This window comes from Streptosporangium sp. NPDC049078, from assembly GCF_040648855.1.
In the GTDB taxonomy this organism is placed as follows: Bacteria; Actinomycetota; Actinomycetes; order Streptosporangiales; family Streptosporangiaceae; genus Streptosporangium.
In genome coordinates this window covers 1-56,667 of sequence record NZ_JBEZEL010000006.1, presented here as the reverse complement: position 1 = coordinate 56,667, position 56,667 = coordinate 1, and the positions used below count along the sequence as shown (strand labels likewise).

Here is a 56,667-nt window from a genome sequence, read left to right as displayed (position 1 = left end):
GGTGTTGCTGCGCCCGGTGCCCCGCCGCGCGGGACCCGGCATCGGCGTGGCCGTCTCGTACACCTCCGCCACGGCGGAGGCCAGGATCGGCGGCGACCTGTACGAGGTCGTCACCACCCCGCACGGGGTGCGGATCATCGTGGGAGACGTCCAGGGCAAGGGCCTGGAGGCCGTGGAGACGGCCGCGGTCGCGCTCGGGGCCTTCCGTGAGGCGGCCCACGACGAGAGGACGCTCCAGGGCGTCGTGGGCCGCCTGGAGAACGCCCTGACCCGCGAGCTGTCCGGCGAGCAGTTCGTGACCGCCGTGCTGGCCGAGATCAGCGGCGATTCCACCATCACCGTCATCAACTGCGGCCACCCGGCGCCCCTGGTGCTCGACGCCGACGGCGGGGTCTGGTTCGCCGACCCCCCGGACGAGGCGCTCCCGCTGGGCATGAGCGCCCTCAAGGCCGTCGAGCCGCGGCCGCACCACATCCCCTTCGAGCCCGGCGACCAGGTCCTCTTCTACACCGACGGGGTCATCGAGGCACGCGACGACGCGGGCGAGTTCTATCCGCTGCTGGAGCGGGCGCACCTGCTGGAGGGCGACGATCCCCAGGGCTCGCTGGACGCCCTGCGCGCCGACCTGCTCGGCCACGTGGGCAGGCCGCTGAGCGACGACGCCGCGATGCTCCTGCTGCGCCAGCGCGCCGCCCGCCAGAACTCCACGGCGGCGTGAGGAAGAGCGCCGACAGGGCCCCGAGCGGGAACGGCGGCGCGAAACCGGCTTCACGGCGGCGTGAGAGAACACCGGCAGCGGCTTCACGGCGGCGTGAGAGAACACCGGCAGCGGCTTCACGGCGGCGTGAGAGAACACCGGCGCGAGAAAAGCCTGGGAGAACGACGAGGCGCGAGGGGACGACGGCACGAGAACGTCCCCGTACGCCCTGCGCCCGCCAGCGGGACCGGCGGAGGCGAGACGTACGGGGACGCCGCCGATGAGCTCGGGCGGCCGCTCCCGGGTGGAGGGCCGCTCCCGCTCTAACCGGCTAGCGGGATCCGGCCCGGGAGCATGGGCTGGCTCGGGACACCGAGCAGCTTCTCCACGGTGCTGACGAACCGCTCAGCCTCGGAGATGAGCTCCTCGGCGTCTCGCGAGGACACCGTGCGGGTCAGGCCCGCCTCGGCGGCGGCTCGCTTGGCCGCGCTCGTCTCGAAGTAGGGTGCCCACTCGGCCAGGCGGGGCTCGGCCTCGGGCAGCAGCTCCCAGGCGCTGCGCAGCCTGCGCCTGCGCCCCTGCATCGGACGGGGACGGGCCGCCAGGACGGCGGCTGCCGCCCTGAGCGCGGCGAGGTGGGCCGCGACGTAACGCGCGGCGGAGGTCCGGGCGGCGGCGGCCTCTTCGAGGCAGTCGCGCGCGTCTGAGAGGTGTGCCCGCACCGTGGGGGACAGCCGGGGCCCACCGGAATCGCCGAGCCGAGGGGTCATAGCGCTTCAGCCTCCTTGGTCGCAAGCGGCTCCGGCGTTTTCGCCGGTGGTATCACATTCGCAGACCCCACCGACAAATCCGCCGGACGGCCGGACGAGGAGCTTCCCCTCTCCCCGTCCGCCCTGACCTGGTCCGATCGTCTCCGCCGACGACATGGACCCGATCGGCCGCTCTTGGAACACGAGCCGCGAGCCCCGTGTCATCACATCGAACATAAATTCGATCACTAATACTGTCAAGTAAAACGACGAACAAAGGTTCGATCTTCGGGTCCCTGGAGCACGCGAAAAGGGCCCCGGGAGATCACCGTCTCCCGGGGCCCCTGCTCTCGACCGGCGCGGGCACGACCGGCGGATCGCGTTCCGCCGGCTCGTCCCTACCGGACGAACCTGCCTCGGACGTGCACCGGCACCCCCGTACCGAGCAGCCCGGGAAGGACCTCCGCCACGTGCATCGGCAGTCGTACACAACCGTGGGAGGCGGGCGCCAGCGGCACCGACAGCGCGCCGTGGAAGGCGATGCCCCCGTTGAAGAAGATCGGGTTGTAGAGCTGGCCCAGGTAGGACTTGTGCCAGCCGTCCCTGCGCCAGGTGGTCTTGTAGTCGCCGGTCGGCGTGCGCGCGTCGCCGCAGAACCGCTGGGTCCTGCCCTCCCAGGTGGCCGTCTCGCAGTAGGCGATCCCGCTGCCGGAGGAGGTGTGGCTGATCAGCTTCACCGTGCCGTTCACGTAGAGGACCATCACCTGCTTGGCGAGGTTGACCTCCACCCGGGTCGGCTTGCCGTTGGGGACGAGCACCTTCGGCGCCAGGGGAGCCTCCAGAGCGTCCCAGGTCCTGCGTGCCACGGTACTGGTCGGCGAGATGCCGTTCACCTTCTGGAAGGCCCAGATCGCCGTCAGGGTCGCCCCGCCGTAGCGGCCGTCGATCCTGCCCGGGGCGTAGCCGAGCTCGGCCAGCCGGGTCTGGAGCACCTTCACCGCGGCGCCCTTCGCACCGAGTTTGAGCGTTTTGCCGGGCGCGACGAACGAGGACACGCCCGTCACCCCCGCCGTGACGGCCGGGGAACCCGACGTCCCCGCCGCCGCGGCGCCGGCGGGAAGGGCGACGCCCACGAAAGACACGGAAGAGAGGAGCACGGCCCCCGCCGTCATCAGCGCGGCCACTCCCGGCCGCAGTCCAACCCCCACTTTCGATCAACTCCTCATATCACTATGGATCGGGTCAAGGGACCATAGCGCACGGTTTCCCTGTGCAGACGGCCGGTCATGAAACGGCAATCAACGGTCAATCTGTTTAGAGTGGCCGCGTGCCAGAAAAGTTGCATCCGAACATCGAGAAGGTCGCCGCCGTCCTGCGCGAGCACGGCGTCCCCGGCGAGATCGTCATCTTCGCGGAGGCCACCCCCACCGCCGCCACCGCGGCCGCGCAGCTGGGCTGCGAGGTCGGCGCCATCGCCAACAGCCTGATATTCGACGCCGACGGTGAGCCGCTCCTGGTGCTGACCAGCGGCGCCCACCGCGTCGACACCGACCTGATCGCCAGGACGGCCGGAGCGGCGAAGGTGAAGCGCGCCGCCCCCGCCTTCGTGCGGGCGGCCACCGGCCAGGTCATCGGCGGCGTCGCCCCGATCGGCCACCCCGCCCCGGTCAGAACCCTGGTCGACACCTGGCTGGCCAAGCACGAGGTCGTCTGGGCCGCGGCCGGCCACCCGCACACCGTCTTCCCGACCTCCTTCGACGAGCTCGTCCGCATCACCGGCGGGGTGCCCGTCGAGGTCGAATAACGGCTTCGCGCGGCTTTCGAACTCGGTGCCCACGGGCTCCGTGCCCACCGCCGGGCCTGCGCGCCCACGACCCGGCGAGCTCGTACGCGCGACACGACCGGTCCCACACCGAACGGGCCGCGGGCGAGCACGCCGGCGCTTCGTGCGCACGACGCTCGCGACCGCGCCCGGGAGCCGCACGGCTCCCGGGCGCGGTCGCGAGAAGCCGGTCAGGCCCTTCGTGACCGGGTCGGCAGGCGGGTGGGAAAGGCCGGGAAACTCCCTGGTGAGCGCCGGATGCCCCTCCCTCGCCACACGGTGACCCGTGCCACGGCCACCCTGCTAGGGTGCGACGCGTGATCGGACTGCGACGGATCGGCCCCGACGAGTTCACGCTCCGGCTGGACGCGGTCCTCGGCGTCTACACCGAGGCGATGAACCCTCCGGCCGACCAGATCGCCGGCCGCAGGCTCATCATGGGAAACCACGCCACCCATCCCGCCTTCACCTGCCTGTTCGCCGAGCTCCCCGACGGCACTCCTGTGGGCATCGCCTACGGCTTCCACGGGGTTCCCGGGCAGTGGTGGCACGACGTGGTCAGGCGAGCCCTCGCGGACGAGTACGGAGAGGGCGGCGCCCACGACTGGCTGGGCGACGCGCTGGAGCTCGCCGAGATCCACGTCCACCCCGACTACCAGGGCAAGGGCATCGGCCGGGCGATGATCACGGGGATGTGCGCGGGCCGCCTGGAGCGCACCGCCGTGCTGTCGACCCGCGACCGGCCCACCGCGGCACGCCACCTCTATCGCAGTATCGGCTTCGTGGACCTGCTCACGCAGTTCGTCTTCCCCGGTGGGCACGAGCGCTACGCGATCCTCGGGACTCCCCTGCCGCTGGGCGGCTGAGCCGTCCCGAAGGATCCGCGGTCTCAGGTCGGCAGCGGGGCGATCTCCGGCGTGTGGTCGAGCGCCTGGAAGACCTCCCGGGTCGCGCTCGAGCGGTTGAAGGTGATGAAGTGGATGCCCGGCGCGCCCTCGTCGAGCAGGGTCTGGCAGAGCTCGGCGGCGTGTTCGATGCCGAGGCTGCGCACCGCGGCCGGGTCGTCGGCGACGGCCGCGAACCTCTCGGCCACCTCCGGCGGGAACGGCGCGCCGGAGAGCTGCTCGGACCTGGCGATGGTGCTCATCTGCGTGACGGGCATGATGCCGGGGATGATCGGCGTGTCACAGCCGGCTGCGGCCACCCGGTCACGCAACCGCAGGTAGTCCTCGGCACGAAAGAACATCTGGGTGATCGCGTAGTCGGCGCCCGCACGGCACTTGCGCACGAAGTAGTCGGTGTCGGACTCGATCGAGGCCGACCGGGGGTGCTTGTACGGGAAGGCGGCCACGCCCACGCAGAAGTCGCCGGACTGCCGGATGAGCCGGACCAGCTCCTCGGCGTACAGGACGCCCTCGGGGTGGCGCACCCACTCGCCCGTCACGTCGCCGGGCGGGTCGCCCCGCACGGCAAGGATGTTGCGCACGCCCGCTCCCGCGAAGCGGCCGATCAGATGGCGCAGCTCGCGGACGGAGTGGTTGACGGCGGTGAAGTGGGCGACCGGGGTGAGCGTGGTCTCGTGGGCGATCCGCTCGACGATGTCGACCGTGCGGTCTCGGGTGCTGCCGCCGGCGCCGTAGGTGACGGACACGAAGGTGGGGTGCAGCGACTCCAGCTCACGGACGGCGCGCCAGAGCTGACGCTCCCCCTCGTCGGTCTTCGGGGGGGAGAACTCGAAGGAGAACGAGCGGGCACCGGCAGCGAGGAGTTCGCGGACGGTGGCGACACGATCAGGAAGGACAGACGCGCGACCCAGAGCCATGGGGTCAAGGATACTTGCCCGGCCGCTCGGCCGCCCGACCAGATCATCTTCGCCGGGCGTGGCGCGAACTTGTCACAATTAGCACGTAAACCACCACCCCTCTAGATCGAAATGTCCCCTTGGACCGTTAATCTCATTACCTGACCTCCTCACGCCGTCAAAGCCGGGGGATTCCAATTTTCATAGATTGGGTTCCCTGCCTCATGCTCAGTCGCAAGGAACCCGGAGGTGTCGTGCCCCACACCGGCTCCACAGGCGTTCCACCTCTCCGCCGGACCGGCGGAGAGGATCTTGTCCATCATGCGTACGGTGGTCGGGGTGTCATCACCGCCGGTCACGACGCCGGGATGCACGGCGCCGTACCGCGTTTTCCCCCCAGAGCTGAAGCCCAGGGTCTCCACACTGGAGGTATTCGATGATCACTTCTGCAGCCGCGTTGGACATGATCCGGTCCGAGGTGGATCGTTCTCTTCGGCGATTCGTCGAACAACAGCGCCCACAGGTCAGCGCTCCGGAGCTGGCGCCGCTCATCTCGGCGGCCGAGGATTTCCTCGCGGGCGGCAAGCGGCTGCGCCCCGCCTTCTGCTACTGGGGCTGGCACGGTGCGGGCGGGGGCGAGGAGCCCGCCATCTTCTCCGCCGCGGCCTCGCTCGAGCTGCTCCAGGCCAGCGCTCTGGTGCACGACGACGTGATGGACGCCAGCGATCTGCGCCGGGGCATGCCCTCGGCGCACCGCAGGTTCGAGGACCTGCACAGGAAGGCCCGCTGGCACGGTTCGGCCGAGCAGTTCGGCGAGGGGGCCGCCATCCTGCTGGGCAACCTGATGCTCATCTGGTCCGGTGAGATGTGGCGCAACAGCGGCCTGCCGGCCGCCTCCCTCGCGGCGGCGCAGAAGGTCCACGACGACATGCGCACCGAGCTGATGTGCGGTCAGTACTTCGACCTGCTGGAGCAGGCGCACGGCGAGGGCACCTTCGAAAGCGCGCTGCGGGTCGCCCTCTTCAAGAGCGGCAAGTATTCCGTGGAGCAGCCGCTCAGGCTCGGCCTGGTGCTGGCGGCCCGGGGCAGGGAGCCCTGGATCGACCGGCTCTGCGAGGAGTACGGGCAGTCGGTGGGCATCGCCTTCCAGCTGCGCGACGACATCCTCGGCGTGTTCGGCGACCCGGACGAGACCGGCAAACCGGCCGGCGACGATCTTCGCGAGGGCAAGCGGACGATGCTCATCGCCCGCACGCTCGCCGTGGCCTCGGAGTCCCAGGCCCAGGTGGTGCGCACCACGCTCGGCGACCCGGGCCTGGACGAGACGGGGATCGACCGGCTGCGCCAGATCATCGAGGAGACGGGGGCTCTCGTGGCGTGCGAGGACCTGATCAAGGGGTATCTGGAGAACGCCCTCGGTTCGCTGGAGGGCGCACCGATCCTCCCCGAGGCCCGCGCGGCCCTGGCCGACCTCGCGGTGGCCGCCACCTCCCGGCGGACCTGACCGTACCCGGCACATGACGGAGCGGCACATGGCGGAACGGCTCACGACGGGACGGCCCGCGGCGTGGTCGCCCACGACGGAGCGGCGCCCGGCAGAGCCGGCTCCCGACGGGCGGCGAACAGGACCGGGCCGACGATCAAGGCGATCCGCCCGCCCGTGGGCACGGGCCCGCCGAGCGGCGAACCACCGGGGCGGCGGAAACCTCAGGCGGGGGCGTCCAGCCTCCGCCTGAACTCCGCCGCCGCCGCCTTGGGGTCGTCGGCCTCGGTGATCGCCCGGACGACCACGACCCTGCGCACGCCGTACGACATGACCTCCTCCAGGTTGGCGAGGTCGATGCCGCCGATGCCGAACCACGGCCGGTCGGTCTCCAGGGCCGCGGCGTGCCTGAGCAGGCCGGGGCCCGGGGCGGACCTTCCCGGTTTGGTAGGGGTCGGCCAGATCGGGCCGCAGCAGAAGTAGTCGACTCCGGGCTCGACGGCCGCGGCGGACGCCTCCTCGGGGGCGTGAGTGGAACGCCCGATGAGGATGTCGTCGCCGAGCATGTCGCGCGCGACCCGCACCGGCAGATCATCCTGGCCGAGGTGGAGCACGTCGGGACGGATCGCGTACGCGATGTCGGCCCTGTCGTTCACCGCCAGGAGGGCGCCGTGCCGGTCGCAGGCCTCGCGGAAGACGGCGAGGAGGTCGAGCTCCTCGCGCGCCTCAAGGCCCTTCTCGCGCAGCTGCACGATGTCGACCCCGCCCGCGAGGGCGGCGTCGAGGAAGTCCGCGAGGTCTCCCCGGTCTCGGCGCCCGTCCGTGCAGAGATACAGGCGGGCGTCAGAAACCGAGGGCTTGGGCACGTCTCTTCACCTCGGTGTGGCGGCCCGCCACGATCGCGTCCACCGGTGAGCCCGGCAGCGTGTCGTCGGGGGTGAAAAGCCAGCGAAGGGATTCGACGTCGTCGTATCCGGCGTCCAGGAGCACCGTGAGGGTCCCGGGAAGGCCCTTGATCACTTCTCCGTCGACGAGGAACACGGCGGGGACCTGTGGCTCTCCACCGCCCCTGCGCACTCCGATGAGCTTACGGTCCTTGAGAAGTTGCTTGGCGCGACCGGCGCTCAGGTTGAGCCTTCTGGCCACCTCGGTCAGGGTGAGCCACTCGCCCACCAGCTGGTCGGTTTCCCGGTCGATCTGCGCAACAGAAAGCGTCACGAATCCACCACTACCACATCGAGCCCTTCGCCAAACACCCGGCGGCGAGGTTACGCCACCGTACAATCGCGCAACGCTATCGCAGGGTCGGTGAGGCGATCGACGTCGAGGCGCTGGCCGCCCTCGATGAGGCGGCGCCCCTGGACCAGATCGCGGGGGCGGTTGACCGAGAGCACCGCGGTGAGCCGGTCGTCCTCGGTCACCCAGCAGATCGCCCACCTGGGCTTTCCCTCGGCCGCAGGGTCGCCGCGCAGGACGAGCCGGGCACCGTCGTGGTGGCCGGCGTACTGGACCATGTGGCCGAACTGCTCGGACCAGAAATAGGGGACCGGGTCGTAGACCGCGGCGTCGCCGAGGAGTGTGGCCACCGCGACGTCCGGGGCGCCCAGGGCGGTGTCCCAGTGCTCGACGCGCAGGCGGATGCCGTAGCGGCGCGACCACCAGGCGGCGCAGTCACCCACCGCGACCACGTCGGGCAGCGAGGTGCGCAGGTGCTCGTCGGTGACCACGCCGTTGTCGAGCCTGATGCCGGATCCGGCCAGCCACTCGGTCGCGGGCCGCACGCCCACGCCGGTGACGACCACGTCGGCCTCCAGCGCGGAGCCGTCCGCCAGGGTGAGCCCTCCGTGGTCGACGGAGGCGACCATGGTGCCCAGGCGCAGGTCGACGCCCGCCTCGGCGTACCAGGGGGTGGTGTACGCGCCGACCTGGCCGAGCGCGGCGGCCAGCGGGGTGCGGGCGGCCTCGACGACGGTCACGGCACAGCCCGCCCTGCGGGCGGCGGTCGCCACCTCCGCGCCGATCCAGCCCGCGCCGATGACGGCGACCCTGACTCCCTCGCCGAGCAGGGAGCGCAGCCGGAGCGCGTCGTCGATGGTGCGCACCACGTGCTGGGGGCCGTCCCCGCGCAGCCTGATCGGGCGGGCACCGGTCGCGACGACCAGGCCGTCGTAGGCGATCTCGCCCTCGGTGGTCTCCACCACACCGGGATGGAGCCCCTTGGCCGACACGCCCGCGCGAAAGTCGATCTCAAGCGCGTCGAGGTCGGAGTCGACGACCGTGGAATCGGTCTCGCCGAGCAGCACTCCCTTGGACAGGGGCGGGCGGTCGTAGGGCCGGTGCCGTTCCTCCCCGATCAGGGTGATCCTGCCGCCGAACCCACGGGCTCGTAACGCCTCCACGCTGCGCACACCGGCGAGGCCGGCTCCAACCACCACGACATGATTCACACTTCCCGACGATAAGCGGGAACCCCGTACTCCTACCAACGGTCGTTGATAACGAAAACGGGATTTACCTCACATCTAACGCGCTAAGCGTGTTGTCCCAGCCCTTAGGGTGAGAGGAGAAGACGCGCGGGAGCCCGGAACGCACCGGGCTGAGAGGAGGGCTGCGGACGAGGAAGGACCCCCTGCGAGCTGGTGATGTGCGAGGAGGAACGCCCCGCACGGCACGGCGAGCGAGGTCCGGAGACGACCGCGAGCGGGCCCTCGACCGCCACGAACCTGATCCGGGTCATGCCGGCGAAGGGAGCGGAGCACGTATGGCGGACCATCTCGACCTCCTCGTCGTGGGCGGCGGCGTGATCGGCCTGTCGGTGGCGTGGCGCGCCGCCGTCCGGGGCCACAGAGTGATGGTCGCCGACCCCGCGCCGGCCTCCGGCGCCTCGCACGCGGCGGCGGGCATGCTGGCCCCGGTGAGCGAGGTCACCTACACCGAGGAGCCGCTGCTGCGGCTTGGGCTCGCCTCACTGAAGCGCTGGCCCGCCTTCGCCGCCGAGCTGGCGGACGCGAGCGGGCACGACCTCGACTACCGCACCGACGGCACGCTCGACGTCGCCTTCGGCTCCGACGACCTGGCGGCGTTGGACGACCTCGCCGCCTTCGTCTCCAAGCTGGGGCTGCCCGCCGAACGGCTCACCGGCCGCGAGTGCCGCCGCCTGGAGCCCATGCTCGCCCCCGCGGTCCGCGGTGGCCTGCTGGCCGACGGCGACGCCTGGGTGGACCCCAGGCGGGTCACCGCGGCACTCCTCGCGGCCCTGGAGCGCGCGGGCGGCACCCTGGTACGCGCCCGCGCGGCCGAGCTGATCACCGCCTCGGGAAGGGCCACCGGGGTACGCCTCTCGACCGGCGAGAGTGTCGGGGCCGACCTGGTGGTCCTCGCCGCCGGAGCCTGGTCGGGCTCCCTGGAGGGGGTGCCCCCGGAGGCGCTGCCCCCGGTACGGCCGGTCAAGGGCCAGATCATGCGACTGCGCTCCCCCTCGCCGATCCTGCGGCGGTGCGTACGCGGGGTCGTTCACGGCTCACACGTCTACCTGGTTCCGCGCGGCGACGGCGAGACGGTCCTCGGCGCCACCCAGGAGGAGATGGGCTTCGACACCCGCGTCACGGCCGGTGGGCTGTGGGAGCTGCTGCGCGACGCGCGGGAGCTCGTCCCCGGGGTGACCGAGCTGGAGGTGGCCGAGATGACCGCGGGCATGCGTCCGGGCACCCCGGACAACCTGCCGTTGATCGGCGCCACGATCGTGCCCGGTCTCCACCTGGCCACCGGGCATCACCGGGGCGGGGTCCTGCTCGCGCCGCTCACCGCCGACCTCTGCTCGCAGGAGGCGGGCGAGGCGGACGCCGGGCTCTCCGCGATCTGCTCGCCGCTCCGCTTCGGTGATCGCGATGCTCAGGACCGCCACCGGGAACGCCGGGAACAGCGGGAACATCAGGAACATCAGGAACATCAGGAACACCGCCTCGGAGAGCACCACCGGAGGCACGACTCCCGGGAACTCGATTCCCCAGAACCTTCGCCACGGGAGCACCGCCTCCGCGACCACACACCGCAGGAGTACAGATGAACGTGACCATCAACGGCGCCGCGCACGAGTTGCCCTCGGGCGCGACCGTCGCGCAGGCCGTACGGCGGCTGACCGAGGTGCGGAACGGGGTGGCCGTCGCGGTGAACGACGAGGTCGTCTCGCGCGGCGCCTGGGATTCCACGGCGCTCGCGGAGGCCGACCGGGTCGAGGTGCTCACCGCGGTCCAGGGAGGCTGACCGATGACGACGGACGCGAGAGGGACCGACCGGTCGATGACGGACGCCGGGGAGGCCGACCGGCCGACGGCGAAGGCGAGAGGGGGCGACAGGGTGACGACGGACGCGAGGGAGGCCGACAGGTTGACGGCGGACCCGGTGGACGACCTGGTCATCGGCGGGGAGAAGTTCTCCTCCCGCCTCATCATGGGCACCGGGGGCGCCCCGTCCCTGGAGATCCTCGACCAGGCGCTCGCCGCCTCCGGGACCGAGCTGACCACCGTCGCGATGCGGCGGCTCGACCCGTCCGCGCGGGGTTCGGTGCTCGACGTGCTGCGACGGCGCGGCATCAAGGTGCTGCCGAACACCGCGGGTTGCTTCACCGCCGGTGAGGCCGTGCTGACCGCCAGGCTCGCCAGGGAGGCGCTGGAGACCGACTGGGTCAAGCTGGAGGTCATCGCCGACGAGCGCACCCTGCTGCCCGACCCCATCGAGACCTTCGACGCGGCGGAGCGGCTGGTCGCCGACGGGTTCACGGTGCTGCCCTACATCGGCGACGATCCCGTACTGGCACGCAGACTGGAGCAGGCGGGCTGCGCGGCGGTGATGCCGCTGGGTGCGCCGATCGGCTCGGGACTCGGCATCCGCAACCCGCACAACATCGAGCTGATCGTGGAGTTCGCGAGCGTGCCGGTGATCCTGGACGCCGGGATCGGCACGGCCAGCGACGCGGCACTCGCCATGGAGCTCGGCTGCGACGCGGTCCTGCTGGCCACGGCGGTCACCCGGGCACAGCGTCCCGACCTGATGGCCCAGGCGATGCGCTCGGCCGTCTGCGCAGGCCGGTTCGCGCGTATGGCCGGGCGGATACCCCGGCGTCGCTACGCGGAAGCCTCCTCTCCCTCGATCGACAGGCCGCCGACGGTCCATCGATAGAAAACCACCACGTCTCGGCATCGGTTTGGGATTCGGGGATCCTGTCGGCGCCAAATCGCCCGTAAACTCGGCCACGTGGACACGACGCTTACGGACCCCCTGGTCGGGAAACTCCTCGACGGGCGTTACCGCGTCGAGTCCCGGATCGCCCGGGGCGGAATGGCGACCGTCTATCTGGCCCTGGACGTCCGGCTCGACCGCACGGTCGCCGTCAAGGTGATGCACCGCTCGCTCGCCGAGGACCCCGCCTTCGTGCGTCGCTTCATCGGCGAGGCCAAGTCGGTGGCCAGCCTGTCGCACCCCAACGTGGTGCACGTGTTCGACCAGGGCACCGACGGCGACAACGTCTACCTCTCGATGGAGTACGTGCCGGGCCGGACCCTGCGCGACGTGCTCCGTGCCCGGGGCAGGCTGCCCGCCCGCGAGGCGCTGGAGGTCATGATCCCGGTCCTCGCCGCGCTGGGCGCCGCCCACCAGTCCGGCCTGATCCACCGGGACGTCAAGCCGGAGAACGTGCTGCTCGCCGACGACGGCCGGGTCAAGGTCGTCGACTTCGGCCTGGCCCGCGCGATCGAGGCGAGCAACCAGACGCGCACCGGTGTCATGATCGGCACCATCGGCTACATGTCGCCCGAGCAGGTGACCGCGGGAGGCGCCGACGCCCGCAGCGACGTCTACGCGGCCGGCATCATGCTGTTCGAGCTTCTGACCGGCCGCCAGCCCTACGAGGGCGAGACCCCGATGTCGGTCGCCTACCGGCACGTGCACGACACGGTTCCCGTGCCCTCGGCACTGCTGCCCGGCTCTCCCCCGCTGCTCGACACCCTGGTGGCGAAGGCGACGGCCCGCGATCCCGCGAACCGCCCCGTGGACGCCACCGCGCTGCTCGTCGCCGCCGTCGAGGCCCACCGGATGCTGCCCAGGGAGAGCGGCCCGGTGCCGTCCCTGCCCGCCGGCCCGCCGCACGGCCCCGAGACGGCGGCGCCCACGCCCCCCGCCCCGGCCAACCACACGCTGATCCAGCCTCGCGTGGAGTTGCCCACCGGCCCGGCCGACGGCCACCACACGACCGCTCCCAAGGCACGCGGGAGGTCCGGCGCCCGCTGGTTCCTGATCGGGCTCGCCGCGGTCATGGTGATCGCGGTGGGGGTGACCGGCTGGCTGTTCTCGCAGAACACCTCCATCGTGGTGCCCTCCACCCTGGTGGGCAAGAACATCACGGCCGCCACCGGCGAGGCCAAGCAGCGCGGCTTCACCGTCGAGACCGGCAAGGCCGAGCACGACGAGAAGGCCCCGAAGGGGACCGTGCTGCGCACCGAGCCCGTGGCCGGCACCGAGGCCGAGCCGGGGAGCAAGCTGATCCTCATCGCCTCGGCCGGCCCCAAGCGGGTCGCGGTGCCCAATGTGGTGGGGATGACCGAAGCGCAGGCCAGGAGCAGGCTGGCCGAATCCTCACTCCTCGTCGACGACGTCAAGAAGCAGCAAAGCGAGACCGTGCCGCGCGGCCAGGTGATGCGGACCGTCCCCGCCGTGGGAAACCCGGTCAGGGAGAACAGCAAGGTCGACCTGATCGTGAGCGCGGGTCTGCTCATGCCGGACGTGAGGGGCATGCCCCGCGACCAGGCCGACGGGGTGCTGCGCGGGGCGGGGTTCGCTCCCGAGTTCGTCGAGCAGACCGACTCGGCCCAGCCGTGCACCGTCATCGCCCAGGACCCGCAGCCCAAGGCCGAGATCGACAAGGGCGCCGTGGTCCGGCTCACCCTGTCGCAGTGCGCCAGCGAGTGGCGCTGGCCCTGGGAGCGCGACGGCGAGGTCCCGCCCGGGGACAACGGAGAGGGCGGCGGCAACGTCGTGGTGGTCCCGAACATCGTCTTCAAGGACTACCGGGCGGCGAGAGACGAGCTGCGCGCCGCGGGGGTCACGGTGAAGATGAAGCGCACCCTGGGCAAGGGCAGGGTGCTGGCCCAGATCCCGCCGGGCGGCCAGGCGGTCCCGCCCGGCACCCAGGTCACCATCTGGTACTGACCCGGTACGGCCCCCGCGAAGGAGGCCGTACCGGCGTGGTGCGGGCCGGGGTCGCCGCCGTCGCCGGGGCCGCGTCAGCTCTCGGTCTCGGTGAGGAAGCCGTGCAGGCGGACCCTGGCCAGGCCGCCGTCCGGATAGATGTCCACCCTGGCGTACGTGGCCGCGGGCGCGTCGCGGATGCGGAAGCGGTGCCGGGTGTCGGGCAGCAGGCGGGTCCTGGGCAGCAGCGGGAACCAGGTGGTGCCGTCCGCGGTGCCCGTGACGGAGACCTCGGCGGGGGCGTTGAACACCAGGTTGGTGGTGTCGATCTCGGCGAGGCCGACGACACCGGAGCCCGCCAGGCGGATCACCAGCCAGTCGTTGCCGCCGTCGCGGCGGCGCGCGGTCTCCCAGCCCTCGGCCTGGTGACGGGCGAGACCCGGTGAGATGGCGTTGTTGGGCGAGGAGTAGAACTCGTTGGAGCAGGCGGTGACGAGCGCGCCGTTCTCCAGGGCGGCCAGGTCCAGGCCGAGTCCTTCGTACAGGGACAGGTCGGGCCTGACCTCGCCGTGCACTCGCAGGCGGGCGATGCCCCCGTCGGGAAACATGTTCAGCCGCACGTGCGTGTAGCGGCGCTCGCCGGACACCGCGAAGAGGTGCTCGGCGTCCCCCTTGAGACCGCTTCTGGGAACGATCTCCACCCAGTCGGCCGCCTCCAGCTCGGCGACCGTCGGGTAGCCCTCGACCTCGACGGCCTCGACGGAGGCGTACGGCGGGTAGTTGCCCTTGAACCAGGCGGTGTCGATCACCACGCCCCTCACCACGCCGGGCATGCCGAGCCTGACCAGGGCCCAGTCGTGGCCGGGCTCGCGTCGCCTGCGGGTCTCCCAGCCGTCGTAGACCTGGCCCTTGGCTCCGAAGGTGTGCGGCATGAAGCCGGGACGACCCGGCCTGATGAGGCTCTCCCTCTCGGCGAAGGACTCGTCGTTGGCCGCGACGACCGCGCCGCCGAGGGTGCGCAGGGCGAGGTCGGGCAGCGCGGTGAATCCGGCCGCGTCGGTCGCGTCGGTCGCGTTGGCCGGTTCGGCCGCGTCGGTCGGCTTGGTCGCGTCGGTCGGTTCGGTCGCGTCGGTCGCGTCGGTCGGTTCGGTCGGTTCGGTCAAGGAGAGGGCCTTTCTCACGGTGAACCGGCCGGGCCGCCGTGGCGGTCCCACCGCGGACCGGGATCGTCATGGCGCGTCGTCCTACAGGAGGGTGCCCTGGGGATCGTTCCCCACGACCCGGCCGCGCAGCCATGTCGTACGGACCTCGCCCACCAGCGTCCTGCCGTGGTAGGGGGTGACCGGATTTTTGTGGTGAAGGGTGGAGACGTCCACCGTGTGGACGGCGTCGGCGTCGAAGGCGACGAGGTCGGCGTCCGCGCCCACGGCGATGGCGCCCTTGCCGCGCATCCCGGCCAGCGCGGCCGGGTGTTCCGCCATCCAGCGCACGACGTCGCCCAGGTCGTGCCCGCGCCGTGCCGCCTCGGTCCAGACGGCGGTGAGGCCGAGCTGCAGGGAGGAGATCCCACCCCAGGCGGCGGCGAAGTCGGGCACCTTCAGGTCGGGGGTGGACGGCGAGTGGTCGGAGACGACACAGTCGAGCACCCCGTCGGCGAGGCCGCGCCAGAGCTCGTCACGGTTGGCCGAGGAGCGGATCGGCGGGCAGCACTTGAACTGGGTGGCGCCCTCGGGCACCTCCTCGGCCATCAGCGTGAGGTAGTGCGGGCAGGTCTCCGCGGTGATCCTGACCCCCTCCCGCCTCGCCTTCGCCAGCGGTTCCAGGCACAGCGCGGACGACACGTGCAGGATGTGCGCCCGTACCCCGGTCTCCCCCGCCAGCGCGGCGACCCGTTCGACGGCGCGGCACTCGGCCTCTCCTGGCCGGGAGCCGAGGAACTCCGGGTATCCCGGTCCTTCCGGGTCGGCGAGCAGCGCGGGGTCCTCGGCGTGGACGACCAGCAGCCCGTCGAAGGAGGCGATCTCCACCATGGCGGCCCGCAACCCGTCCTCCTCCAGCGGCGGGAACTCGTCCACGCCGGACGGGGACAGGAAGCACTTGAACCCGCGCACGCCCGCCTCGTGCAGCGGCCGCAGGTCCCCGGCGTTTCCGGGGATCGCCCCGCCCCAGAAGGCGACGTCCACCGCGCACTGCCCGTCCGCGGCCTCGCGCTTCACGGTCAGGGCGTCCGCGTTCACGGTCGGCGGCAGCGAGTTGAGCGGCATGTCCACGATCGTGGTCACCCCGCCCGCGGCGGCCGCCCGGGTGGCGGAGGCGAACCCCTCCCAGTGGGTACGGCCCGGCTCGTTGACGTGCACGTGGGTGTCGACCAGGCCGGGCAGCAGCGCGACGTCGCCGAGGTCGACCTGCTCGACGGCGTCCGGCGCGGCGTCGTGCGAGTACACCCCGACGATCCTCCCGCCCCTCACGGCGACCGCCGCCGGGCACTCTCCCTCGGGCAGTACGACCCTGCGGGACCTGATGACCAGATCCGCCACGTCCTCAACCTCTGCGCTCATCCACTCTCCGTTCCTCACCGTCCATGAGCCGTCCATGAGCCGTCCATGAGCCGTCCATGAGCCGCCTGCCGGTCGGCCGCCTGTCAGAGGTGCCTTTCCGCGACCGTGCGCGCGAGCCGTTCCAGCAGCGGGCCCGCCTGGGACATGCACACGGCCGGGTCGGGCTCGATGTCGGTGAGCGCGTAGGCGGCGGTGATCCCCGCCGCGTTCAGCTCCTCGTCGCCCAGCGTGCGGCGCCCGCAGACCGCGACGACCGGGACGCCCGCCTTGGCGGCGGCGCTCGCGACCCCGGCGGGGGCCTTGCCGCGCAGTGTCTGCTCGTCGAGCGAACCCTCGCCGGTGATGACGAGGCGCGCGCCCTCAAGCCGGTCGCGGAAGCCGAGCAGCTCCAGGAGGTAGTCGATGCCGGGCCGGAAGTCGGCCGCGAGGAAGGCGAGCGCGGCGAAGCCCACTCCCCCGGCGGCGCCCGCGCCCGGCCGCCCCGCCACCCCCATCGAGCGGACGACACCGTCGTGCTCGATGGCGCCGACCAGTCCGTGGGTGTGCGCGGCGACGGCGGCGAGCCTGGCGAGTGCCCGGTCGAGCAGCTTCACGTCCTCGGGGCTCGCGCCCTTCTGCGGTCCGTACACGGCGGCGGCGCCGTGTGGGCCGAGCAGCGGGTTGTCCACGTCACCGGCGACGACGAACTCGACATCATCAATCGCGATAAGTCCCGAAATATCGATTTTTTCCAGGTCGCGGAGGGCCGCTCCCCCGAGGGGAAGTTCCCGTCCCCCGGAATCCAGGAAGCGGACGCCGAGCGCCCGCATCATGCCCGCGCCACCGTCGGTGCAGGCGCTGCCGCCGAGGCCGAGCACGACCCGCCTCGCCCCGCGCCGTACCGCGTGGGCGATCAGCTCGCCGGTGCCGTGACTGGTCGCGGTGAGCGGGGCGAGTTCCACCCCCTCGTGCGCGGGAGATCCCTCGGTGGCCGCGCGCCCCGAGGCGACCGGCAGCCGCCGCAGCCCTGACGCCTCGGCCAGCTCGACGACCGCCGTCGGCACGTCCACTCCCGCGAGGGCGCCCTCCCCCGAGGAGGCGTCGCACCAGGCGTAGGAGGCGAGGACCGATTCGCCGACGGGGCCGGTGACCTCGACCTCGACGCGGGTGAACCCGCAGGCCACGACCGCGTCCACGGTGCCGTCACCACCGTCGGCCACCGGTAACGCGACCGTGGCGACGCCCGGCCCGAGGCCCGCCGCGACCCGCGCGGCGACCTCGGCGCCGGTGAGCGAGCCCTTGAACTTGTCCGGGGCGATCACGACGTGTCCCGAAGACTCAGACAACCCTGCTCCCTGCTGACGGACGGGGGGCACGCGCCCCCGGCCGGCGTGACCGGCCGGGAGGCGGACGCCGGACCCCGATGAGACGGAGCACCATCATCACATTCGTCCCCGCGCGTCCTCGACGCCCGGCCCCGCGCCCCGTCTCATCCGCCGACCTCCTTCGCCGCCGTGAAGCCCTGCTCCTCGGCCAGCCGCATGAGACGGCGGTGCGCCTCGCCTCCCGCGCGGCCGAGCTCGTCCTGGGCGACGGTACGCAGTTCGTCGTCCTCGACGACGGTCTCGCCGCCGACCAGCAGGCGGGCCAGCGGAGGCTGCCGGGTGCCGAACACCAGGGCGCAGACCGGGTCGGCGACCGCGGAGGCGAAGGCGTCGGTGCGCCAGAGGGCGATGTCGGCGAGCTTGCCCGCCTCCAGGGAGCCGAGCTCCTCCTGGCGGCCCAGGTTTCTCGCCCCGCCGAGGGTCGCGATCTCCAGGGCCTGGCGCGCGGTGAGCGCGGTGGGCCCGTACCTCGCCCGCTGGAACAGCAGGGCCTGGCGCATCTCGCCGGAGAGGGAGGTGAGCTCGGCGGAGGCGCTGCCGTCCACGCCCAGGCCGACGTTCGCCCCCCGGTGGAGCATCTCGGAGACGCGGGCGATCCCGGCGCCGAGGCGGCCGTTGGAGCTGGGGCAGTGCGCCGAACCCGTACCGGTCTGGGCGAAGACGTCGATGTCGCCGTCGCTCAGGTGGACGGCGTGGGCGAACCACACGTCAGGGCCGAGCCAGCCGAGCTTCTCCATGTAGTCGACCGGGCGCTGCCCGACCTGCCGCAGGCAGTGCTCCTCCTCGTCGAGGGTCTCGGCGAGGTGGGTGTGCAGGCGCACGCCCTTGGACCTGGCCAGCGCGGCGGCCTCGGTCATCAGGTCGGCGCTGACGGAGAACGGCGAGCAGGGGGCGACCGCGACACGCAGCATGGAGGAGAAGGACGGGTCGTGGTAGGTGTCGACGGCCTCGGCCGTCGCCTCAAGGATCTCGTCCAGCCGCTCGACCACGACGTCCGGCGGCAGGCCGCCCTGCGACCTGCCCCGGTCCATCGAGCCCCGCGCGGGGTGGAAGCGGAGGCCGACCTGCCTCGCCGCCTCGATCTCCGCGGCGAACAGGTCCCCGCGCCCGGAGGGGAAGATGTAGTGGTGGTCGCTGGAGGTGGTGCAGCCCGACAGGGCCAGATAGCCCAGCCCCGCGCCCGCCGCGCCCCTGACGACCTCGGCGTCCATCGCGGCCCACACCTGGTAGAGCGCCGTCAGCCACTCGAACAGGGTGGCGTCCTGGGCGAGCCCCTGGGAGGCCCACTGGTAGAGGTGGTGGTGGGTGTTGACCAGGCCGGGGGTGGCGAGACAGCCGGTGCCGTCGATCCTGGCCGCCCCGGGGACGTCCGGCGCGGGGCCGGCGCCCAGGGCCAGGATCCTGTCGCCCTCGACGTGGATGTGCCCCGAGGGAATCTCCTCGCCCACCACCGGGGCGATGTGGACGTTCTCGATCAGGGTGGCGCTCACGAGGCCTCCGCCTTCCGCGCCGCGGCCAGACGCACGGCGTCGAGGATCTTCTCGTAGCCGGTGCACCGGCACAGGTTGCCCGCCAGGGCCTCGCGGATCTCCGCGTCGGACGGCCGCGCGACCCGTTCGATCAGGTCATGGGCCTGTACGAGGAGGCCGGGGGTGCAGAAGCCGCACTGGACGGCGCCGCACTCGACGAAGGCCTCCTGGATCGGGTCGAGCCGGTCGCCGTCGGCGAGCCCCTCGACGGTGCGGACCTCACGCCCCTCGGCCTGCCCGGCCGCGACCAGGCACGCGCAGACGGGGATCCCGTCGAGGTAGACCGTGCAGGAGCCGCACTCGCCCTGTTCGCACGCGTTCTTGGAACCGGGCAGGCCGACGCGCTCGCGCAGGACGTACAGGAGGCTCTCGCCCTCCCAGACGTCGTCGGCGACCTCCGTGCGACCGTTGACGGTGAAGGTGACGCGCATCATCCGGCCCTCCTCTCGAAGTGTCCCGAGCGGAACTCGTTCCACGCCCAGGTGAGGGTGCGCCGCGCCATCACCGCGATGGCGTGGCGCCGGTAGTCGGCGGTGCCGCGCACGTCGTCGATCGGGGAGACGGATCCGGCCGCCAGTTCCCCGAAGCGTTCCAGCACCCCGGGGTCGAGCCTGGCCTCCCAGTCGAGCTCGGCGGCGAGGAACTCCTCGGCGGCGACGGCCCGGCGGGGGGTCGGGGCGGCCGAGCCGATGCCGGTGCCGACCCGGCGCTCGCCGGGGTGCAGCGCGATCGCGAACGAGCAGACCGCGATCACCATGGCGTTGCGGGTGCCGACCTTGGAGAAGTACTGGGGGCCGCTCGCGGGGCTCATCCAGAACGCCCGGATCAGCTCGTCGGCCTCCAGCGCGCTGCGCTTGACCCCGAGGTAGAACTCGTCGGCCGGAATCATCCGCGTCCCCCTGTCCGCGGACTCGACCTCCACGACCGCGCCGCCGGCCAGGAGCGGCGGGTGGCTGTCCCCCGCGGGCGACGCGGCGCCGAGGTTGCCCCCCACGGTGCCGCGGTTGCGGATCTGCGGCGAGCCGACCGTGCGGGAGGCCTGCGCCAGGCCGGGGAGCCGGTCGCCCAGCTCGCCGATCAGGCGGGCGTACGTCACGCCCGCGCCGATCCTGAGCCTGCCGTCCGCCTCCTCGCTCCACGCCGTGAGCTCGGCGACGCGGTTCAGGTCGAGCAGCGCGGCGGGCCGCCGCACGTCGAAGTTGAGCTCGACCATCATGTCGGTGCCGCCCTGGATGGGCACGGCCTCCGGCAGGTCGGCCTTGGCGGCGAGTGCCTCCGCCCAGGTGGCGGGTCGCAGGAAGTCCATGGTCGTCACTCCCAGGCGAAGCGGGCGTCGGGGGCGTCGTCGCGGAGCACGTCGCCCTCGATCAGCCCGTAGGGACGGTCGGCCGCGTAGAACACCTCGTTGGGGTTGTCCAGCCCGAACGGGGTGAGGTCGACCAGGAAGTGATGTTTGTTGGGCATCGCCAGACGCACCTCGCAGACCTCCTCTCTGGCGTTCAGTACCCGCTCGCCCATCGCGTAAAGGGTCTGCTGCAGCGACAGGCTGTAGGTCTCGGCGAACGCCCCGAGCAGGTGGCGGCGCACCTCGTCGTACGACTCCCGGTACGCCGTCCGCTGCCCGGCCACCCCCGGCAGGTGCCGCCAGCGGGCCGAGACGGCGGTGGCGAGGACCCGGTCCTTGGTGGGGGCGAGGGTGGTGTACTCGTCCTGGATGAAGCCGGAGAACTCCGAGTCGGTCGAGTTGAGCACCGTCAGGTCCTTCAGCCCGGAGACCACGGTGGTGGTGCCGTCGCGGTCGTGGTGGACGACGCAGGTGCGCGTCTCCCTTCCCGAGCGGACGAAGGAGTGCCGCCCGCCCTTCCTCTCGGCCTCCTCCGACACCGGGATGCGGTCCCAGAAGTGCTCCTCGATCTCCACGCGGGCGTGGTGGACGGTGGGCTGCGCCTCCACGTAGTGACGGGCCAGCAGGATCGCGAAGTCCTCGATCTCCGCCACGCCGTACTTCCTGGCGAACGCGTACACGGTGTTCTTCTGCGTGTCGGTCGGCAGGACCGCGGCGTTGTCGCCGGTGAGGTGGACCTCCTCCATCGTGCCCGACAGCGCCGAGCCGACGGTGACGTCCTTGATGTGGTGGACGCCGCCGTCCCTGACGACGCGGACCAGGCGGGTCTCCGCCTTGCCGTAGCGGTTGGGACCGAGAACGACGGCCATCTAGCTCCCTCGATACGTCGAGTAGGCGAACGGGCTGAGCAGCAGGGGAACGTGGTGGTGCTCACCGGGGTCCGCCACCGTGAAGTCGATCGAGACCCGGGGGTAGAAGGCGTCCACCGCGCGGGCGGCGAAGTAGCCGCCGGTGTCGAAGACCAGGCGGTGCTCTCCCGCCCCGCAGGTCCACCCCGCGATCCGCCCGTCGGCGTCGGTGACCCCCTCGGCGAGCACCTCGCCGTCCCTTTCCAGGCGTACGGCGACCCCCGCCGCGGGCCTGCCCAGGGCGGCGTCCAGCACGTGGGTGGACAGGCTCATGGGGCGGCTCCCAGAAGTTTCGCCAGTCGCAGGCGGGTGATCTTCGCGAGTTCGGTCCTGACGACGTCCCGCTCGGTGTCCTCGTCGTTGCCGAGCCGCTCGGTGAGACGGGCCAGCATCTCCTCCGCCGACAGACCGGTGGCGCAGATCAGGTAGACGTGGCCGAACCGCCGCTCGTAGGCGCGGTTGCCCTCCGCCAACCTGTCGAGGACGTCCTTCCCCGCCGTGTCCACCCCCGCCTGCTCCCCGCGCGACCAGGCCGCCTCCCTTTCCGAGTGTTCCGGACGTTCCTGGCGTTCCGGGTGCTCCGGGTGCTCCGGGTGTCCTTCCGGGCGATCGGCCGGCCCGGGACCCGGCACCGGCCCTCCCTCGCGGGACGGCTCCTCGGCGGGGGGCCGCTCCGCCGCGCGAGGCGGCTCGCCGATCCGGGGGTGGGCGGCCAGCGCCTCGCGGACACCGGACCAGTCCAGCCCTCGTACGACGGCCTCCGCCGTCTCGGCCAGCCGGTCGAGGTCACGGTAGGGGCGTGACGCGGCCACCTCCCTGGCGAAGGTCCGGCAGGCGCAGCAGGCGAGCAGACCGGCCTCGGCCTCCTCGGCGCCCAGCGCGTTGAACGCGGCCAGCCCCGAAACCGGCGGCGCGGAGTTCACGTTAGGCATGGCAGCAGTACACACACCACCGGTGTGTGTGGTCCAGCGCCACGAAGCGCAAACTGAGCCATGATTTGCCCCGGATTTTCGTAACATGCTCCAAACTCGTTGATCTCCACCCTCCGCCCGTCTCCGTGGCGGGCGAGGTCACACGATAAGAAACGCCGATCGCCGGGAGCGGGGCGGCCCCCTGGACGGTGCCTAAGATGTTTGCACTATGACTTCACTCTCCCTCATCGGCGGGCACGTCTCCGTCACCGGTGGCCTCGCCAAGGGCGGGTTGCGCTACGCCGCGGACATCGGCGCCGAGATGATCCAGGTGTTCGTCAGCAACCCCCGCGGCTGGGCGCTCGCCGCAGGCGACCCCGTCCAGGACGCCAAGCTGCGCGAATCGGGCATGCTCTCCTTCGTGCACGCCTCCTACCTGGTCAACATGGGATCTCCCAGTCCCGAGACGCTGGAGAAGTCGGTGGCCGCCGTGCGGCACAACCTGCTGCGTGCCCACGCGATCGGCGCGAAGGGAGTGGTGATCCACACGGGGTCGGCGGTGAGCCAGTCCCGCGAGGCCGCCCTGCGGCAGTTGCACGAGCATCTTCTGCCGCTCCTGGAGGAGATCCCCGAGGACGGCCCCGACCTGTTGCTGGAGTCGATGGCCGGGCAGGGCGGGGTCCTCTGCGCGACCGTCCAGGACCTGGAGCCCTACCTGGAGGCCCTCGGCTGGCACCCGAAGGCGGGCATCTGCTTCGACACCTGTCACGTCTTCTCCGCCGGGCACGACCTGTCGACCTCCGAGGGCCTCAACGAGACCCTGGACGCCCTGCACGCCATCGCCCCCGGGCGGCTCAAACTGGTCCACGCCAACGACTCCAAGGACCCGTGCGCCTCCAGGAGGGACCGGCACGAGAACATCGGCGCCGGCCACATCGGCGCCGCGTCCTTCGCCGAGATGATGCGCCACCCCGTGGTGGCGGGCGTCCCGTTCTGCATCGAGACGCCGGGCGGCGCGGAGAAGCACCGCGAGGACATCGACCTGCTCAAGAAGCTCCGCGACACCTGACGCGACGACCGGCCGCCTTCCGGTGTTCGTCCCGGTCTCACCCGCCTGTTCGGCTCGGCGTTCGCCCGGACGATCGTCTCGGTGTTCCTTCCGGCCTCCGTCCGGGCGTTCGCCGTCCGACGGAGCCCGCGTCACCGGGCTCGTGGGGTCGGACGGGACGCCCGTCCTCGTGATCCGACCGCCCCCGTGTGGCCGGATCACGGTCCGGCCCGTCGGCTACGCGCGGGCGTCCCGTCATATCGGAGATCGGCGGCCCCTCCCCTTTTGGCCGAGGACCCGGCGGCCGAGTGACCGGATGTCGCCGGCTCTCGACGGTCACCCGATGTCCGCACGTCAGGTCTTACCCGAGCCTCGCGGCTCTCTGTCCCCCCCTGACGCGGCGGGTCCCGCTCTCCGATGAGGGAACACTAGAGGCGCGTCCAGACGAGCGAGCGGCGCTTTCCCTCCAGCGCGATTAACGGTTCGTAGTTGTCGATGTGCGGAGAGCGTCGGCACGACGAGCGGCCGTCGGCGGACGACGAACGGTCGATCGGGGGCTCGTGGAGCCTGTGTGGACACCGGTACGGAGAGATGTCGGCAGGGCGCACGAAACGCCCGCGACCGGGAGTCCGGCGACGGCGGGTGGGCGCCCCAGGCGGAGGCGTCTACGCGTGGCACTGGCCTCCCCGGCCCGCCACCGAGGCGGGTGCGGGTCACCCTGGACCCGATCGCTCTGAACGGACACATGTCGCCCTGGACCAACCGCCGGGACGGGTGCGGGTCACCCCGAGCCGGTTGTCGGGGGCGGCGATCGGGGACACGGACGAAGGTCCACCGGCCGAAGGTGGGCATGCCGGTGTCCACACGGGCGTGAATCGCCACAGGAGGCCGCGACGGCGCCGACCCCAGGGGGAAACTCCCGCGGCGGTCTACGGCCGCGAGAGGAGTGAGTAGCCGCCGGGAAAACCCGCACGGGGTCCGGCAGGACGCCGTGAAAGCCACAAAAGACGGAGAACGGGCGGGGCACGCCCCCGGCCCCGCGTCTTCGAGCGGTGAGTCCTGATCGTCGGCGCCAGGTTCGCGTCGGCGAAGCCGACGAAACCGGTGCGGAACTCCCCGCCGGAGCCGGGCCGGCGCGACGGAACTCCCGTGAGAAAGGGGCGGCCGGATCCGCTGGACGGGCCCCTCGATCCGCGAGGGAGACGCGGGTGGCTAGCGCAGGGCGGCGGAGGGCAGGGGCCTGGTCCGGGTCACGCCGGGAACGGCCGGACGGTCGCGGAACTGGCGGACGAGCCGCTCGCGGACCTGGCGGGTGTGGCGGCGGCTGACCGGGAGCGTCTCGGTGCCGACCCTGAGCATCACCCGGCCGCCGTCGAAGCGCAGCTCGCTCACGTGCCGCACCGAGACGAGCGTGCTGCGGTGCACCCTGATGAACCCCGATCCCGCCCACCGCCGCTCCAGCGCGGCGAGCGGCATGCGGACCAGGTAGCTGCCCTCGTCGGTGTGCAGCCGGACGTAGTCCCCCTGCGCCTCGGCGAACCAGACCGCCTGCTGGGGCACGAACCTCGTCCGTCCGGCGAGCTCGACCGGGATGACGTCCTCGGGCACGAGGGCGGGCGCCGCGGGAACCATGGACTCCAGACGCCGCACCGCCTCGGCCAGCCGGTCGGCCCTGACCGGTTTGAGCAGGTAGTCCACCGCCTCCAGCTCGAAGGCCTGCACCGCGCAATCCTCGTGGGCGGTGACGAAGACCAGCCGGGGCGGGTTGGGGAAGCCCGCGATGAGCCTGCCCAGGTCGAGGCCGTCGAGGCCGGGCATCCGGATGTCGAGGAAGACCCCGTCCAGCCGCTCGCCCGTACCGATCATCTGGACCATGTCCTGGAGCGCGGTGACGCCGCCCAGGGCTGTGGAGACGTGCTCGATCCGGGGGTCCTGGCGGAGGAGATGGGCGATCTCCTCAAGAGCGGGGACCTCGTCGTCAACGGCAAGGACTCGCAACATGGCCCTACGCTGCCCTTCCAATCGCATCCGCCGCAAGCCTCACGGCGACTTCAGGTAATAGTTTGACTACAAATAGCTATCGGCGGTGGGAGCTTGGGAACGCGGAGCCTCACCGTGGTGCCCGCGTTCGGGGCACTCTCCACGACCAGGCCGTAGTCCTCTCCGTACATCTGACGGAACCGCACGTCGACTTCGGCCAGCCCGATCCCACCCTCCCCGTCCTCGGGCGGGCCTCCCGGTGAGCCCTCATGTGAGCCTTCACGCGGGAGGCCGCCGTCGAGGAGCAGCCGGGTCCGCTCGGGTGGCATGCCCAGGCCGTCGTCCTGCACGCTGATGTGGGCCTCGGGTCCGGCGTCGCTGACGACCACCCGGACCTCGCCGCGCTGTCCCGCGGCGGCCACCCCGTGCTTGACGGCGTTCTCCACCAGGGGTTGCAGGCAGAGGAACGGGACGGAGAGCGACAGCACCTCCGGCGCGACCTTGAGGGTGACGTGCAGCCGGTCGCCGAACCTGGCACGTTCCAGCAGCAGGTAGCGATCCACGCAGTGCAGCTCCTCGGCGAGGGTGGCGAAGTCACGGGCCCGGCGCAGCGCGTACCGGTTGAAGTCGGCGAACTCCACCAGCAGTTCCCGCGCCCGGTCGGGGTCGGTACGGACGAACGAGGCGATGGTGGTCAGCGCGTTGTAGACGAAGTGCGGGGACATCTGGGCGCGCAGCACCCGCATCTCGGCCTCCATCGTCCGCCGCCGCGAGGAGGCGACCTCGGCCAGCTCCAGCTGCCCGGAGACCCAGCGGGCGACCTCGGTGACGGTACGCGCCAGTGCCGCGCCCATCACGGTGTCGTACGCGGCGAGTGCGCCGACCACCCGCCCGTCGACGGTGAGCGGTACGACGACGCCGCTCCGGATGACGCAGCCCGGTGTGCCACAGCTCAGATCCTGTCCTGCCACCGCCCGAGGGCCGGCCGGGGCCAGGACGCCGCGGGCGTGCTCGGGCAGGTGGTCGCGATGGCAGCCCGCCGCGCCGTCCCAGGCGAGCAGGCCGCCGGTGTCGGCGACCGCGACGGCGCCGGTGCCCAGCAGGGCGCGCAGGTGGCGGGCCGCCTTGCCGGCGGACTCGCGGGTGAGCCCGGCCCGCAGCGAGGGTGCCGCCATCGCCGCGATGTGCAGTGCGAGGAAGGTGGCCTCGTCCATCGGGGTGCCCGAACGGTCCGGATGCTCCCGGCGCGGGCGGGGGAGGAGGAATCCGAGGATGGCGCTGAAGGCGCAGAGCAGCGTCCAGCCGGTGGTCGACATGCGGGAAACGGTAGTCAACCGACCCCTCTGATCAGGGGCGAACACCGATCACGGTGGACCTTCGCCCGCTTCCTCCTGATAGGAGTAGCGCTGCTCACGCCAGGGGTCGGCGATGTTGTGGTAGCCGCGCTCCTCCCAGAAACCGCGCCTGTCCTCCAGCAGGTACTCCACGGCGCGGACCCACTTGACGCTCTTCCAGGCGTACAGGTGCGGGACGATCATCCGCACCGGGAAGCCGCGCTCCGGGGAGATGGGTTTCTCGTCGAACTCCAGCGCGAACATCGTCTGAGGACGGGTGAAGTCGCCGATGCGGATGTTGGCGCTGTAGCCGTACTCACCCCAGATCATCACGTGCCTCACGTCGGGCGCGGGCGGGGCGATCTCCATCAGCGTCGCCGTGGACACCCCGTTCCACTCGTTGCCCATGATCGAGAACTTGGTGACGCAGTGGAAGTCGGCCACGATCGTGGTGCGTGGCAGTTCCGAGAACTGCGGCCAGCTGAAGCGGTGCTGCTCGCCGGAGGCGGTCGCCCCCATGACGTGCAGCTGCCAGGTCGCCGGGCGGAACGTGGGCACCCGGCCGTAGTGGATCACCGGCCTGCCCCGGGGGACGTACTGGCCCGGGGGCAGGCGAGACTCCTCCGAAGGTTCGGACTGCTCCACCATCACTCCCCTCGCCGTTTCCCCCATGGCACGGGGTAATCCTGCCATCGCGGATTTCCCGGCCTCTCGGTGGCTGTCGCATAGCGCTCTTCTGCCTGGCCCCGGGGTCGCGGGAAGGGTGTGCTCTCCGCGTGCGCTATCATTTCCCGCTATGCGCACCGCGTTCTGGTTTTGGTATGGCGACGGACCCTCAGGTCGGACCGTTCGCCTCCAGATGCTGCGCTGACAGCCTGGCGAACAGAAGGCCCCGGGTCCGGTTTTCGGACCCGGGGCCTTCTGCTTTTCCGGCCTTCGTCGAGAACGTCACAACCACTGCGGGAAACATCGGAGCCGGCCGGGATCGGCGGGCGCCGACGGAGTGATCGAGAGGGAGAGAAATGGTCATCGTCATGGGTCCGGACGCCACGCGGGAGGACGTCGAGTCGATCGTGAAGATCATCAGCTCGGTGGGAGGGGAGGCGTTCGTCAGCCGGGGGGTGAGCCGCACGATCATCGGCCTGGTCGGCGACATCGCCCAGTTCGCCACCCTCGACCTGCGCGGGATGCCCGGGGTGGCCGACGTGATGCGGGTGAGCGCGCCGTACAAGCTGGTGAGCCGCGACAACCATCCCGAACGGTCCACCGTCCGCGTCGGCGGCGTGCCGATCGGCCCGGACACGGTCACCCTGATCGCCGGGCCGTGCGCGGTGGAGACCCCGGAGCAGACCCTGAAGGCCGCCCTGATGGCGAAGGCCGCCGGTGCCACCCTGCTGCGCGGCGGCGCCTACAAGCCCCGCACCTCCCCGTACGCCTTCCAGGGGCTCGGTGAGGCGGGCCTGCGCATCCTCGCCGACGTGCGCGAGGAGACCGGGCTTCCCGTCGTCACCGAGGTCGTCGACGCCGCCGACGTCGAACTGGTCGCCTCCTACGCCGACATGCTCCAGGTCGGCACCCGCAACGCGCAGAACTTCGCGCTGCTGCAGGCCGTCGGCGCCGCCGGCAAGCCGGTGATGCTCAAGCGCGGGATGAGCGCCACCATCGAGGAGTGGCTGATGGCCGCCGAGTACGTCGCCCAGCGCGGCAACCTCGACATCGTGCTGTGCGAGCGCGGCATCCGCACCTTCGAGACCGCCACCCGCAACACCCTGGACGTCTCGGCGGTGCCGCTCGCCCAGCGGCTTTCGCACCTGCCGGTGATCGTCGACCCGTCCCACTCGGGCGGGCACCGCGACCTGGTCCTGCCCCTCACCCGCGCGGCCATCGCCGTCGGCGCCGACGGTGTGATCATCGATGTGCACCCGAATCCCGCCCAGGCCCTCTGCGACGGCCCTCAGGCGCTGGTCGACGCAGACCTGGAGGAGCTCGCCCAGGTGATGGAGCACCTCCCGCCGCTGCTGGGCAAGGTCGCCGCCGGCGACCTCCTCGCCCCCGCCTGACGGGAGCCGCCGGTTCGGTCTCACCGGTCGGCTCGGCGGCCCCTCAGTAGCGCCCCTGTGGCCCTCGTGGTCCTCGTGGCCCCTCGGTGGCCCCGTAGCACCCCCTCGGGCGACGCCCGTCGCCCGAGGGGAACGGTTCAGGCGTCGAGCCTGTACTCCTGCAGAGACCCGGCGAGCTGGACGGCGAGTTCCTCGGCGTCCAGGCGGCGCTCGATCTTCTTCAGGTCGGCGACCTTCGCGGCGGTCTCGGCCCGGCGGGGGGCGAGAAGCGTGCAGCAGTCCTCGTCGGGCAGCTCGGAGATCGCCAGGGTGCCGATGCGGCGCGCCTCGGCCATGATCTCGGTCTTGTCGAGGCCGATGAGGGGGCGCAGGATCGGCATGTCGACGGCGTCGTCCTGGGCGGTGATGTTCTGCAGCGTCTGCGAGGAGACCTGTCCCAGGGAGTCACCGGTGACCAGGGCGCCGGCGCGCAGGCGACGGGCGACCTCCTCGCCGGTCTTCAGCATCAGGCGCCGCTGGGTGATGATCGCCAGGCGGTCCTGCCCCGAAGCCTTGATCGACTGCTGGGCCTTGCCGAAGGGGACGACCCACAGCCGGGACCCGCCCTGGAACTTGTCGAGCGCTCTGACCAGCGCGTACGCCTTGTAGATGGACTCGGAGGTGGTGAAGGGGATGCCGGAGAAGTGCAGGAAGTCGACCCGCAGGCCCCGGCGCATCATCCGGTAGGCGGCCACCGGGGAGTCGATGCCGCCCGACATCAGCACCAGGCCCCTGCCGCTGGTGCCGACCGGCAGCCCGCCCTGGCCGGGCTGCCCGCCGGTGAAGACGAACGCCTCGTCGCGGTCGACCTCGATGGAGACGACCAGCTCCGGGCGCTTCAGGTCGACCGGCAGGCCGTAGATGTCGTTGAGCTCGCCGCCGACCGAGCGGTCCAGCTGCATCGAGGTGAGCGGGAAGCGCTTGTCGCGGCGACGGGAGCGGACCGCGAAGGAGACGCCGCGCCTCACGTCGTCGCGGTCGGCCAGCAACTCGATGGCCGCCTTGGTGATCGCCGAGGGGTCCTTCTCCACCCGCCAGGCGCGGTGCACCCAGACCAGGCCGGGGACGTACGAGACGCGCTCGGCGACCGCGTCGGCGACCTCGACCTCGCTGCCGTCCGGCAGGAAGAGCGCGATGACACCGTGGCGCTGCCGTACGTCGACCTTGACGCCGACGTCCTTCAGGGCGGCCTTGATGTTGGCCTGCAACCTGCGTTCGAAGAGCTCGCGGTTGTTGCCCTTGAGGACGACCTCGCCCAGTTTGAGCAGAACGCAGGGCTCGCCCAAGGCGGACATGGTCATGGTGCGACCTCCGGTGGAGCTTCGAGGGGAACGGGGAGTCGGGGACGTCGGGGAGTCACCGTCAGGGAGTCGTCAGGGAGTCACCGTCAAGTCTCTCGCGTGCTCGCGCAAAGACAACGTCTCGACCTTGCCACTTTAGTCGCGCCGTCAATCCGATTGCGCCGTCACCCGGATCGTCGCCCGCACCCCGCCGAGACCCGTCCACGTGATCGCCGTCCGGAGCGCCTCCGCCCTTCGGCGAAACCCGTCCGCGTGATCGCCGTCCGGACGCCTCCGCCGCACCCGGGTCGTCCCTACGACCCGTCGAGGCCCTGTTCGATCGCGTAGCGGACCAGTTGCACCCGATTGTGGAGCTGGAGCTTGTTCAGCGTGTTCTGGACATGGTTCTGCACCGTCCGGTGGGAGAGCACGAGACGCTCGGCGATCTGCTTGTACGACAGGCCCTTGGCCACCAGGCGGAGCACCTCGGTCTCCCGCTCGGTCAGGCGGGGCGTCGCCTCGGGCGCGGGTCTGGCCGCCAGCCTGCGGTACTCCCCCAGGACGAGTCCCGCCAGCCCTGGAGTGAACACCGCGTCGCCCTCGGCGGTACGCCTGACCGCGTCGAGGAACTCCTCCTTGCTCGCGGATTTCAGGAGATATCCCGACGCGCCCGCCTTGATGGCCTCCAGTACGTCCTCCTGCTCGCCGCTGGCCGACAGGACCAGCACCCGGGGCGGCGAATCAGCGGCGGCCAGGCTCCTCGCCACCTCGACCCCCGGCAGGTCGGGCAGTTGCAGATCGAGCACGACCAGCTCCGGCCGGACCGCCGCGGCCACCCGGACGGCTTGGCGCCCCTCCCCGACCGTGGCCACGACCTCGTACCCGGCCTCGGCCAGATCCCTGGCCACCCCGTCCCTCCACATCGGGTGGTCGTCCACCACCATCACGCGCATTGGCCCACCTTAGGACTGTTCCGTCCCGGGCGACACGCCTGGAGCGCCGGTCGAGTACAGCCCACGCGGTGTTCGGCCTTCGGGTGAACCGCAGGTCGCGACAGGTCGGCCCGGCCGCGTCCAATGTTGATCAACACTTTGTGCGGTCACTCGACCGGCTCTCTCACCGACCTAACCGACCGGGACCGACATCTCGATCTCGGTACCCCGGCCGGGACCCGAGATCACGGTGACCGTGCCGCCGAGGTCGGCGATACGGCCCCTGATGGACTGCGCGACACCGAGGCGCCCGTCGGCGGCGGCTTCCTCCAGGCGTCCGGGAGCGATGCCCGGCCCCTCGTCCCGCACCGTCACGGTGACCAGCCCGTCCTCGCCCTCGGCGAAGACCCAGGCGGGCGCCCGCGCCCCGCAGTGGCGGGCGACGTTGTCCAGGGCGGCCCCGACCGCGGCGGCCAGCTCCGTCGCGGTGGCCGCGGGCAGGGTGAGCGGGGTCGCCGGGGCGGCGACGGTGACCGTGGCCGAGCCGTACCGGTGCAGCAGTGCGCACAGGTCCGCGGTGCCGAGGGCGGGCGGCTCCGGCCTGAGCCTGACCAGCTCGCGCAGGGCGGCCTCCTGCTCGCCCGCGAGCCTGCCCAGCTCGGCCGCCTCACCACCGATCTCCTGCCCGCGTCGCTGGACCAGCGCGAGCACCTGGAGCACCGAGTCGTGGATTCCCCTCGCGAGCCGTTCCCGCTCCCGGCCGGCCGCCTCCAGCTCGATCGCCTGCTGCATGCGTTCCTCGGCCTTCTTGGCCAGCCGGGCGACGTGCCCGACGACCACACCGGCGAGGAAGAGCAGGACGGTGCCGTTGATCGGCAGCGTCTCGAAGTCGCCACCGGGAATGCCGTGCAGCCACAGGTCGGCGAGCGAGACGATCAGCGCGGCCACCGCCCCCAGCCGCCGCCCGCCGTACACTCCCCAGGCGAGCACCGCCCCGCCCATCCAGGTGCCGGTGATCGGCAGGCTGCCCTGCTGGTAGACGCCCTGTACGGCCGGGGTGGCGAGCAGGCAACCCATGGTCACGAGCATGTCGGCGGCGAGCAGTGGCCGGCCGCGGAACTCCTCGACGGAGTAGGCGAAGATCGTCGCCACGGTCCACAGCGCCATGACGCCGATCACCACCCAGCCGGTCGCCGGGTGGGCGTACCCTCCGGCGCGGATGAGCAGGACCGCCGCGTACGCGAGGGACGCGACGCGGAAGACCGCGATCGCACGCCAGAACGGATCCTCGATTCCCGTCACCCGTCGCCCGCACCTTTCATCGGATAGGCGACGAGCCGCTCATCGGAAAGGCGACGAGCCGCGATGATTCGCCGACGAGAGATCCGTCACTCTTCGGCTCCCGTTCGTCCCCGAGCGGTTCGCGCCCGGTGGGTCCCGGAGCGAGGAGGGCGATGGTGTACGGCTTGCGCCCCCGCTTCTGCCTGGTCAAGGCGCAAGCCGTACACGGAGGGGAATCGCGGGCGGCCGCCCTGCCGGGAGGTTAGGAGAGGCCGCTTGCAGAACGCTTGCAGGCGTCCCCGCAAGGGGGACGCCTCGGAAAGCGTGGCTCAGCCGAAGAAGACCTCGGCCTCCTCGTAACGGCCGGTCGGCACGGTCTTCAGCTCCTTGGTGGCCTCGTCGAGACCGACCCGGACGATCTCGGTGCCCTGAAGGGCGACCATCTTCCCGAAGTCGCCCTCCTGCACCGCGTCGATCGCCTGCAGGCCGAACCGGGTGGCCAGCACCCGGTCGAAGGCCGTGGGGGTGCCACCGCGCTGGATGTGGCCGAGCACGGTGGTGCGGGCCTCCTTGCCGGTGCGCTTCTCGATCTCCTTGGCGAGGGTCTCGCCGATGCCGCCGAGCCGCACGTGCCCGAAGGCGTCGAGCTCGCCCGCCTGCAGCGCCATCTGGCCCTCGACCGGGTGCGCACCCTCGGCCACGACGATGATCGGCGCGTACTTCGTCTCGAAGCGGGACTCGACGTAGGCGCACACCTTGTCGATGTCGAAGGGCTTCTCCGGGATGAGGATGACGTTGGCGCCGCCCGCCATTCCGGCGTGCAGGGCGATCCAGCCCGCGTGGCGGCCCATGACCTCGCAGATCAGCGCGCGGTGGTGGGACTCGGCCGTGGTGTGCAGCCGGTCGATCGCCTCGACGGCGATGTTGACGGCCGTGTCGAAGCCGAAGGTGTAGTCGGTCGCGTTGAGGTCGTTGTCGATCGTCTTGGGCACGCCGACGACCTTCACGCCCTTGTCGAAGAGCTGCTTGGCCACGCCGAGGGTGTCCTCGCCGCCGATCGCGATCAGCGCGTCGACCCCGCTCTTCGCGAGGTTCTCCTTGATCCTCTCAACGCCGTTTTCGATCTTGATCGGGTTCGTCCGCGACGAGCCCAGGATCGTTCCGCCACGGGGCAGGATTCCACGTACGGCATTGATGTCGAGCGGCATGGTCTCGCCCTCGAGGGGACCCCGCCAGCCGTCGCGGAACCCGACGAACTCATGCCCGTGAACACCCACTCCCTTGCGCACGACGGCGCGGATAACGGCGTTCAGGCCGGGGCAGTCGCCGCCGCCGGTGAGCACTCCGATACGCATGGCATCCTCCGGTAATGAGTGTCGGTTCAAGATGGCCAGACTAGGTGGCTTGGTCGTCCGGCAACGGATTTTCGCCACCGACGCAACGCATTCTGCCCGCAGATGCGCCCAGTGGTCTAGACCAAGTGTAGTCGTCCTCACATGTCGTTTCTCACGATCGACGGCGGAGCGCACGGGCCGCGCGGGGGCGCCCCTCTCCTCCCGCGTCCTGCCCGGCGCGCACGTCGGAGGCTCACCGGACGCCTCGGGAAAGCCTCCGGTGAGCACCTTCACGACGAGGGCGGCGGGGGCCCTGCGGGAGCGGCCGTGTGACAGCGCCCTGTGACGGCGTCCTATGACAGGGCCCCATGACGGTGTCCATGACGGGGCCCTATGGCAAGGGCAGTACGCAGGAGGGGGTGCCGACGGCGAAGACCTCTTCCGCGGGCTGAGGGAGGCCGGACCTGAGCGGGAGCACGGCGACGCCGTTCGAGCGCTGGTTGGCCACGTACATGTGACCGTCGGCGATGGCGAAGTGCCGCGGCCAGACACCGCCGCAGGGAACCTCGGCCACCCGCTCCGGTTCGGGGCCGGAGAAGACCGAGATCGTGTCGGGCCCGCGGTTGGCGACGTAGACGAGGCCGCCGGAGACCTCCAGGTGCGAGGGCTGGTTGTGCCCCTCGCTCCCACTGGCCGCGACGACCGCGATCTCGCGCCACTGCCCGCCGGAGGGACCGGAGGCGTCGGAGACCTCGTAGACGCGCACGGTGCCGTCCAGTTCGCCCGCCACGTACCAGTGGCCGTCCGACCAGGCCATGTGCCGGGGCCCCATGCCGGACGCGAGCCGCACCGGCCCCGCGGGGTGCGGGACCACCTCGTCCCCGACCAGGTAGCGGCGGATCTCGTCGGAGCCCAGGTCGCTCACGTGCAGCACCCCGTCGGGGCCGAAGACCGCCTGGTGGGCGTGGGCGCCCTCACGGTAGGGGAAGATCCACACATCGGTCAGGAGGCCGGATCCGTCGATGCCGTGCACGCTGACCGTGCCGTCGCCGTAGTTGGTCACCGCCAGACGCGTGCCCGTGGGGTCCACCGCGAGGTGGCAGGGGGCCGATCCCTCACTGGGCCGCTGCGCGAGCGGGCTCAGCGTGCCGTCCTCGGCTCGGGCGAAGACGCCGACGGTGCCGCGCTCGCTCTCTCCCACCGCGTACAGGATCGGGAGGGTGGGGTGGACGGTGAGGAAGGAGGGACCGGAGGCCGTCGTCTCCCCGAGCCGCGCGAGGCTCCCCAGCTCGACCAGGGTGATCCCCGGCCCGGACCCGTCGGTGTCGGGGGTGTACCCACCGATGTACGCGACCTCAGCCATCATGCTCCCGTCATGGGCACGGCACGCGCCGCCCCCAGAATCATCATCCGTTCTCGGGCAAAATGCGAAGTTAGCGCAGTGAACGGCCGATCTCACATCGGCCCGTGCCGATTAATTCATTGACTGCGTCAATAAATCGGTTGATGCTGTCAAGCATGGAAAGACACGTGGCGGACGTCCGCGCCTTCAACCGCTTCTACACCGGGCACATCGGCCTGCTTCACCAGGGGATCCTCGACAGCTCCTACTCGCTCACCGAGGTGAGGGTGCTGTTCGAGCTGGACCGGGCGGGCCGGATGGAGGCGAGCGAGCTGCGGCGGCTGCTCGGCCTCGACGCCGGATACCTCAGCCGGATGCTCGGCAGGTTCGAGGGCGAAGGGCTCGTGGTGCGCGAGCGGTCCACCGCCGACGCGCGGCGGCAGGTGGTCGAGCTGACCGGCGAGGGCAGGACGAGGTTCGCGGGCTTCGACGAGCGCGCGGCGGCGGAGGTGCGCGAACTGCTCGCCGGACTGACCGAGGAGGACCGCGGACGGCTGGTCGCGAGCATGGCGACGATCGAGGAGATCCTCGGCCGCGCGCCGAAGCCGGACCGGCCGTACGTCATCCGCCCGCCACGTCCCGGCGACCTCGGCTGGGTGGTCTACCGCCACGGCGCGCTCTACAGCCAGGAGCAGGGCTGGGGGATGGACTTCGAGGCGCTGGTGGCCGGGGTCGTGGCCGAATACGTGAACGACCACGACCCCCGGCGCGAGGCGGGCTGGATCGCCGAGGTGGACGGCGAGCGCGCCGGGTGCGTCTTCTGCGTACGCAGGGACGACGAGACGGCGCAGCTGCGGATGCTGCTCGTCGAGCCGTCCGCGCGCGGCATGGGGATCGGCACCCATCTGGTGGACGAGTGCATGCGCTTCGCCAGGGCCGCCGGATACCGGCGGATGATGCTGTGGACCAGGGACGTGCTGCTGGGCGCGAGGCGCATCTACCGGGCGGCGGGCTTCGAGCTGGTCGAGAAGGAGCGGGGCCGGGACGGCAAGGACGGCAAGGACGGCAAGGACGGCAAGGACTTCGTCGAGGAGATCTGGGCCCGCGACCTCTGACCCCGTGGAGGAGATCTGGACCCGCGATCCCCGGCCCTTTCTTCGAGGAGACCCGGGCCTGCGACCTCTGACCCCACCCCCTTCGCGGCGGAGCGGGAGCGCCGGATCCGCCACGACGGCGCGTCTCCCCGCCGGACGTGCCCGCCCTCCGTCCGGCGGGTGGGCGGACGGGGTTCAGCCGGACAGGCCGATGCGGGCGTGGAGGCGGCGCAGGGGGCCCGGGGCCCACCAGTTGGCCTCACCGGCCAGGCGCATCGTGGCGGGAACCAGGATCGCGCGGATCACCGTCGCGTCCACGAGGATCGCCACCGCCATCCCCACGCCCAGCATCTGCACGAAGACCACCTCCGCGGTGCCGTAGGCCGCGAACGACACCGCCAGGATCCCGCCCGCCGCCGTGATGAGGGGGGCACCGCGCTGGAGCCCGGTCACCACGGCCCCCGAGGTGTCGCCGGTCAGGTCGTACTCCTCCTTGATCCGTGACAGCAGGAAGACCTCGTAGTCCATCGAGAGCCCGTACGCGACGCAGAACATCAGGATCGGGATGCTCGGATCGAGGGTCCCCGTGGGGGTGAAGCCCAGCCACCCCGACAGGTTGCCGTCCTGGTAGATCCAGACCAGGGCGCCGAACATGACCGAGAGGCTGAGCAGGTTGAGCACCGTCGCCTTGAACGGGATCAGCACACTGCCCGTCATCACGAACAGCACCGCGAAGGTGATCGCCAAAACCAGTCCGAGCAGCGGCGGCAGCCGCTCGATCACGGCCTGCCGGTAGTCGGCCAGCTCGGCCGGGTAGCCGCCGACCAGCACCTCGAACGGCGCCTTCAGCGCCCTGACGTCGTGGACCAGCCGAACGGGGTCGTCCTCCATCAGCTCTGCGGAGGGGACCACCGACAGCCAGGTGCCCCCGGCTCCCGCGAACCTCGACGGGTCTCCGGCCGAGATCCGGGCGCCCTTCGCGTACGACCCGGCGGCGGAGTCGACCTGGGCGACGCCCGGGAGGCGGGAGAGCGCGGCGGCGTAACCGGGCACGGCCTCGGGGGGCGCTCCGGCCGCGCCCACGGAGACGACCTGGAGGGCGTCGGTCTCCTCGGCGGGGAACTCCGCGCGGATCACGTCCGAGGTCTGCCTGGCGGGCGCGGACACGGGCAGGACACGGTCGTCGGCGACGCCGAAGCGCAGGCCGAGGAAGGGTGAGCCGAGCAGCAGGAGCACCGCGGCCGCGACCCCGCCGTAGACGACCGGCCTGCGCATGACGCGGGCCGCCAGGCCGCGCCAGAGGGTTCCTCCCGCCGCCCCGGGCCGGCGCGACAGCACCCGGTCGCCGACGGCGGCGAGGATCGCGGGCAGCACGACCACGGCGCCGACCACTCCCCCTGCGACGACCGCGATCCCGGCATAGGCGAAGGAGCGGAAGAAGTCGAAGGGCATGAACAGGAGCACGCTCAGCGAGGCGGCGACCGTCACCCCACTGAAGATCACCGTACGGCCGGCCCGCTCGACGGCGTGGGCGACCGCCTCGTGCCTGTCCCTGCCCAGCCCCACCTCCTCCCGGAAACGGGCGATCATGAACAGCGAGTAGTCGACGCCCAGGCCGAGTCCCATGGCCAGGGTGAGATTCAGCGCGAACGTCGACACGTCCGCGTACAGGAGCGGTATCCGCAGCAGCGCCAGCCCGATCACCATGGCCAGCGCGCCGAGCACGACCGGTAGCACCGCGGCGAGGACGCGCCGCAGGTGGACCCAGAGCAGTACGAGCACGATGGGGACGACGACCAGCTCGGCACGGACGAAGTCCTGCCTGGCCAGGGGCACGGCCTGGCGGAAGACCTCCTCGCCGCCGCCCGCCCTGACGGTGGTCGCGGCGTCGCCGCGCAGGACCTCGGGAATGATCTTTGGCAGGATCTCGGAGCGGACCCGATCGGCGTCGCCGGGGATGCGGGCGACCACGAGCGCGTGCCTGCCGTCCTCGCTGCGCAGCGTGGCGGGGTTGCCCCGCGACCAGTAGGACGCCGTCTCGGCCACGCCCTCGAAAGCCGCCAACCGGGTGGTGAGCGCCCGTCCGGAGGCGGCGACGGCGGGGGTGTCGACGGTCCCGCTCCTGGCGGTGACCAGGAGGACCAGGTCGGCGCTCCCTGTGCCGAACCTCCCGGCCAGCTCCGCCTGCGCCCGGTCGGACTCCGAGCCGGGCGCCTCGTACCTGGCCAGGGAGAGCGCGGACACCGTACCCGAGGCCAGCGCTCCCAGCACGACGGCGCCGAGTAGGGCGAGGACCATCACCAGGCGGCGTCGCCGTACGAGGAGGCGGCCGAGCCGTCTCAGCGGCGGCCCGGGAGGCGCCGCGACCGGACGCGGATCAGTCTTCATGATCATCCCCGAAATTCGGTAAACTGCTCGTGTTTTAGGGTTCGAGACAGAAATACAAGTAAATGCTCGTATTTGTCAACGGGATGACGCATGCCTGAGAAACGTCCGGCGACCGGACAGCCGGCGGACGACCGGCCCACGACCGCGCGAAGGACCGGTGGGCGGGCGACCGCCCGGCACGCCACCGACCAAGCCGCCGACGACCAGGCCGGCGACAGCCGGGCCGCGACCGCGCGGCGGCCGGTCAGACGGCAGGCGCGCGGCCTCAGGCGGATGGAGGAGATCCTCGACGCCGCCGAGGAGGTGATCGCCGAGGTCGGCTACGCCGACATGACCACGAACGCGGTGGCCGAGCGGGCGAGCATGTCCCCGGGCTCGCTTTACCAGTTCTTCCGCAACAAGGAGGAGATCCTGGACGGCCTGCTCAGCCGCTTCACCGATGGGCGGAGCGCGCACTGGGAGGCCAGGCTCACCGGCGACGCCATACGGATGCCCGCGGCCGACCTGATCGACCAGGTGGTCGACGAGATCGTCGCCTACAAGGCCTCCCGCCCGGCCTACTGGGCCCTGCTGCACGGCTCCGCCACCGGCGACCGGCTGGCGACGGCGTCCGAGCGGCTCCACCGGGACATCGCCCGGCGCATCGCCGAGGCCCTCTCCGTACGCGCACCCCGCCTCGGCGAGGAGCGGCGCCTGCTGATCGCCACGATGATGCTGGCCACCATCAGGGCGGTGCTCCCGCTGGTCGCGGCCGGACCGCCGGAACGCGCGGCGGAACTGACCACCGAACTCAAGACCCTGCTCACGGGCTACCTGTCGGCCTCCACGGACTCCGGCGGGGAACCGGGAACCTGAATCACCGGCCCGGAAGACCCGCACGGCCGGCCATGAACCTTGAGGTCAGGCCCCTGTCCTGGCCACTCCCTAATTCCCTCTTTATAGATAGGTATTATGTGGTTACTATCGGGGGCACCACCCCGTTCCGTATGAGCCCGATGAGGCGAAGATGCGCTTGCACTGGTTCCTGCCGACCACCGGCGACGGCCACCATGTCAGGCCCGCCACGACCACCGTCGCGGTGGGCGGCGCCGCGGCCAGGCCCGCGACGCTCGACTACCTGTCCCAGGTGGCCCGCGCCGCCGAGGCGGCGGGTTTCGAGGCGGCGCTGACCCCGGTCGGCGCGGGCTGCCCCGACCCGCTGGTGGTGTGCGGCGCCGTCGCGGCGCGGACCGAGCGGATCAAGCTGCTGGTCGCCTTCCGGCCGGGCTTCACCCTCCCCACGCTGCTCGCCCAGCAGGCGCAGACCTTCCAGGAGATCAGCGGGGGACGGCTCCTGCTCAACGTGGTCACCGGCGGCGACCCCCTGGAGCAGCGCGCCTACGGCGACTTCCTCGACCACGACGCCCGCTACGAGCGCACCGGCGAGTTCATCGAGGTGCTCAGGCGCACCTGGGCGGGCGAGCCGTTCGACCACCTGGGCGCGCACTACCGGGTGTCGGGGGGCGGACTCGCCACACCGCTCCTCGACACCCCCGACATCTATTTCGGCGGGGCCTCCCCCGCCGCGGAGCGAGTGGCCGCCGCCGGGGCGGACGTCTACCTGATGTGGGGCGAGCCTCCGGCGACGATCGCCGAACGGGTCGCCAGGATGCGCAAGCTCGCCGCCGAGGCGGGCCGCGAGCTACGGTTCGGCATCCGGCTCCACGTCATCGCCCGCGACACCTCCGAGGAGGCCTGGACGCACGCCCGGCGCCTGCTCGACGGCATGGACCCGGACAGGATCGCCGCCGCCCAGGCGCGGTTCGCCCGGATGGACTCCGTGGGACAGCGCCGCATGGCCGACCTCCACGGGGGTTCGGCGGACGCGCTGGAGATCTCGCCCAACCTCTGGGCGGGGGTCGGGCTGGTCAGGGAGGGGGCGGGCACCGCGCTGGTCGGCAGCTACACGGAGGTCGCCGAGCGCCTCCGCGAGTACGCCGAGCTGGGCCTGTCGGAGTTCGTGCTGTCCGGCTGGCCGCATCTGGAGGAGGCCTGGCGGGTGGGCGACTTCGTCCTTCCCCGGCTCGCGACCCCCGCCCTCGTCACGTGAGCGTCCTCACCGCCCCTCCCCGCCTCCCCCGTCTCCGCCCCCGCCGCACCGGCGTCTCCGGAGGCGAGCAGGGCCCCGGATTGTGGCGGGCCCTCGCGCTGCGGGCCGGGGCGATCGTCGCGCTGGTCGCGATCTGGCAGGCGGTGGCCATGGCCGGGATCTGGCCACCGGTCTTCGTGCCGGAGCCCGTCGCGGTCTGGGACCGGTTCCTGCGCACCACCGCCGAAGGGGTGAGCGGCCACACCCTCCAGGAGCACCTGCTGACCAGCCTGCGCCGCATCCTGCTCGGCTGCCTGTACGGGGTGACGGGCGGCATCGCGCTGGGACTGCTGATCGGCATGGTCCCCACGCTGCGCGCGCTGCTCGGCCCGCTGGTCACGTTCGTGCGCACCCTGCCGCCGCTGGCGTACCTCAGCCTGCTGGTGATCTGGTTCGGCATCGACGAGGAGCCCAAGATCTGGCTCCTGCTGCTCGCCGCGCTCCCGCCGGTCGCGGTGGCCACCGCCGACGCCGTACGCGGCGTGCACGAGGACTACCTGAACGCGGCCCGCTCGCTGGGTGCCCGCCGGCACGAGCTGCCGCTGCGTGTGGTGCTGCCGAGCGCGCTGCCCGAGATCATCACGGGGGTACGGGTGGCCGTGGGCGTCGCCTACACCACGGTGGTCGCCGCCGAGACCGTGAACGGCGTGCCCGGCATCGGCGGGATGGTCCGCGACGCCCAGCGCTACAACCAGACGGACGTGGTGGTGCTCGGGATCATCGTCATCGGCCTGTCCGGCCTGCTCATCGACTTCCTCCTGCAAACGCTGGACCGCCGCCTGGTTCCCTGGCGCGGCCGTACCTAGGAAAGACCCCCATGAAACACCTGGCAATGACCCCCGTGAAGCGGGCCGCGCTCGCCCTGACCGCCGCCGTACTCGCCCTGACCGCCTGCGGGTCCGGCGCGGAGGAGGCGAAGCCCGCCGCCGACGGCTCCCCCGCGACCCTGCGCATCGGCTACCAGCTCATCCCCAACGGTGACCTGATCGTCAAGGACCAGCAGTGGCTGGAGAAGGCGCTGCCGAACACCAAGATCGTCTGGAGTAAGTTCGACTCGGGCGGCGACGTGAACACCGCGATGATCGCCGGATCGCTCGACATCGGGCTGGCGGGCAGCAGCCCGGTCACCCGCGGCCTGTCGGCGCCCCTCGACATCCCGTACCGGGTGCCGTGGATCTTCGACGTGATCGGCGACAACGAGGCGCTCGTCGCCAGGGGCGGCGTGACCGACGTCAAGGGGCTCGCGGGCAAGCGGGTCGCCGCCCCCTTCGCCTCGACCACCCACTACAGCCTGCTCGCCGCGCTCGACGAGGCCGGGCTGTCGGAGGCCGACGTGAAGATCCTCGACATGGAGCCGCCGGACATCCAGGCCGCCTGGCAGCGCGGCGACGTCGACGCCGCCTACGTCTGGACGCCCACCCTGGCCGAGCTGCAGAAGAACGGCGGCACGACGCTGGTCACCAGCCGTGAGCTGGCCCGGCGGGGCAAGCTCACCGCCGACCTCGCGGTGGTGAGCGACGACTTCGCGAAGAAGTACCCGAAGGCGCTGCACGTCTGGCTCCAGCAGCAGGACCGCGCGGTCAAACTGGTCAGGAGCGACAAGGACGCCGCCGCCGCGGCCATCGGCCGCCAGCTCAACCTCGACCCGGCGGAGGCCGCGCGCCAGCTCGGCCAGCTCGTGCTCCTCGACGCGACGGAACAGCGCTCGGCCGAGTATCTCGGCACTCCCTCGGCCCCGGGGAAGTTCGCCGAGAACCTGCGCAGCTCGGCCGAGTTCCTCAAGGGCCAGCAGAAGGTGGACGCCGTGCCCGAGCTGAGCGTCTTCCAGAAGGGCCTGGCCACGCAGGAGCTCGCCGATGCCTTCGCCGGAAGCTGAGACCACTCGCGCGGGCACGGACTCCGGCCGTGCCCGCACGACCCCCGACACGGCCCCCGACACGGCCGCGACTCCCGGCCCGGCTCACCCCGATCCCGACACAGCCGGCCGGAACACCGGATCCGCCCGTACGGACCTCGGCACGGCTTCCGGTGGGAGCGCCGGATCCGAAGACGCCGGCCCTCCCACCACGGCGCTCACGCTCGCCGGGGTGTCGCACTCCTACCGGGGGCGCGCGGGGACGGTCGACGCCCTCGGGCCGATCGACCTGGAGATCGCCGCCGGGGAGTTCGTCACGGTCGTCGGTCCCTCGGGGTGCGGTAAGAGCACGCTGCTGCGGCTGGTGGCGGGCTTCACCGCGCCGTCGGCGGGGACGATCACGGCCTCCGGCGAACCGGTCGTGGGCCCCGACCCGGCCAGGGGGTACGTGTTCCAGCAGCATCGGCTCTTCCCCTGGCTCTCGGTCGAGGGGAACGTCGGTTTCGGGCTGCGCGGCCTGCCCAGGGCGACGCGGCGCGAGCGGGTGGCCGAGTTGCTGGAGCTGACCGGGCTCACCGACGTCGCCAGGGCCAGGCCGTACGAGCTGTCGGGGGGCATGCAGCAGCGCGCGGCGATCGCCCGCGCGCTCGCGCCGGGACCCGCGCTGCTGCTGATGGACGAGCCGTTCGCCGCCCTGGACGCCTTCACCAGGGAACGCATGCAGGAGGAGGTCCGCGAGCTGTGGCGGCGGGCGGGCACGACGGTGGTGTTCATCACCCACAGTGTGGACGAGGCCGTCTACCTGGGCACCCGCGTGCTCGCGCTGAGCGGCAGGCCGGGCCGCGTGGTCCTCGACCGCGCCTCGAACCTGCCGTACGGCGACCATCCCCGCACCGACCCGCTCTTCGCCGGGTTGCGCGAGGAGCTGACGGAGGTCGTCAGGCAGGCCGCGTCGCCCAGCGGCGGAAGTGGCCGGTGACCTGGTAGACGACGATGTCGGAGGGGATCTCGGCCGCCCCCGACGACGCCGAGGCTCCCCCCGCCGCAAACTTTGCGGAAACCACGGAGCAAACATCCGTCAAAACAGGTCGACCTATCGCCAAGATCGCCATCTGCCCCGCCCGACGCGTCCACAGTTAGATGACCGCCGTCAGATCGGGAGGACCGTTGAGCGAGGGACTCGCGTTCGCGAATCCAGTCTTCGAGACCACGCCCCACGTGGGCACCCGCCGAGCTCTCGTCTTCCTCGACTCTCCTCCCGCCGCGCCCCCGCCACCGTCCCTGCTCTCGCCACCCGCCCCGGCCGTGTCCCCGGTTCCGTCCCCGTCCGCGCTCTCTCCCGACGCGGGCGTGGGTGTGGGTGTGGGTGTGGCCCCGGAAACGCGACCGGACGCGCGGCTGGCGAGCGCCCTGCGCGCCGAGGGGTTCACCGTCGAGGCCGAGGTCAGCGAGGGGGCGGGCCCGGACGGCGAACGCGTGTGGAATCTGCTGCGCTCGGCGCGGGAGGGCGACCTGCTGGTGATCCGGCTGCCCGCCGACGGCGGCTGGACCTCCGGACAACTCGGATCGATGATCGGCGCGTTCGGGCGGCAGGTCGGCGAGTCGCTCGCCGCCGCCGTACTGATGATCGTCGACTTCGGCTGGAGCGCGCTGAGCGGCTCCGCGGAACCGGTCAGGCAGCTCGCCGTGGCCGGGGAGCCGAGGGTCGCCGCGGCCGCGCTCACCCTCACCCTGAGGTTCGACGAGACGGCGCCGGGACCGGCGCGCACGCTGACCGACGTCATCGCGGAGGGCCTGCTGACGCGGGCCGCCGACCTCGACGGGGACGGGACGATCAGCGTCGGGGACCTGCACGCCTACGCGCTCGCCCGCTACGCCGCGGCCTCCGCCGCCCGCACCCCCATCCTGATCTCGTACGGGGCCGTCACGGGGGTCGCCCTCACCCCGGCGAGGGACACCGCCGCCGTACCGCACGCCGCCTTCGCCCACGTCCTGGCGCGGCTCGGTGACCACGCCCCGCCCGCCTGCGGAGTCGAGATCGTACGGCGGGTCTACGAGCTGCACCTGAGTGAGGCCGCCAGGGAACTGCTGCGCAGGGCCGCCCTCCTCGACGAGGACGAGCCGATCGACGAGATCCTCGGCGACGCCGCCGAGCTGCGGCAGTGGGGCCTGCTGGGCGAGACGACCACGTTCGTCCACCCCGACGTCCGGGTCTTCGGCCACTCGCGGCTGTCGGCGGCCGAACGGGCGCAGACCTCGGCACTGCTGCGCCGTCGCAGGGCCGGGCTGCGGACGGTACGGCCCAGGGCGAGGCTCACCGCCGACCGGTGGACCACCGAGGACCAGCTCGGACACCGTGTCTACGCCGAGGCGATCGCCGCGTTCGTCCGCCACCCGGAGACCCGGCCCCCGCTCACGATCGGCGTCAAGGGGCCATGGGGGGCCGGCAAGACCTCCCTGATGCGGATGATCCAGGACCTTCTGGACCCCGGAGCCGCCGGGGACGCCGCCGCCCCGATCCACCTGCCCGGCTCCCGCGCGGAACGGGCACTGACCAACGCCGAGGTGCTGGCCAGGACCGGACGGCGCCCCCGGGAGAACGCCGGTCGGGCCGAGCCGGGACCGCTCCCGCTACGGCCGGCGGACTGGCGGCCCACCGTCTGGTTCAACCCGTGGATGTACCAGAACGGCGAGCAGGTCTGGGCCGGACTGGCCCACGAGATCATCAGCCAGGTCACCCGGCGGCTGCCCCGCGCCGAGCGGGAACGGTTCTGGCTGGAGCTGAACCTGTCCAGGATCGACCGGGAGGCGGTCCGCAGCCGCGCCTACCACCTCGCGCTCACCCGCCTGGCCCCGGTGGCCCTCGGCCTGGTCGCCACCGTCGTCCTCACCGGGGCGCTCCTCGCCGCCGCCACGCTGCTGCCCGCGCTCGGCACCTTCCTGGGGAACACCGCGGCGGCCGTCGGCTCCGCCGGATCCGCGGTGGTGGTCGGGGCGGGCGCGCTACGGCTGGCGCGGTTCTTCGGGGAGTCGGCGGACAACGCGTTCCGCGGCCTGGTCACGCAGCCCGACCTGCTCGGCCCCGGAGCGGCGGAAGGACTCGTCAACGAGGCCACGGCCGGCCCCGGGTACCGGTCGAGGACCGGCTTCCTGCACCTGGTGCAGACCGACATGCGCCAGGTCCTCGACCTGGTCGCCACCGGGGAGCGCCCGCTGGTGGTGTTCGTGGACGACCTGGACCGCTGCTCGTCCGCCACGGTGGCGCAGGTCATCGAGGCGATCAACCTGTTCCTCGCCGGCGAGTTCCCCAACTGCGTGTTCGTCCTGGCGATGGAGCCCGAGGTGGTCGCCGCGCACGTCGAGGCGGCCTACCCGGAACTGGCCGGGACGCTGCCGGGTGCCGGACGGTCCGGCCTCGGCTGGCGGTTCCTGGAGAAGATCGTGCAGCTCCCGCTGAGCGTGCCGCTGCTGGACGACGCCGACCGGCTGCCCGCCTTCGTACGCGCCCTGCTGGGCGTGCCCGACCTGGCGCGGCCCGCGACCGACGTGGTCGCGAGCGTCCCCACGGGCAGTGTCTCCACGCTCGGCATCTCCCCGGGAGACGTTTCCACGAGCATGGAGACCACGCGACCCCAGGCCCCGGAGACCACATGGACACCGAATCCGGCCGGACCGCGTCCGGCGGGTCCCCCAGCCGCCCTGGAACGGCTCGACCCGCCACCGGATCCGGCCGGACCGCGTTCGCGCGGTCCCCTGCCTCCCGCACGGCCCTCCCCGCTCGGCGCGGTCACACCGGGCTTTCCCGGCACCACCGCGCCACCGGGAGCGGCCGTGTCGGGACAGCGGGCGGAGCCACGAAGACCAGGACCGCGCACGCCGACGGAGACACCGGAACCCGGATCGCAGGCGGCGGAACCGCCCGATCCGGTCCAGGTGAGCCGGTTGCAGGACGCCATCTGGGCGCTGCGCCCGACCACGACGACCCTTGACGAGGCGGCGCGCCTGGCGCAGGACGCCCTGGGCATCCAGTGCTCCGACGCCGTCGGCGGTCTCTGCGCGGCGACCCGCGAGGCCGCCGACCGGGTCTTCGACGACCTCTACAGCGACGAGAACGCCTACCGGGCGATCGAGTTCGTGCTCCCGGCCCTGACGTTCTTCAACCCGCGCGAGATCAAGCGGTACGTGAACGTCTTCCGCTTCTACTCGTTCCTCACCTACCGCCGCGCCCTCGCCGGGGCGGCCCCCGCCTCGGACGGCGAGGTCGCCAAGCTCGCGGCGCTCGCCGTCCAGTGGCCGCACCTGCTCACGCTGCTGGCGATGGAGACGGACGGAGCGAGCGTGCTACGGCGACTGGAGAACACCGCGAACGACGACGAGGACTGGAATCGAGCCGTCCACGACACCGGCCTCGTCGCCCACCACCCCCCCGGCGGCGCCCACCTGGACACCCTGCGCGACCTGCTCTCCCGCCCCCACCCCATCGCCGACCTCGCCCGCTATCTCCTCTGATGCACGCGTCCTTCCGGCTCCGACCAATGGAGACGGAAATGAGTAGGGGTGTACTCATCTGCCGGACGACGCGGGTTCGCACGCTGAGACGGCGGCTCCGCCCGGCTCGTCGGCGTCGGCGCACGCTCGAAGACCGGCGGACACGATCCGCCGGTACGGCTCACGTCTCGCGGACTCCGACGACCTCCCGCATGCTGACGGTGGTGCCGGCCGACTCGGCGCAGATCGCCCGGCAGACGAAGACGCCACTGGTCAGGAGACGGATTGCGCCACCAAGGCCATGGCCTGCCGCATGGCGTTCCGTACCTCGTCAGGTCCGTCACCGCGCTGCAGGGCGGTCAGCGCGGATGCGCTGACCGCGCCCACCATCGCGCCGACCAGGGCGGAGGCGGTGATCGTGTCGAGCCTGTCGGGGAACGCCCGCTGCAGCGCCTGGGCCAGTTCGGTCTGCGCGGTGAGGTAACGCTGCAGCAGCCGGGCCTGTAGCGCCGGCACCGAGGCCGCCAGCCGTGCGCGAAGTGCCGCGAGCCCGCTAGGGAGGTCGCTGTCCCAGGTGTTGGCGATCATCTGGTCCATCGCCCGCACCAGCACCTCGGGCAGCCGTTCTCCGGCGCGGCGCTCGGCGATCGCCTGCAGCGCCAGATCGACGCGCACGTCGGCATTGGCCAGAAGCACATCCTCCTTGGCCTGGAAGTGGAGAAAGAAGGTGCGGGGGGAGACCTCCGCGGCGTCGGCGATCTCGGCCACGGTCACGTGGTCGTAGCCCTTGTCCTCGAACAGACGCACCGCCGCCTCGATCAGTGCCTGCCGGGTGCGCTGCTTCTTGCGCTCTCGCAGTCCGTGTTTTTCCACCACGCAGGGCAGTTTAGTTCATCTTCCGAATTTATGCATAGTATGAATTAGTACATAGACTGCAGTCACTGAAAGGTGGTCGTTCATGGGAAGTCTGGACCGACGCGTCGTCCTCATCACAGGAGCAGGGCGCGGCATCGGGCGTGAAGAGGCGCTGTTCTTCGCCGCCGAAGGTGCCCAGGTCGTCGTCAACGACCCCGGCGTCGCCATCAACGGCACGGGCGGCGACGCCGACGTGGCCGCGAAGGTCGTCGAAGAGATCACTGCTCGCGGCGGACAGGCCGTGGCCAACACCGACAGCGTCGCCGACTGGGACGGCGCCCGCCGCATGGTGGAGACGGCCCTGGAGTCCTTCGGCGACCTGCACGTCGTGGTCAACAACGCCACCATCGAACGCAACATGGGCCTGACCGACCTGTCGGAGGAGGACTTCGACGACGTCGTGGCCGTCAAGCTGAAGGGCACCTTCGCGGTGACACACTGGGCGGCCCGCCACTGGCGCGACCGCTATCAGGCTGGTGACCACACCGACCGCGCCGTGGTCAACACCTCCTCCGGCTCCGGACTGCTCAACCCGCTGCCCACGCAGGTCTCCTACGCGGCGGGCAACGCCGGGGTCGCGGCGCTGACCACCGTGGCCGCCCTCGAACTCGGCCGCTACGGCGTGCGGGTCAACTGCATCTCACCCTCGATGGTCCGCACCCGCCTCACTCTCGCCGTTCCCGGCATGAGCCAGGAACCGCCGGCGGGCCGGTTCGACCCACAGCACCCGGCCGCCAGCGCGCCTGTCGCCGCTTACCTGGCCGGCGCAACCTGCCCGCTCACCGGCCAGGTGCTGTCGGTGCGGGGCGGAACGGTCACGGTCAACCACGGCTGGTCCCTCGGCGGGCACATCCACAAAGACGGGTTGTGGAGCGTGGCGGAACTGGCCGAGAAGGTGAAGGAACTGCCGATGGACGACCCGTTCGACAAGCTCGCCCAGGCCCTGACCGGCGCACTCGGCACCGTCGGACGCGACCAAATCCAAGGGATGATCAACGCCCTGCTTGACCAGGGAGCCCACTCCGACGCGGCCTCCGCATGACGCGGTGAGCCACATCCTGGACCGCGTGCTCAGTCACACGGTCCGGGGACGGGGAGCCACCGGCGTACACCAAATGGCCCCCTTCACGATCGCATCTCGGGCACCTTCAGGCGCTGAGGGCCCGCGCGACCGTGAGGCTGTCCTCGTAGATGTGATAGCGGGTGACGAGCCCGTCCTCGACGGTAAGGTGCAGCGCGAACGGCGAGGTGTACGCGGCCCCGTTCTCCCGCACCGTCTGCACGATCTCCCCGAACACGACGGCGTCCGCCCCGTCGACCAGGATCCGCGTCACCGACGTACCGTTCAGCTCGGGCACGTGATGGGCCTCCAGCGACCGGAAATGGTCCGCCACCTCGGCCCGGCCCGACCGGGGACGAATCCACGGCACCGCCGGATGCCCCTCGGCGGGCCAGTTCAACTGCCAGTCGACCGGCTCGGCGAACAACTCCGCCGTACGATCATGATCGCCCTTGACCATCCGACCCAGCAGTTCTTCCACGACGTCACGGGTTTCACCACTCATGTCGCAAGCATCCCTATTTCGAATGCCACCCGTCGATTACCGCCGAGGTAGGGCGGGCTCGCGAAGGCCGAACCTGGAAAGCGCGCCGCGCTCGACCGCGTCCCACCACCCCGATGGACTACGCCATCACCCAAGGTCGTGCCTCATCGTGAACCGGTACGGTCAGCGGGCGGGAAAATCGAATTCGCCGTCCTTGACACCACCGACGAACGCCTCCCACTCAGCGCGGGTGTAGACGATCACCTCAGCCCCAGGCCGACGACTGTGCCGCACAGCGACCCGCCCACTACCATCCGCCAACGGACCAGCCTCAACACACTGACCGTTACTGTTGGCACTCCTGGTACTGATATGCCAAGCGACGTCGGATAATTCTTCCCTGGTTGCCATTACATCTTCCCCTCTCCATCTCGCCCGACGCGGCCAACCGCATCGCGGATGACCGTCGCGGACTCATCCGGGGTGAGCGCGGCGCTCTGCAAAGAATCGTACGCTCGCACGAAGATTTCAGCACCCTCTGCCTCGGTATAGACGGCTCCTGCACGGGTCTCCACATAGGCCACGTTGGAGTAGGGGTCCGGCATGTCGAAGATCGTGAAAGAACCTTCCAGACTGGCATGAGCCCCGACATCGAACGGTACGACCCGGATGGTCACATTCGGCCTGGCCATAACCTCGGACAGATTCTTTAACTGGGCATACATCACTTCCGAGCCGCCGATCACGCGACACAGGACAGCCTCGTCGAGGACAACCTCCACATTCGGGGCCGTTGCCGTATCAAGCACACGCTGTCGTTCTGTCCGAAATTCCACCCAACGCTCAAGCTGTTCATCGGGAGCACCCATACCACCTGCCGCAATAACCGCCCGAGCGTAGTCGCGTGTTTGCAGTAGACCAGGGATGACCATCGTCTCGTAAGAATGAATTCCCTTCGCGCGAGTTTCAAGCCAGGCATGATCAAGCATTCCAGCAAGAGAGTCGGCGGCATATCCATCCCACCAACCCTTTCGCCAGATATCGCGGCTGATCTGCTCCAGTCCGTCGCGGATCTTCTGGTCGCCGACGCCGTAAAGGTTGAGAAGCGCCAACACGTCGGACGCCCTCGCCGGAATGATGCCGGATTCCAGCCGGCTGATGGTTCCTGCGTCACGCTGCAGATAGTCACCCGCCTGCTTGAGCGTCAGCTTGGCCGACTCGCGAAACTCTCTCAGGTGTTTGCCGAGCCACTGCGCCCGCAGCGTCGGTCCTCGCTTCGTGCCCATCGTCGTCTCCTTTGAATTCGCCTCGCCTAAACCACTGAGCAGCATCAGACAAATCCGGACAACGCCAACAACTTTTCAAGGCAAGCTTGCGTCGTTCCGAATTCAGTGTCACGCTACCGAAGCATCGGCCATCACGCTCGGTGTTCGCTCGAAAACGTAGAGAAATCAGGGCGGAGCGGAGCCGTACGGCAGATCTTCACCCAGGTTCAGCATCGGAAGGGAGCACCGACATGGAGCACCACCCTGGTTCCGACCAACCATCCGCCTGCCATGGCCCGGCCTTCGGCGAGCACCACCCGCGAGAGGTGGCTCTGGAGCGTGCGTACACGCTGACCGGCGATCTCCCCCGCATGTTCGCCCTGGTCCAGGACTTCACCGAAAGCGAGGAGAGTCACCCCGAGGTGGTGGCCTACGGGCTGGCGCTGCCGGGAGGCACGGCGACGACCGTCGGCGCGAACGGCCGCGGTTTCGGCCTGTGGACAAGCCCTCGCAGCGCGGCCCGTCGTCTCCACTCCGACCTGGTCTGGTTCGGGAACGACGGCACATGGAATCCCACGTCGTAGTGCCCATGCGGTCATGATCACCCTCTCCCCGCGTCCGGAGAGCCGTGAAATGCCCTGGAAATACCAGAGGTCCGGAAAACACGAGATGGCCTGTGGCGCCTCAGCCCTGGACTGGGTCGTGCACGGAACGCTTCAGCTACGGCGACCCGCCCTGGAGGACCGGTAAAGGACGCTTCAGCGGCGACGGGTCGCCAGGGCGGCCGGAAAGAAAGCAACTACGGCCCGCACCCCGTGCGGCCGGAACACGTGCAGCGGAGGTGGGCGGGTGCTCCGGCCGGCTTGAAAAGAGCCCGCAACCACCACGCCCGAGCAGGCCGGAGGCCTGAAACACCAGACAGTAACTGAGACGGCCGGCCGGAGCACCCGCCCACCGCAGCGGGCACGAAGAGCACCCCACCCGCCCGCACACGAGCACGAACACCACAGCGAACACCGAGAACAACCACCCCGCACACTCGGGAAACACGAAAGGCACCCCGCCCGTCACGGGCCGGGGTGCCTTGAAAGACGATCTAGCGCTGGGCCTCGATCATCCAGTGGTGCTTCTCCAGATCCTGCGTGATCTCGATGAGGATGTCCTGGGTGACCAGGTCGGGCTTCTCGGTGGCCGCGATGCGCTCGCGCATCCGGCGGACGATGGACCCGAGGATGTCCGTCATCGCCGCCACGACCTTGCCGTCGTGGATGTAGCCCGTCTCCAGTTGCGGCACCTCGCTGGTCTTGGCGAGCGTGGAGGCCCGGCCGTCGGGGTTGCACCCGAGGGCTACGGCGCGCTCCGCGACGGTGTCCGCGTGCTTCCTCGCCGACGAGACGATCTTGTCGAGCTGCAGGTGCAGCGACCGGAAGTTGTGGCCGATCACGTTCCAGTGCGCCTGCTTGGTCAGGAGTGACAGGTCGAGCAGGTCGACGAGCGCGCCCTGGAGCACGTTGCCGACGACCTTCTTGTCTTCCGGGTTGAGTGGACTGGTGATCGCAGACATAGAGTTTCCCCCTGTTTCGAACCTAGTGTCCTCTTTGCTGCTAAATGTCCGTACCCATCTACTCGCCCCCTATGCCGGTCGAAATGTTGACACTGTCATGATTACAGTGTCACTATCGAGGCATGGAATGGACCATCGGTGAACTGGCTGAGCGGGCATCCGCGGCGCTGGCCCCCACCGCCCAGCTCAACGGGCGGGTGCGGGACATGCCCAACGAGCGCCTCATCCGCTGGTATTCGACGATCGGCCTCCTCGACCCCCCGTCGGCCCGCCGAGGTCGCGTCGCCATGTACGGCAGGCGCCACCTGCTCCAGATCGTCGCCGTGAAGCGACGCCAGTCCGACGGCCGCACCATCGCCGAGATCCAGGCCGAGCTGGCCGGGGCCACCGACCAGACCCTGGAGTCGATCGCCCGTCTCCCCGACCCCCCACCGCAACCCCCACCGCCTCCGGCGGCGACCGGCACGCCGGCACGCCCGCGCTTCTGGGCCGGACCGCCCTCCCCCGCAGAGCCACCAACGCCACCGAAGCCGCCGACGCCGCCGAAGTCACCGGAGCCGGTGAAACCAGTGAAACCGGAGGTGCCCGCACCGCCGCCCCGACCGGCCGCCGCACACGCCGCACAGCCGCCACCACCCCCCGCCACCGCTCCCGCTCCCACTCCCGCCGAGACCCGGCCCGCGCCGCCCGCGCCGCCCTCGCCACCCGCCCCGAAGGCCGTGGCCGTCCACGGCGTACGGCTCGCGGACGGCGTGACGCTCCTGCTCGACACGGGTGAGCACGCCCCCACCCCCGACGACCTCGCCGAGATCGCCGCCGCCTCGGAAGGGCTCCTGTCACTCCTCCGCGAACGCGGCCTCACACCTCCGGAAGGAACTCGCCCATGATTACCTCGATCACAACACTGCCGCCGGAGGAGTGCCGTCCCGTCCCCGACACCGGGCTGGGAGCGCTCGCCACCGAGCTCGGCAACCTGCCGCTGGAGAGCGTGGACGTGACCGCCGCCGTGTCCGGCCTGAGCGCCGGGGTCGAGGTGGTCCAGGGTTTCCGCAACCCGCACGACGTGGCGCTTGAGGCGACGTACGTCTTCCCGCTGCCCGACCGGGCCGCCGTCACCGCCTTCAGGATGGAGGCCGACGGCCGGGTCATCGAGGGTGTGCTCAAGGAGCGCGGCCAGGCCAGGGCCGACTACGACCAGGCGATCTCCCAGGGCAAGCGGGCCGCGATCGCCGAGGAGGACCGGCCGGACGTCTTCACCATGAGGGTCGGCAACATCGTGCCGGGCGAGCGGGTCACCGTGCACCTCACGCTGAACCAGCCGCTCCCGTACGAGGACGGCGCGGCCACCTTCCGCTTCCCGCTGGTCGTCGCCCCCCGCTACATCCCGGGCACCCCGCTGGACGGCGAGCGGGCGGGCGACGGGTGGGCACCGGACACCGACGCGGTCCCCGACGCCTCCCGGATCACCCCGCCGGTGCTGCTGCCCGGCTTCCCCAACCCGGTCCGCCTCTCACTCGCCGTCTCCGTCGACCCCGCGGGCCTGGAGCTGCGCGAGGTCCGCTCCAGCCTGCACGTGGTCCAGGAAGAGGGCGGTGTGATCCGCCTCCAGCCGGGTGAGCGGCTGGACCGCGACTTCATCCTGCGCCTGGCCACCGGCGCCTCCACCTCCCTCGCGCTCGCCCCCGAGGAGAACGACGAGGACAACGGCCCGGAGAACGATGAAGGCACGTTCACACTGACCGTCGTCCCCGAACCTGCCCCCGCGGGGGCCAGGCCCAAGGACGTGGTGCTCGTCCTCGACCGTTCGGGCAGCATGACCGGCTGGAAGATGGTGGCGGCCCGGCGCGCGGCCGCGCGCATCGTCGACACGCTCACCTCGGGCGACCGGTTCGCGGTGCTCTCCTTCGACAGCGTCGTGGAATACCCGGAGGGTCTCGGCGAGGGGCTGTCGGAGGCGTCCGACCGCAACCGCTACCGGGCCGTGGAGCACCTGGCCAGGCTGGAGGCGCGCGGCGGCACCGAGATGCTGTCCCCGCTGGAGCGGGCCGCCGCGCTGCTCGCCGACTCCGCCAGGGACCGGGTGCTGGTGCTCGTCACCGACGGGCAGGTCGGCAACGAGGACCAGATCCTGGCGCGGACCGGCGCCGCGCTGGCCGGGGTTCGGGTGCACACGGTCGGCATCGACAGGGCGGTCAACGCCGGGTTCCTGGGCAGGCTGGCCGGGGTGGGAGGGGGTAGGTGCGAGCTGGTCGAGTCCGAGGACCGGCTGGACGAGGCGATGGAGCACATCCACCGCCGGATCGGCGCCCCGCTCGTCACCGACCTGTCCATCGAGGCCGACGGGCTCGACCTGATCAGCGAGACGATCAGCCACATCGGCTCGGTCTACTCGGGCGTCCCGCTCACCGTGCTCGGCCGCTACCGTGGCCCCGCCGAAGGGGCGATCACCGTACGGGGCGTGGGCGCCGACGGCTCGCCGTGGGAGCGGAGGGTCACCGCCTCCGTGGTGCGCAATCCGGCCGTACGGGCGATCTGGGCGCGGGCGCGGCTGCGTGCCCTGGAGGACCGCTACGCGGCCGGTGACCGGTCGCTGGAGGCCGAGATCGTCGAGACCTCGCTCAGGTACGGGGTGCTCTGCAGGTTCACCGCCTTCGTCGCGGTCGACACGCAGGTGGTCGCCGAGGGCGGTCCCGGACACCGGGTGATCCAGCCGGTGGAGCCGCCCAGCGGCTGGGAGAACCCGATCGCCGCCGCTCCGATGATGATGACCTCGATGGCCTTCGAGAACGCGGCGGCCCCGCCGCCCCCCGCGCCCACGGGACCGCCCGGGATGGCCCGCCCCGGCTCCATGCCGAGGTTCGCGGCGAGCCCCGCCGTCGGCGGCATGCCGCACGAGGCGGCGGCCGGAGGCTTCGACGACCGCGCCAGGATGCTGCGTCCCGCACCGGCGGGGGCCGCCCCGAAGCGCGGCAGGTCCCAGGGCGCCCCCCAGGACCCGCCGAAGGAGCAACTCGCCGAGGAGCTGAAGCGGCTGCGCGCCGCGGCCTCCCTGCCCGCCGCCGAGCGGCTGCTCCTGCTGGAGGACCTGGGCAGCCGCCTCGCGGCCCTCGTCGTCTACCTCGGCGGCCACGCCGAACTCGCCGCCCTGGCGAGCGAGCTGCAGGCCGGTGGGGACGTGGACGTCCTGTGGCGGAGGGCCGTGGAGGTCCTGGAGTCCCTGACGGGTTCCACCGGGCGACGTCCGTTCTGGAAGCGGTGACCCCCGGTCCCGCCGCCCCGAAGAACGGAGCGGGACCCACGGGACGCCACGGCGGCGACCTGAGGGGCGGCGGGGCCGATAAGGGACAGAGTGGGCCGGGGACGGGAAGAGCGGGGTTCCAACCTCGGCCGTGCCACATAAAGTAGCGGGATGGTGATTCTGGACGGCGGCCTGGCCACCCATTTGGAGGAGCTGGGCGCGGACCTGCGAGACGACCTCTGGTCGGCGAAACTCCTGCTGGAGAACCCCTCCGTGATCCGGCAGGCGCATCTCGACTACTTCACCGCCGGCGCCGAGGTGGCGATAACGGCGAGTTATCAGGCGAGCATCCCCGCGTTCGTGAAGCGAGGGCTGAGCGCCACCGAGGCCGAGGACCTCATCCTGCTCTCCGTGCACCTGGCCGCCCAGGCCAGGGACGCCCACGGTTCGGGCACGGTGGCCGCGAGCGTCGGCCCGTACGGCGCCTATCTGGCCAACGGCGCCGAGTACACCGGCGCCTACGACCTCGACGAGGACGGCCTCACCGACTGGCACCGCGACCGCTGGCACATCCTGGCCGACAGCGAGGCCGACCTGATGGCCTGCGAGACCATCCCGTCCTACACCGAGGCGAGGGCGCTGAGGCGGCTGCTCGCCGAGACGCCGGGGATGCGGGCGTGGGTGAGCTTCTCCTGCCGCGACGGCGAGCACATCAACGACGGCACCCCGCTCAAGATGGCGGCCGGTCTGTTCACCGGCAACCCCCAGGTGATCGCGATCGGCGTCAACTGCACGGCACCGCGCCACGTGCCCAGCCTGATCTCGCAGATCAAGGGCAAGCCCACCATGGTCTACCCCAACTCGGGCGAGGTCTGGGACTCCGCGAACCGGCGCTGGCTCGGGCTGGCCGACCCGGTGGAGTTCGGGGAGGCCGCGGCCGAGTGGACCGCCGCCGGCTCGGCCTTCGTCGGCGGCTGCTGCCGCACCACCCCGGAGCACATCCGCCAGATCCGCGCCCACCTCACGGGGGCGGACACCCCGTGAGGTCCTGACCGGCCACCGCTCCTGCCACGCCCGCGAACGCCGGATCTCCTGCCTGAAGGGGGTTGGCAATTGCTCAATTTTTTATAAGCAAAGATGATCACACGTAGTCATGTATCTTGCGCGCGTGAAGCTTTCGGAGTGGGCACGCCGGCAGGGCGTGAGCTA

Annotated in this window: 51 protein-coding genes (1 of these 51 only partly in view); 22 read left to right on the top strand and 29 right to left on the bottom strand. The window is 71.3% G+C overall.

Features of this window, described 5'->3' with window-relative positions; translation table 11 throughout:
- Positions 1-718, top strand: the 3' portion of a protein-coding gene (locus AB0B90_RS11480; protein WP_350948033.1) for a PP2C family protein-serine/threonine phosphatase. Its footprint begins 476 nt before the window's first position; only the last 718 of its 1,194 coding nucleotides appear in the window; its start codon lies off the left edge, out of view; its stop codon occupies positions 716-718.
- Between the two features lie 302 nt (positions 719-1,020).
- On the opposite strand, the gene AB0B90_RS11475 is transcribed toward AB0B90_RS11480, so the two are convergent.
- Both AB0B90_RS11475 and AB0B90_RS11470 read right to left on the bottom strand, forming a co-directional pair.
- Positions 1,021-1,467 (bottom strand): SAV_6107 family HEPN domain-containing protein, encoded by a 447-nt coding sequence (locus AB0B90_RS11475; protein WP_350948032.1) that lies wholly within the window; start codon positions 1,465-1,467, stop codon positions 1,021-1,023.
- Positions 1,468-1,844: 377 nt separating this feature from the next.
- On the bottom strand, positions 1,845-2,654 hold the full coding sequence (locus AB0B90_RS11470; RefSeq protein WP_350948031.1) for a L,D-transpeptidase family protein: 810 nt from the start codon (positions 2,652-2,654) through the stop codon (positions 1,845-1,847).
- A 119-nt stretch (positions 2,655-2,773) separates the two neighbouring features.
- On the opposite strand from AB0B90_RS11470, the gene AB0B90_RS11465 reads away from it, so the two are divergent.
- Together AB0B90_RS11465 and AB0B90_RS11460 are read left to right on the top strand one after the other, a co-directional pair.
- Positions 2,774-3,250 carry a YbaK/EbsC family protein gene (locus tag AB0B90_RS11465; RefSeq protein WP_350948030.1) on the top strand — a complete coding sequence of 159 codons (477 nt, stop codon included), beginning with the start codon at positions 2,774-2,776 and terminating at the stop codon, positions 3,248-3,250.
- Positions 3,251-3,585: 335 nt separating this feature from the next.
- Complete coding sequence (locus AB0B90_RS11460) at positions 3,586-4,134, top strand: GNAT family N-acetyltransferase (protein ID WP_362895575.1); 549 nt, start codon at positions 3,586-3,588, stop codon at positions 4,132-4,134.
- Between the two features lie 23 nt (positions 4,135-4,157).
- Here the strand turns inward: AB0B90_RS11460 and metF are convergent, their stop codons facing one another.
- On the bottom strand, positions 4,158-5,090 hold the full coding sequence (metF, locus tag AB0B90_RS11455; RefSeq protein ID WP_350948028.1) for a methylenetetrahydrofolate reductase [NAD(P)H]: 933 nt from the start codon (positions 5,088-5,090) through the stop codon (positions 4,158-4,160).
- Positions 5,091-5,505: 415 nt separating this feature from the next.
- Between metF and AB0B90_RS11450 the strand changes: the two genes are divergently transcribed.
- Positions 5,506-6,573, top strand: a complete 1,068-nt coding sequence (locus AB0B90_RS11450) for a polyprenyl synthetase family protein (RefSeq protein ID WP_350948027.1) — start codon at positions 5,506-5,508, stop codon at positions 6,571-6,573.
- A gap of 203 nt (positions 6,574-6,776) precedes the next feature.
- On the opposite strand, the gene thiE is transcribed toward AB0B90_RS11450, so the two are convergent.
- Genes thiE through AB0B90_RS11435 form a run of 3 tightly spaced genes read right to left on the bottom strand, consistent with a single transcriptional unit; the run spans position 6,777 to position 8,999 of the window.
- Positions 6,777-7,418, bottom strand: coding sequence for a thiamine phosphate synthase (gene thiE, locus AB0B90_RS11445; RefSeq protein WP_350948026.1), 642 nt, complete (start codon positions 7,416-7,418; stop codon positions 6,777-6,779).
- Complete coding sequence (locus tag AB0B90_RS11440) at positions 7,396-7,770, bottom strand: Rv2175c family DNA-binding protein (RefSeq protein ID WP_350948025.1); 375 nt, start codon at positions 7,768-7,770, stop codon at positions 7,396-7,398. Before AB0B90_RS11440 ends, thiE begins: the two co-directional genes overlap by 23 nt.
- 50 nt (positions 7,771-7,820) lie before the next feature.
- Positions 7,821-8,999: an FAD-dependent oxidoreductase gene (locus tag AB0B90_RS11435; protein WP_350948024.1), complete on the bottom strand. Its 1,179-nt coding sequence runs from the start codon at positions 8,997-8,999 to the stop codon at positions 7,821-7,823.
- A 314-nt stretch (positions 9,000-9,313) separates the two neighbouring features.
- Here AB0B90_RS11435 and thiO point away from each other — a divergent pair, with 314 nt between their 5' ends.
- From thiO to pknB, 4 genes are all read left to right on the top strand, one after another.
- Positions 9,314-10,618 carry a glycine oxidase ThiO gene (gene thiO, locus AB0B90_RS11430; protein ID WP_362922277.1) on the top strand — a complete coding sequence of 435 codons (1,305 nt, stop codon included), beginning with the start codon at positions 9,314-9,316 and terminating at the stop codon, positions 10,616-10,618.
- A complete protein-coding gene (thiS, locus tag AB0B90_RS11425; RefSeq protein WP_350948022.1) occupies positions 10,615-10,815 on the top strand; it encodes a sulfur carrier protein ThiS in 201 nt (66 codons plus the stop codon). Before thiO ends, thiS begins: the two co-directional genes overlap by 4 nt.
- Positions 10,816-10,818: 3 nt before the next feature.
- Positions 10,819-11,730: a thiazole synthase gene (locus AB0B90_RS11420; protein ID WP_350948021.1), complete on the top strand. Its 912-nt coding sequence runs from the start codon at positions 10,819-10,821 to the stop codon at positions 11,728-11,730.
- Positions 11,731-11,805: 75 nt separating this feature from the next.
- Entirely contained in the window at positions 11,806-13,755 is a 1,950-nt protein-coding gene (pknB, locus tag AB0B90_RS11415; RefSeq protein ID WP_362922274.1) for a Stk1 family PASTA domain-containing Ser/Thr kinase, read from the top strand.
- A 74-nt stretch (positions 13,756-13,829) separates the two neighbouring features.
- On the opposite strand, the gene alc is transcribed toward pknB, so the two are convergent.
- The 9 genes from alc to AB0B90_RS11370 all read right to left on the bottom strand — a co-directional run bounded on the left by alc (position 13,830) and on the right by AB0B90_RS11370 (position 22,370).
- The gene (gene alc, locus AB0B90_RS11410) at positions 13,830-14,897 is read right to left on the bottom strand and encodes an allantoicase (RefSeq protein WP_362922272.1); all 1,068 of its coding nucleotides are present in this window, start codon (positions 14,895-14,897) and stop codon (positions 13,830-13,832) included.
- A gap of 81 nt (positions 14,898-14,978) precedes the next feature.
- Positions 14,979-16,292 carry an allantoinase AllB gene (gene allB, locus AB0B90_RS11405; protein WP_362922270.1) on the bottom strand — a complete coding sequence of 438 codons (1,314 nt, stop codon included), beginning with the start codon at positions 16,290-16,292 and terminating at the stop codon, positions 14,979-14,981.
- Between the two features lie 83 nt (positions 16,293-16,375).
- Positions 16,376-17,617: a glycerate kinase gene (locus tag AB0B90_RS11400; RefSeq protein ID WP_362922268.1), complete on the bottom strand. Its 1,242-nt coding sequence runs from the start codon at positions 17,615-17,617 to the stop codon at positions 16,376-16,378.
- A 143-nt stretch (positions 17,618-17,760) separates the two neighbouring features.
- Positions 17,761-19,146, bottom strand: a complete 1,386-nt coding sequence (locus AB0B90_RS11395; protein ID WP_362922266.1) for an 8-oxoguanine deaminase — start codon at positions 19,144-19,146, stop codon at positions 17,761-17,763.
- Positions 19,143-19,616: a (2Fe-2S)-binding protein gene (locus AB0B90_RS11390; RefSeq protein ID WP_350948143.1), complete on the bottom strand. Its 474-nt coding sequence runs from the start codon at positions 19,614-19,616 to the stop codon at positions 19,143-19,145. The genes AB0B90_RS11395 and AB0B90_RS11390 overlap by 4 nt, the downstream gene beginning before the upstream one ends.
- Entirely contained in the window at positions 19,616-20,491 is an 876-nt protein-coding gene (locus tag AB0B90_RS11385; RefSeq protein WP_350948015.1) for an FAD binding domain-containing protein, read from the bottom strand. The genes AB0B90_RS11390 and AB0B90_RS11385 overlap by 1 nt, the downstream gene beginning before the upstream one ends.
- 5 nt (positions 20,492-20,496) lie before the next feature.
- Positions 20,497-21,399 carry a factor-independent urate hydroxylase gene (gene pucL / locus AB0B90_RS11380; protein WP_362922263.1) on the bottom strand — a complete coding sequence of 301 codons (903 nt, stop codon included), beginning with the start codon at positions 21,397-21,399 and terminating at the stop codon, positions 20,497-20,499.
- Positions 21,400-21,711: a hydroxyisourate hydrolase gene (gene uraH / locus AB0B90_RS11375; RefSeq protein WP_350948013.1), complete on the bottom strand. Its 312-nt coding sequence runs from the start codon at positions 21,709-21,711 to the stop codon at positions 21,400-21,402.
- Positions 21,708-22,370, bottom strand: coding sequence for a 2-oxo-4-hydroxy-4-carboxy-5-ureidoimidazoline decarboxylase (locus tag AB0B90_RS11370; protein WP_362922261.1), 663 nt, complete (start codon positions 22,368-22,370; stop codon positions 21,708-21,710). Before AB0B90_RS11370 ends, uraH begins: the two co-directional genes overlap by 4 nt.
- Before the next feature lie 208 nt (positions 22,371-22,578).
- On the opposite strand from AB0B90_RS11370, the gene AB0B90_RS11365 reads away from it, so the two are divergent.
- Positions 22,579-23,418: a deoxyribonuclease IV gene (locus tag AB0B90_RS11365; protein WP_350948011.1), complete on the top strand. Its 840-nt coding sequence runs from the start codon at positions 22,579-22,581 to the stop codon at positions 23,416-23,418.
- A gap of 1,191 nt (positions 23,419-24,609) precedes the next feature.
- On the opposite strand, the gene AB0B90_RS11360 is transcribed toward AB0B90_RS11365, so the two are convergent.
- Genes AB0B90_RS11360 through AB0B90_RS11350 form a run of 3 tightly spaced genes read right to left on the bottom strand, consistent with a single transcriptional unit; the run spans position 24,610 to position 27,383 of the window.
- Positions 24,610-25,398: a LytTR family DNA-binding domain-containing protein gene (locus tag AB0B90_RS11360; RefSeq protein WP_350948010.1), complete on the bottom strand. Its 789-nt coding sequence runs from the start codon at positions 25,396-25,398 to the stop codon at positions 24,610-24,612.
- 50 nt (positions 25,399-25,448) lie between these two features.
- On the bottom strand, positions 25,449-26,693 hold the full coding sequence (locus tag AB0B90_RS11355) for a histidine kinase (RefSeq protein WP_350948009.1): 1,245 nt from the start codon (positions 26,691-26,693) through the stop codon (positions 25,449-25,451).
- A gap of 48 nt (positions 26,694-26,741) precedes the next feature.
- Positions 26,742-27,383, bottom strand: a complete 642-nt coding sequence (locus AB0B90_RS11350; RefSeq protein WP_362895602.1) for a molybdopterin-dependent oxidoreductase — start codon at positions 27,381-27,383, stop codon at positions 26,742-26,744.
- Positions 27,384-27,733: 350 nt separating this feature from the next.
- Here AB0B90_RS11350 and aroF point away from each other — a divergent pair, with 350 nt between their 5' ends.
- Positions 27,734-28,771, top strand: coding sequence for a 3-deoxy-7-phosphoheptulonate synthase (gene aroF / locus AB0B90_RS11345; RefSeq protein WP_350948008.1), 1,038 nt, complete (start codon positions 27,734-27,736; stop codon positions 28,769-28,771).
- Between the two features lie 137 nt (positions 28,772-28,908).
- On the opposite strand, the gene thiI is transcribed toward aroF, so the two are convergent.
- From thiI to AB0B90_RS11320, 5 genes are all read right to left on the bottom strand, one after another.
- Positions 28,909-30,111, bottom strand: a complete 1,203-nt coding sequence (gene thiI / locus AB0B90_RS11340) for a tRNA uracil 4-sulfurtransferase ThiI (protein ID WP_350948007.1) — start codon at positions 30,109-30,111, stop codon at positions 28,909-28,911.
- Between the two features lie 293 nt (positions 30,112-30,404).
- Positions 30,405-31,034 (bottom strand): response regulator transcription factor, encoded by a 630-nt coding sequence (locus tag AB0B90_RS11335; protein ID WP_350948141.1) that lies wholly within the window; start codon positions 31,032-31,034, stop codon positions 30,405-30,407.
- Positions 31,035-31,214: 180 nt separating this feature from the next.
- A complete protein-coding gene (locus AB0B90_RS11330) occupies positions 31,215-32,324 on the bottom strand; it encodes a DUF5931 domain-containing protein (RefSeq protein WP_362922258.1) in 1,110 nt (369 codons plus the stop codon).
- Positions 32,325-32,632: 308 nt separating this feature from the next.
- Positions 32,633-33,658: a 6-phosphofructokinase gene (locus AB0B90_RS11325; RefSeq protein WP_350948005.1), complete on the bottom strand. Its 1,026-nt coding sequence runs from the start codon at positions 33,656-33,658 to the stop codon at positions 32,633-32,635.
- Positions 33,659-34,028: 370 nt separating this feature from the next.
- Positions 34,029-35,000 (bottom strand): beta-propeller fold lactonase family protein, encoded by a 972-nt coding sequence (locus AB0B90_RS11320; RefSeq protein WP_362922256.1) that lies wholly within the window; start codon positions 34,998-35,000, stop codon positions 34,029-34,031.
- A 155-nt stretch (positions 35,001-35,155) separates the two neighbouring features.
- Here AB0B90_RS11320 and AB0B90_RS11315 point away from each other — a divergent pair, with 155 nt between their 5' ends.
- Positions 35,156-36,094 (top strand): bifunctional helix-turn-helix transcriptional regulator/GNAT family N-acetyltransferase, encoded by a 939-nt coding sequence (locus AB0B90_RS11315; protein ID WP_362922254.1) that lies wholly within the window; start codon positions 35,156-35,158, stop codon positions 36,092-36,094.
- 174 nt (positions 36,095-36,268) lie between these two features.
- Here AB0B90_RS11315 and AB0B90_RS11310 read toward each other — a convergent pair whose 3' ends face one another.
- Complete coding sequence (locus AB0B90_RS11310) at positions 36,269-38,461, bottom strand: MMPL family transporter (protein WP_350948002.1); 2,193 nt, start codon at positions 38,459-38,461, stop codon at positions 36,269-36,271.
- Positions 38,462-38,551: 90 nt separating this feature from the next.
- Here AB0B90_RS11310 and AB0B90_RS11305 point away from each other — a divergent pair, with 90 nt between their 5' ends.
- From AB0B90_RS11305 to AB0B90_RS11280, 6 genes are all read left to right on the top strand, one after another.
- A complete protein-coding gene (locus AB0B90_RS11305) occupies positions 38,552-39,316 on the top strand; it encodes a TetR/AcrR family transcriptional regulator (protein ID WP_362922252.1) in 765 nt (254 codons plus the stop codon).
- Between the two features lie 151 nt (positions 39,317-39,467).
- Positions 39,468-40,550, top strand: a complete 1,083-nt coding sequence (locus AB0B90_RS11300) for an LLM class flavin-dependent oxidoreductase (RefSeq protein ID WP_362922250.1) — start codon at positions 39,468-39,470, stop codon at positions 40,548-40,550.
- Entirely contained in the window at positions 40,547-41,395 is an 849-nt protein-coding gene (locus tag AB0B90_RS11295; protein ID WP_362895617.1) for an ABC transporter permease, read from the top strand. Before AB0B90_RS11300 ends, AB0B90_RS11295 begins: the two co-directional genes overlap by 4 nt.
- A gap of 11 nt (positions 41,396-41,406) precedes the next feature.
- Positions 41,407-42,465 (top strand): ABC transporter substrate-binding protein, encoded by a 1,059-nt coding sequence (locus tag AB0B90_RS11290; protein WP_362922248.1) that lies wholly within the window; start codon positions 41,407-41,409, stop codon positions 42,463-42,465.
- Positions 42,446-43,423 carry an ABC transporter ATP-binding protein gene (locus AB0B90_RS11285; protein WP_362922246.1) on the top strand — a complete coding sequence of 326 codons (978 nt, stop codon included), beginning with the start codon at positions 42,446-42,448 and terminating at the stop codon, positions 43,421-43,423. The genes AB0B90_RS11290 and AB0B90_RS11285 overlap by 20 nt, the downstream gene beginning before the upstream one ends.
- A gap of 188 nt (positions 43,424-43,611) precedes the next feature.
- Positions 43,612-46,953, top strand: a complete 3,342-nt coding sequence (locus AB0B90_RS11280) for a P-loop NTPase fold protein (RefSeq protein ID WP_362922244.1) — start codon at positions 43,612-43,614, stop codon at positions 46,951-46,953.
- 252 nt (positions 46,954-47,205) lie between these two features.
- Here AB0B90_RS11280 and AB0B90_RS11275 read toward each other — a convergent pair whose 3' ends face one another.
- Positions 47,206-47,808: a helix-turn-helix domain-containing protein gene (locus AB0B90_RS11275; protein WP_350947995.1), complete on the bottom strand. Its 603-nt coding sequence runs from the start codon at positions 47,806-47,808 to the stop codon at positions 47,206-47,208.
- 82 nt (positions 47,809-47,890) lie between these two features.
- Here AB0B90_RS11275 and AB0B90_RS11270 point away from each other — a divergent pair, with 82 nt between their 5' ends.
- A complete protein-coding gene (locus tag AB0B90_RS11270; RefSeq protein WP_350947994.1) occupies positions 47,891-48,889 on the top strand; it encodes an SDR family NAD(P)-dependent oxidoreductase in 999 nt (332 codons plus the stop codon).
- A gap of 106 nt (positions 48,890-48,995) precedes the next feature.
- On the opposite strand, the gene AB0B90_RS11265 is transcribed toward AB0B90_RS11270, so the two are convergent.
- The 3 genes from AB0B90_RS11265 to AB0B90_RS11255 all read right to left on the bottom strand — a co-directional run bounded on the left by AB0B90_RS11265 (position 48,996) and on the right by AB0B90_RS11255 (position 50,677).
- Positions 48,996-49,412 (bottom strand): nuclear transport factor 2 family protein, encoded by a 417-nt coding sequence (locus AB0B90_RS11265; RefSeq protein ID WP_362922242.1) that lies wholly within the window; start codon positions 49,410-49,412, stop codon positions 48,996-48,998.
- Positions 49,413-49,574: 162 nt separating this feature from the next.
- The gene (locus AB0B90_RS11260) at positions 49,575-49,802 is read right to left on the bottom strand and encodes a DUF397 domain-containing protein (protein WP_362922240.1); all 228 of its coding nucleotides are present in this window, start codon (positions 49,800-49,802) and stop codon (positions 49,575-49,577) included.
- Positions 49,802-50,677 carry a helix-turn-helix transcriptional regulator gene (locus tag AB0B90_RS11255; RefSeq protein WP_362922238.1) on the bottom strand — a complete coding sequence of 292 codons (876 nt, stop codon included), beginning with the start codon at positions 50,675-50,677 and terminating at the stop codon, positions 49,802-49,804. Before AB0B90_RS11255 ends, AB0B90_RS11260 begins: the two co-directional genes overlap by 1 nt.
- 230 nt (positions 50,678-50,907) lie before the next feature.
- Here AB0B90_RS11255 and AB0B90_RS11250 point away from each other — a divergent pair, with 230 nt between their 5' ends.
- On the top strand, positions 50,908-51,240 hold the full coding sequence (locus tag AB0B90_RS11250; protein ID WP_350947990.1) for a hypothetical protein: 333 nt from the start codon (positions 50,908-50,910) through the stop codon (positions 51,238-51,240).
- Between the two features lie 512 nt (positions 51,241-51,752).
- Here AB0B90_RS11250 and AB0B90_RS11245 read toward each other — a convergent pair.
- Positions 51,753-52,220, bottom strand: a complete 468-nt coding sequence (locus AB0B90_RS11245; protein ID WP_350947989.1) for a DNA starvation/stationary phase protection protein — start codon at positions 52,218-52,220, stop codon at positions 51,753-51,755.
- Between the two features lie 122 nt (positions 52,221-52,342).
- On the opposite strand from AB0B90_RS11245, the gene AB0B90_RS11240 reads away from it, so the two are divergent.
- From AB0B90_RS11240 to mmuM, 3 genes are all read left to right on the top strand, one after another.
- Positions 52,343-53,107, top strand: a complete 765-nt coding sequence (locus tag AB0B90_RS11240) for a MerR family transcriptional regulator (RefSeq protein ID WP_362922235.1) — start codon at positions 52,343-52,345, stop codon at positions 53,105-53,107.
- A complete protein-coding gene (locus tag AB0B90_RS11235; protein WP_362922233.1) occupies positions 53,104-55,479 on the top strand; it encodes a VIT domain-containing protein in 2,376 nt (791 codons plus the stop codon). Before AB0B90_RS11240 ends, AB0B90_RS11235 begins: the two co-directional genes overlap by 4 nt.
- A gap of 150 nt (positions 55,480-55,629) precedes the next feature.
- The gene (mmuM, locus tag AB0B90_RS11230; protein ID WP_350947986.1) at positions 55,630-56,502 is read left to right on the top strand and encodes a homocysteine S-methyltransferase; all 873 of its coding nucleotides are present in this window, start codon (positions 55,630-55,632) and stop codon (positions 56,500-56,502) included.
- Positions 56,503-56,667: the final 165 nt, after the last annotated feature.

Excerpts from the sequence above, each read along its gene's own strand:
- AB0B90_RS11265 (WP_362922242.1), bottom strand. The coding sequence starts at position 49,412 with ATGAGTGGTGAAACCCGTGACGTCGTGGAAGAACTGCTGGGTCGGATG.
- AB0B90_RS11370 (WP_362922261.1), bottom strand. The coding sequence starts at position 22,370 with ATGCCTAACGTGAACTCCGCGCCGCCGGTTTCGGGGCTGGCCGCGTTC.
- AB0B90_RS11420 (WP_350948021.1), top strand. The coding sequence starts at position 10,819 with ATGACGACGGACGCGAGAGGGACCGACCGGTCGATGACGGACGCCGGG.
- mmuM (WP_350947986.1), top strand. The coding sequence starts at position 55,630 with ATGGTGATTCTGGACGGCGGCCTGGCCACCCATTTGGAGGAGCTGGGC.
- thiS (WP_350948022.1), top strand. The coding sequence starts at position 10,615 with ATGAACGTGACCATCAACGGCGCCGCGCACGAGTTGCCCTCGGGCGCG.
- AB0B90_RS11245 (WP_350947989.1), bottom strand. The coding sequence starts at position 52,220 with ATGTCTGCGATCACCAGTCCACTCAACCCGGAAGACAAGAAGGTCGTC.
- AB0B90_RS11365 (WP_350948011.1), top strand. The coding sequence starts at position 22,579 with ATGACTTCACTCTCCCTCATCGGCGGGCACGTCTCCGTCACCGGTGGC.
- AB0B90_RS11325 (WP_350948005.1), bottom strand. The coding sequence starts at position 33,658 with ATGCGTATCGGAGTGCTCACCGGCGGCGGCGACTGCCCCGGCCTGAAC.
- AB0B90_RS11390 (WP_350948143.1), bottom strand. The coding sequence starts at position 19,616 with ATGCGCGTCACCTTCACCGTCAACGGTCGCACGGAGGTCGCCGACGAC.
- AB0B90_RS11305 (WP_362922252.1), top strand. The coding sequence starts at position 38,552 with ATGCCTGAGAAACGTCCGGCGACCGGACAGCCGGCGGACGACCGGCCC.
- AB0B90_RS11250 (WP_350947990.1), top strand. The coding sequence starts at position 50,908 with ATGGAGCACCACCCTGGTTCCGACCAACCATCCGCCTGCCATGGCCCG.
- AB0B90_RS11300 (WP_362922250.1), top strand. The coding sequence starts at position 39,468 with ATGCGCTTGCACTGGTTCCTGCCGACCACCGGCGACGGCCACCATGTC.
- AB0B90_RS11255 (WP_362922238.1), bottom strand. The coding sequence starts at position 50,677 with ATGGGCACGAAGCGAGGACCGACGCTGCGGGCGCAGTGGCTCGGCAAA.
- AB0B90_RS11260 (WP_362922240.1), bottom strand. The coding sequence starts at position 49,802 with ATGGCAACCAGGGAAGAATTATCCGACGTCGCTTGGCATATCAGTACC.
- metF (WP_350948028.1), bottom strand. The coding sequence starts at position 5,090 with ATGGCTCTGGGTCGCGCGTCTGTCCTTCCTGATCGTGTCGCCACCGTC.
- AB0B90_RS11355 (WP_350948009.1), bottom strand. The coding sequence starts at position 26,693 with ATGTCGACCACCGGCTGGACGCTGCTCTGCGCCTTCAGCGCCATCCTC.
- thiO (WP_362922277.1), top strand. The coding sequence starts at position 9,314 with ATGGCGGACCATCTCGACCTCCTCGTCGTGGGCGGCGGCGTGATCGGC.
- AB0B90_RS11475 (WP_350948032.1), bottom strand. The coding sequence starts at position 1,467 with ATGACCCCTCGGCTCGGCGATTCCGGTGGGCCCCGGCTGTCCCCCACG.
- allB (WP_362922270.1), bottom strand. The coding sequence starts at position 16,292 with ATGAGCGCAGAGGTTGAGGACGTGGCGGATCTGGTCATCAGGTCCCGC.
- AB0B90_RS11240 (WP_362922235.1), top strand. The coding sequence starts at position 52,343 with ATGGAATGGACCATCGGTGAACTGGCTGAGCGGGCATCCGCGGCGCTG.
- AB0B90_RS11350 (WP_362895602.1), bottom strand. The coding sequence starts at position 27,383 with ATGGGGGAAACGGCGAGGGGAGTGATGGTGGAGCAGTCCGAACCTTCG.
- AB0B90_RS11450 (WP_350948027.1), top strand. The coding sequence starts at position 5,506 with ATGATCACTTCTGCAGCCGCGTTGGACATGATCCGGTCCGAGGTGGAT.
- AB0B90_RS11270 (WP_350947994.1), top strand. The coding sequence starts at position 47,891 with ATGGGAAGTCTGGACCGACGCGTCGTCCTCATCACAGGAGCAGGGCGC.
- thiI (WP_350948007.1), bottom strand. The coding sequence starts at position 30,111 with ATGACCATGTCCGCCTTGGGCGAGCCCTGCGTTCTGCTCAAACTGGGC.
- AB0B90_RS11360 (WP_350948010.1), bottom strand. The coding sequence starts at position 25,398 with ATGTTGCGAGTCCTTGCCGTTGACGACGAGGTCCCCGCTCTTGAGGAG.
- AB0B90_RS11235 (WP_362922233.1), top strand. The coding sequence starts at position 53,104 with ATGATTACCTCGATCACAACACTGCCGCCGGAGGAGTGCCGTCCCGTC.
- uraH (WP_350948013.1), bottom strand. The coding sequence starts at position 21,711 with ATGAGCCTGTCCACCCACGTGCTGGACGCCGCCCTGGGCAGGCCCGCG.
- aroF (WP_350948008.1), top strand. The coding sequence starts at position 27,734 with ATGGTCATCGTCATGGGTCCGGACGCCACGCGGGAGGACGTCGAGTCG.
- AB0B90_RS11290 (WP_362922248.1), top strand. The coding sequence starts at position 41,407 with ATGAAACACCTGGCAATGACCCCCGTGAAGCGGGCCGCGCTCGCCCTG.
- pucL (WP_362922263.1), bottom strand. The coding sequence starts at position 21,399 with ATGGCCGTCGTTCTCGGTCCCAACCGCTACGGCAAGGCGGAGACCCGC.
- AB0B90_RS11335 (WP_350948141.1), bottom strand. The coding sequence starts at position 31,034 with ATGGTGGTGGACGACCACCCGATGTGGAGGGACGGGGTGGCCAGGGAT.
- AB0B90_RS11320 (WP_362922256.1), bottom strand. The coding sequence starts at position 35,000 with ATGGCTGAGGTCGCGTACATCGGTGGGTACACCCCCGACACCGACGGG.
- AB0B90_RS11315 (WP_362922254.1), top strand. The coding sequence starts at position 35,156 with ATGGAAAGACACGTGGCGGACGTCCGCGCCTTCAACCGCTTCTACACC.
- AB0B90_RS11310 (WP_350948002.1), bottom strand. The coding sequence starts at position 38,461 with ATGAAGACTGATCCGCGTCCGGTCGCGGCGCCTCCCGGGCCGCCGCTG.
- AB0B90_RS11285 (WP_362922246.1), top strand. The coding sequence starts at position 42,446 with ATGCCTTCGCCGGAAGCTGAGACCACTCGCGCGGGCACGGACTCCGGC.
- AB0B90_RS11385 (WP_350948015.1), bottom strand. The coding sequence starts at position 20,491 with ATGGACTTCCTGCGACCCGCCACCTGGGCGGAGGCACTCGCCGCCAAG.